The sequence below is a fragment of the Streptomyces sporangiiformans genome, from assembly GCF_005768555.2.
Lineage (GTDB): Bacteria > Actinomycetota > Actinomycetes > Streptomycetales > Streptomycetaceae > Streptomyces > Streptomyces sporangiiformans.
The window spans coordinates 1-57671 of record NZ_VCHX02000117.1; the positions used below are offsets into that span (position 1 = coordinate 1).

The 57671-nt window shown below is 70.0% G+C and carries 44 protein-coding genes, 1 tRNA gene and 1 pseudogene (1 of these 46 running past the window's edge); 10 read left to right on the forward strand and 36 right to left on the reverse strand.

All coding sequences use genetic code 11. The features are described 5' to 3' along the window. The 5 genes and pseudogenes from FGD71_RS14525 to FGD71_RS14545 all read right to left on the reverse strand — a co-directional run. A pseudogene (locus FGD71_RS14525) lies at nt 1-257 on the reverse strand (ABC transporter ATP-binding protein); the annotation flags it as partial. Nucleotides 258-259: 2 nt separating this feature from the next. Then, entirely contained in the window at nt 260-1315 is a 1056-nt protein-coding gene (locus FGD71_RS14530) for an ABC transporter substrate-binding protein (protein ID WP_119100863.1), read from the reverse strand. Between the two features lie 112 nt (nt 1316-1427). Further along, nucleotides 1428-2267, reverse strand: a complete 840-nt coding sequence (locus FGD71_RS14535; RefSeq protein WP_119100864.1) for an ABC transporter ATP-binding protein — start codon at nt 2265-2267, stop codon at nt 1428-1430. Between the two features lie 38 nt (nt 2268-2305). Continuing rightward, nucleotides 2306-3409, reverse strand: coding sequence for a FecCD family ABC transporter permease (locus FGD71_RS14540; RefSeq protein WP_119100865.1), 1104 nt, complete (start codon nt 3407-3409; stop codon nt 2306-2308). Further along, nucleotides 3406-4464, reverse strand: coding sequence for a FecCD family ABC transporter permease (locus FGD71_RS14545; protein WP_119100866.1), 1059 nt, complete (start codon nt 4462-4464; stop codon nt 3406-3408). Before FGD71_RS14545 ends, FGD71_RS14540 begins: the two co-directional genes overlap by 4 nt. A 276-nt stretch (nt 4465-4740) precedes the next feature. On the opposite strand from FGD71_RS14545, the gene FGD71_RS14550 reads away from it, so the two are divergent. Both FGD71_RS14550 and FGD71_RS14555 read left to right on the forward strand, forming a co-directional pair. Next, nucleotides 4741-5688 carry a methionyl-tRNA formyltransferase gene (locus FGD71_RS14550; protein ID WP_119100867.1) on the forward strand — a complete coding sequence of 316 codons (948 nt, stop codon included), beginning with the start codon at nt 4741-4743 and terminating at the stop codon, nt 5686-5688. A gap of 291 nt (nt 5689-5979) precedes the next feature. Beyond that, nucleotides 5980-7245 carry an alginate lyase family protein gene (locus FGD71_RS14555; RefSeq protein WP_119100868.1) on the forward strand — a complete coding sequence of 422 codons (1266 nt, stop codon included), beginning with the start codon at nt 5980-5982 and terminating at the stop codon, nt 7243-7245. Between the two features lie 168 nt (nt 7246-7413). Here FGD71_RS14555 and FGD71_RS14560 read toward each other — a convergent pair. Both FGD71_RS14560 and FGD71_RS14565 read right to left on the reverse strand, forming a co-directional pair. Then, nucleotides 7414-7487: transfer RNA gene (locus tag FGD71_RS14560), tRNA-Pro, on the reverse strand. Nucleotides 7488-7570: 83 nt separating this feature from the next. After that, entirely contained in the window at nt 7571-8260 is a 690-nt protein-coding gene (locus FGD71_RS14565) for a CBS domain-containing protein (protein WP_119100869.1), read from the reverse strand. A 256-nt stretch (nt 8261-8516) separates the two neighbouring features. Between FGD71_RS14565 and FGD71_RS14570 the strand changes: the two genes are divergently transcribed. Further along, nucleotides 8517-9719, forward strand: coding sequence for a globin domain-containing protein (locus FGD71_RS14570; RefSeq protein WP_119100870.1), 1203 nt, complete (start codon nt 8517-8519; stop codon nt 9717-9719). A 162-nt stretch (nt 9720-9881) separates the two neighbouring features. Then, the gene (locus FGD71_RS14575; RefSeq protein ID WP_119100871.1) at nt 9882-12284 is read left to right on the forward strand and encodes a glycoside hydrolase family 65 protein; all 2403 of its coding nucleotides are present in this window, start codon (nt 9882-9884) and stop codon (nt 12282-12284) included. Between the two features lie 48 nt (nt 12285-12332). On the opposite strand, the gene FGD71_RS14580 is transcribed toward FGD71_RS14575, so the two are convergent. The 4 genes from FGD71_RS14580 to FGD71_RS14595 all read right to left on the reverse strand — a co-directional run bounded on the left by FGD71_RS14580 (nt 12333) and on the right by FGD71_RS14595 (nt 18136). Continuing rightward, nucleotides 12333-14087 carry a sensor histidine kinase gene (locus FGD71_RS14580; protein WP_119100872.1) on the reverse strand — a complete coding sequence of 585 codons (1755 nt, stop codon included), beginning with the start codon at nt 14085-14087 and terminating at the stop codon, nt 12333-12335. A 91-nt stretch (nt 14088-14178) separates the two neighbouring features. Continuing rightward, nucleotides 14179-14904 (reverse strand): response regulator, encoded by a 726-nt coding sequence (locus tag FGD71_RS14585; RefSeq protein ID WP_119100873.1) that lies wholly within the window; start codon nt 14902-14904, stop codon nt 14179-14181. A gap of 135 nt (nt 14905-15039) precedes the next feature. Further along, a complete protein-coding gene (locus tag FGD71_RS14590) occupies nt 15040-17424 on the reverse strand; it encodes a phosphoketolase family protein (RefSeq protein ID WP_119100874.1) in 2385 nt (794 codons plus the stop codon). A 253-nt stretch (nt 17425-17677) separates the two neighbouring features. Further along, nucleotides 17678-18136 (reverse strand): Crp/Fnr family transcriptional regulator, encoded by a 459-nt coding sequence (locus tag FGD71_RS14595; RefSeq protein ID WP_119100960.1) that lies wholly within the window; start codon nt 18134-18136, stop codon nt 17678-17680. Between the two features lie 324 nt (nt 18137-18460). On the opposite strand from FGD71_RS14595, the gene FGD71_RS14600 reads away from it, so the two are divergent. Together FGD71_RS14600 and FGD71_RS14605 are read left to right on the forward strand one after the other, a co-directional pair. Further along, the gene (locus FGD71_RS14600; RefSeq protein ID WP_181359204.1) at nt 18461-19375 is read left to right on the forward strand and encodes a universal stress protein; all 915 of its coding nucleotides are present in this window, start codon (nt 18461-18463) and stop codon (nt 19373-19375) included. Between the two features lie 93 nt (nt 19376-19468). Next, nucleotides 19469-20377 (forward strand): universal stress protein, encoded by a 909-nt coding sequence (locus FGD71_RS14605; protein ID WP_119100876.1) that lies wholly within the window; start codon nt 19469-19471, stop codon nt 20375-20377. A gap of 37 nt (nt 20378-20414) precedes the next feature. Here the strand turns inward: FGD71_RS14605 and FGD71_RS14610 are convergent, their stop codons facing one another. Next, nucleotides 20415-20762, reverse strand: coding sequence for an STAS domain-containing protein (locus FGD71_RS14610; protein ID WP_140935892.1), 348 nt, complete (start codon nt 20760-20762; stop codon nt 20415-20417). Between the two features lie 335 nt (nt 20763-21097). Here FGD71_RS14610 and FGD71_RS14615 point away from each other — a divergent pair, with 335 nt between their 5' ends. After that, nucleotides 21098-22171, forward strand: a complete 1074-nt coding sequence (locus FGD71_RS14615) for a LacI family DNA-binding transcriptional regulator (protein ID WP_119100878.1) — start codon at nt 21098-21100, stop codon at nt 22169-22171. 23 nt (nt 22172-22194) lie between these two features. Here the strand turns inward: FGD71_RS14615 and FGD71_RS14620 are convergent, their stop codons facing one another. The 7 genes from FGD71_RS14620 to FGD71_RS14650 all read right to left on the reverse strand — a co-directional run bounded on the left by FGD71_RS14620 (nt 22195) and on the right by FGD71_RS14650 (nt 33591). Further along, on the reverse strand, nt 22195-23793 hold the full coding sequence (locus FGD71_RS14620; RefSeq protein ID WP_119100879.1) for a carboxylesterase/lipase family protein: 1599 nt from the start codon (nt 23791-23793) through the stop codon (nt 22195-22197). Nucleotides 23794-23872: 79 nt separating this feature from the next. Next, the gene (locus FGD71_RS14625) at nt 23873-25123 is read right to left on the reverse strand and encodes an alginate lyase family protein (protein ID WP_119100880.1); all 1251 of its coding nucleotides are present in this window, start codon (nt 25121-25123) and stop codon (nt 23873-23875) included. A gap of 17 nt (nt 25124-25140) precedes the next feature. Continuing rightward, a complete protein-coding gene (locus FGD71_RS14630) occupies nt 25141-28470 on the reverse strand; it encodes an alginate lyase family protein (RefSeq protein WP_119100881.1) in 3330 nt (1109 codons plus the stop codon). A gap of 31 nt (nt 28471-28501) precedes the next feature. After that, nucleotides 28502-30286, reverse strand: a complete 1785-nt coding sequence (locus FGD71_RS14635) for an Ig domain-containing protein (RefSeq protein ID WP_119100882.1) — start codon at nt 30284-30286, stop codon at nt 28502-28504. A 103-nt stretch (nt 30287-30389) separates the two neighbouring features. Then, nucleotides 30390-31214: a carbohydrate ABC transporter permease gene (locus tag FGD71_RS14640; RefSeq protein WP_119100883.1), complete on the reverse strand. Its 825-nt coding sequence runs from the start codon at nt 31212-31214 to the stop codon at nt 30390-30392. Further along, on the reverse strand, nt 31211-32245 hold the full coding sequence (locus FGD71_RS14645; RefSeq protein WP_119100884.1) for a carbohydrate ABC transporter permease: 1035 nt from the start codon (nt 32243-32245) through the stop codon (nt 31211-31213). Before FGD71_RS14645 ends, FGD71_RS14640 begins: the two co-directional genes overlap by 4 nt. Beyond that, nucleotides 32242-33591 carry an extracellular solute-binding protein gene (locus FGD71_RS14650; protein WP_119100885.1) on the reverse strand — a complete coding sequence of 450 codons (1350 nt, stop codon included), beginning with the start codon at nt 33589-33591 and terminating at the stop codon, nt 32242-32244. Before FGD71_RS14650 ends, FGD71_RS14645 begins: the two co-directional genes overlap by 4 nt. A 269-nt stretch (nt 33592-33860) precedes the next feature. Here FGD71_RS14650 and FGD71_RS14655 point away from each other — a divergent pair, with 269 nt between their 5' ends. After that, complete coding sequence (locus FGD71_RS14655; protein ID WP_162931127.1) at nt 33861-35078, forward strand: ROK family transcriptional regulator; 1218 nt, start codon at nt 33861-33863, stop codon at nt 35076-35078. 214 nt (nt 35079-35292) lie between these two features. On the opposite strand, the gene FGD71_RS14660 is transcribed toward FGD71_RS14655, so the two are convergent. The 16 genes from FGD71_RS14660 to FGD71_RS14735 form a co-directional block, all read right to left on the reverse strand. Next, entirely contained in the window at nt 35293-36885 is a 1593-nt protein-coding gene (locus FGD71_RS14660; RefSeq protein ID WP_119100887.1) for a glycoside hydrolase family 43 protein, read from the reverse strand. A 70-nt stretch (nt 36886-36955) separates the two neighbouring features. Continuing rightward, nucleotides 36956-37822, reverse strand: a complete 867-nt coding sequence (locus tag FGD71_RS14665) for a carbohydrate ABC transporter permease (RefSeq protein WP_119100888.1) — start codon at nt 37820-37822, stop codon at nt 36956-36958. 7 nt (nt 37823-37829) lie between these two features. Then, nucleotides 37830-38810 (reverse strand): carbohydrate ABC transporter permease, encoded by a 981-nt coding sequence (locus tag FGD71_RS14670; RefSeq protein WP_119100889.1) that lies wholly within the window; start codon nt 38808-38810, stop codon nt 37830-37832. After that, nucleotides 38807-40084, reverse strand: a complete 1278-nt coding sequence (locus FGD71_RS14675; RefSeq protein ID WP_119100890.1) for an extracellular solute-binding protein — start codon at nt 40082-40084, stop codon at nt 38807-38809. The genes FGD71_RS14670 and FGD71_RS14675 overlap by 4 nt, the downstream gene beginning before the upstream one ends. A gap of 208 nt (nt 40085-40292) precedes the next feature. Further along, on the reverse strand, nt 40293-42638 hold the full coding sequence (locus tag FGD71_RS14680; protein WP_119100891.1) for an ATP-binding SpoIIE family protein phosphatase: 2346 nt from the start codon (nt 42636-42638) through the stop codon (nt 40293-40295). Nucleotides 42639-42741: 103 nt separating this feature from the next. Then, nucleotides 42742-43269 carry a MarR family winged helix-turn-helix transcriptional regulator gene (locus FGD71_RS14685; RefSeq protein WP_119100892.1) on the reverse strand — a complete coding sequence of 176 codons (528 nt, stop codon included), beginning with the start codon at nt 43267-43269 and terminating at the stop codon, nt 42742-42744. 75 nt (nt 43270-43344) lie between these two features. Beyond that, entirely contained in the window at nt 43345-44568 is a 1224-nt protein-coding gene (locus FGD71_RS14690; RefSeq protein ID WP_181359205.1) for an NAD(P)/FAD-dependent oxidoreductase, read from the reverse strand. Then, nucleotides 44565-44762, reverse strand: coding sequence for a ferredoxin (locus tag FGD71_RS14695; RefSeq protein ID WP_119100893.1), 198 nt, complete (start codon nt 44760-44762; stop codon nt 44565-44567). The genes FGD71_RS14690 and FGD71_RS14695 overlap by 4 nt, the downstream gene beginning before the upstream one ends. 45 nt (nt 44763-44807) lie before the next feature. After that, nucleotides 44808-46049 (reverse strand): cytochrome P450, encoded by a 1242-nt coding sequence (locus FGD71_RS14700; protein ID WP_119100894.1) that lies wholly within the window; start codon nt 46047-46049, stop codon nt 44808-44810. 255 nt (nt 46050-46304) lie between these two features. After that, nucleotides 46305-47045 carry a DUF5134 domain-containing protein gene (locus tag FGD71_RS14705; RefSeq protein WP_140935894.1) on the reverse strand — a complete coding sequence of 247 codons (741 nt, stop codon included), beginning with the start codon at nt 47043-47045 and terminating at the stop codon, nt 46305-46307. A 112-nt stretch (nt 47046-47157) separates the two neighbouring features. Beyond that, nucleotides 47158-47958, reverse strand: a complete 801-nt coding sequence (locus FGD71_RS14710) for a GntR family transcriptional regulator (protein ID WP_119100896.1) — start codon at nt 47956-47958, stop codon at nt 47158-47160. 97 nt (nt 47959-48055) lie between these two features. Further along, nucleotides 48056-48859 carry an ATP-binding cassette domain-containing protein gene (locus FGD71_RS14715; RefSeq protein ID WP_119100897.1) on the reverse strand — a complete coding sequence of 268 codons (804 nt, stop codon included), beginning with the start codon at nt 48857-48859 and terminating at the stop codon, nt 48056-48058. A gap of 2 nt (nt 48860-48861) precedes the next feature. Beyond that, a complete protein-coding gene (locus FGD71_RS14720; RefSeq protein ID WP_119100898.1) occupies nt 48862-49926 on the reverse strand; it encodes an ABC transporter permease in 1065 nt (354 codons plus the stop codon). Nucleotides 49927-50031: 105 nt separating this feature from the next. After that, nucleotides 50032-51117, reverse strand: coding sequence for a sugar ABC transporter substrate-binding protein (locus FGD71_RS14725; RefSeq protein ID WP_119100899.1), 1086 nt, complete (start codon nt 51115-51117; stop codon nt 50032-50034). Between the two features lie 526 nt (nt 51118-51643). Next, entirely contained in the window at nt 51644-52678 is a 1035-nt protein-coding gene (locus FGD71_RS14730) for a LacI family DNA-binding transcriptional regulator (RefSeq protein ID WP_119100900.1), read from the reverse strand. A gap of 244 nt (nt 52679-52922) precedes the next feature. After that, nucleotides 52923-54554, reverse strand: a complete 1632-nt coding sequence (locus tag FGD71_RS14735; RefSeq protein WP_119100962.1) for a PucR family transcriptional regulator — start codon at nt 54552-54554, stop codon at nt 52923-52925. Between the two features lie 324 nt (nt 54555-54878). Between FGD71_RS14735 and FGD71_RS14740 the strand changes: the two genes are divergently transcribed. After that, nucleotides 54879-56372 (forward strand): sodium:solute symporter family protein, encoded by a 1494-nt coding sequence (locus FGD71_RS14740; protein ID WP_119100901.1) that lies wholly within the window; start codon nt 54879-54881, stop codon nt 56370-56372. Nucleotides 56373-56467: 95 nt separating this feature from the next. After that, nucleotides 56468-57238 carry a class II aldolase/adducin family protein gene (locus FGD71_RS14745; protein WP_119100963.1) on the forward strand — a complete coding sequence of 257 codons (771 nt, stop codon included), beginning with the start codon at nt 56468-56470 and terminating at the stop codon, nt 57236-57238. Between the two features lie 414 nt (nt 57239-57652). Here the strand turns inward: FGD71_RS14745 and FGD71_RS14750 are convergent, their stop codons facing one another. After that, on the reverse strand, nt 57653-57671 hold the final stretch of the coding sequence (locus FGD71_RS14750; RefSeq protein ID WP_119100902.1) for a protein-arginine deiminase domain-containing protein. The gene runs 1946 nt beyond the window's last position; only the last 19 of its 1965 coding nucleotides appear in the window; the start codon falls outside the window, past its right edge — the gene reads right to left on this strand; the stop codon is at nt 57653-57655.

The window sequence follows — 57671 nt, forward strand, 5'->3', positions numbered from 1 at the left end:
AGCAGCGCGGCGGCCACCATCAACACCCCGATCGTGACCAGGATCGAGCGCGGTTCACCCTCGACCACCCCGTCGACCACCCGGCCGAGCAGGAGCACCGGGACCACTTGGAGCGCCGCCCCGGCCACCGTGGTGAGCACGGTGGCGACCGCCAGCCATGACACCTCGCGGCAGTGCGCCCCGACCCATCGGGTGGCCTCGCGTCCGGTCGCCGTGCGCAGGATCGCCGGGGCGACACGCGTGTCAGTGGTAGTCACACCTACTCGGCCGACTTGACGAGCTCGTCGATCGCGTACGGCATGGAGAGCAGGGTGCCCTGGGAGATGGCCGCGCCGACCGCCGGGCCCTCACTGTCCAGCAGGTACGACACCTTGCCGTTCTTGACCGCGTCCAGGTTGGCGAACAGCTTGAACTTCTTCAGCGCTTCCGTGTCCGCCTTGTCGTTGATGACGAAGATGCGGTCGACGTCGACCAGGTCGACGCGCTCGGGGGAGAGCTGGGTGTAGAAGCTGCCGTCCGCGATCTTGTCGATCTCGGTCTGGTACTTGAAGCCGATGCCCGTCGTCAGCCGTCCACGCACGTCGGTGGAGGTGAACGGCGCCACGGAGTCCTTGTACCAGGACAACACGACGGCCTTCTGGTCCGCGAACGCGGGGTGCTCCTTCTTGGCCGCGTCGAGCTTGCCCTGGATGTCCTCCACCATCTTCTCGCCCTCCTCGGCCTTGCCGAGTGCCTTGGCGATGTGGAGCGCGTTGTCCTGCCAGGGTGCGCTGAACGGCTCCTTCTCGGCCTTGGTGCGGCCCACCGTCGGGGCGATCTTGGAGAGCTTGTCGTAGGCGGCCTGGTCGATCTCGGAGTAGACCGCGACGATCAGGTCCGGCCGCAGGGCGGCGATCTTCTCGTAGTTGGGGCCGGAGTCGCCGTTCTTCATGACGACCTCGGGCTTGGTGTCGCCCCACTTGTCCTTCACCCAGGGCCACTGGGTGTTGATGTCGGGGGTCTTGCCCGCAGGGTTCGGGTACTGGTCGACCATGCCGACCGGCTTGATGCCGAACGCCAGGATGGTCTGGTCGTCCGTGTAGCCGACGGAGACGACCCGCTTGGGAGCCTCGCTGACCTTCGTGGATCCGAACGCGTGCTCCACGGTGACCGGGAACGCGCCGGCGGCGGCCGGGGCGTTGTCGCTCGACTTGTCCCCCTCGTCCGCCGAGTCGGAACCACATCCTGCGAGGAGGCCGACGCTGAGCGTCGCGGCGGACAACACTGCCGCCAACCGCCGCCAAGGCTTCATGAGCGCCGTTCTATGGAGGAGCATCCCAAATCCCTTGCTTTCGCACCGATCCGCCACCCCTGTCTAAGGGCAGGCAAACCTTACCCCGCAGAAGTGAGGTTAGCCTAGCCTAAGTTGGTCTTGTTCTTGTCGGGACCTAGTCGAGCTGGACGTGGGTGCGGCCGATCGGCACGATGAGCGGCCGGCGGCCCACCGGGTCGTCGATCACCTTGGCGCGCAGTCCGAACGCCTCGTGCAGCAACTCGGCGGTGATCACGTCACGCGGGTGCCCGTGCGCCAGGACCGACCCGTCCCGCATCACGATGAGGTTGTCGCTGTAGCGCGTGGCCAGATTGAGGTCGTGCAGCACCATGACCACGGCGCACCCCGACTCGTGCAGGTCGTCCACCAGGTCGAGTACGTCGATCGCATGCGCCAGGTCGAGGTAGGTGGTCGGCTCGTCAAGGAGCAGCAGGTCAGTCCCCTGAGCCAGGGTCATCGAGATCCAGACGCGCTGACGCTGTCCCCCGGACAGCGAGTCGACCGGACGGTCGGCCAGGTCGGACACCCCGGTCATGGCCAGGGCACGCTCCACGACGGCGGCGTCGTCCGACGACCACTGCCGCAGCCAACTCTGGTGCGGATGGCGGCCCCTGGCGACCAGGTCGGACACCGTCAGCCCCTCCGGCGCGACCGGCGCCTGCGGCAGCAGGCCGAGCTTCTTCGCCACATCCCTGGTCCTGAGCCTGGCGATGTCCTCGCCGTCCAGCACGACCGTCCCCTTGGCCGGCTTGAGCAGCCTCGACAGGGTCCGCAACAGGGTCGACTTCCCGCAGCCGTTGGGGCCGATGATCGTGGTGATCACCCCTGGTGGGATCGCCACGTCGAGATCGTCGATGACGGTCCGGGTGCCGTACCCGACCGTGACGCCCCTGGCTGCCAGCCGTGAGGCGTCATCGACCCCGGACTCGATCTCGGTGATGGACTGAGCGACCACAAGGCCCCCTCGTTTAGGTCTGCCTGACGTTTTATCAGCTATCTGCGGTTCGCCCGCACCAGCAGATAGACGAGGAAGGGGCCGCCGATCGCGGCGGTGACCACACCGACCGGGAGACTGATCGGCAGTGCCGTGCGCGCGACCAGGTCCGCGCCGATCAGCAGCAACGCTCCCACCATGCCGGAGGCCACCATCGGCGGCGTCGGGCACCTCGCCAACCGCATCGCCACCTGCGGCGCCACCAGCGCGACGAACGGGACCGGGCCGGCCGCGCTCACCGCCACACCGGCCAGCAGCACCGCGCACAACAGCATGACCGCCCGCACCATCGAGTACCGGACGCCCAGGCCCGCGGCGACCTCGTCGCCGAAGTGCATCGGTTTGAACTGGAACGCGACACACGACACGACGACCATGAGGACGAGCGTGCCCCAGAGCGCCACCCGGACCTCGTCCCACGAGCGTTCGTCCAGCGAGCCGACCAGCCACGCCTGAGCCTTGGCCACGTCCCTGATGTCGGCCGTGACCAGCAGCCAGGTCGTGATCGCCTCCATCACCGCGCTCACCGAGATGCCGATGAGGATGAGCCGGAAGCCGTCGATCCCGCGCCGCCACGCCAGGAAGTACACCAGCAGACCCGTGCCGAGACCGCCCGCGAGCGCCGCCGCCGACAGACCGACGGAGCTGACGATCGCCGCGGCGGTCCCGCCCGACACCGTCACCAGGAACACCGCGACCGCGCTGGCCCCGTGGGTGATCCCCAGAATGTCCGGGCTGGCCAGCGGATTGCGCGCGATGGACTGTGTGATCGCCCCGGAGACCCCCAGCGCGATCCCCACGATGAGCCCGGCCAGGGCACGCGGCATCCTCAGGTCCATGATCACGAACTGGTCGACCTGCTCACCCCGGCCGAGGATCGTGGCCATCACCTGGGGCAGGCCGATGGGGAAGTCCCCGACGCCGATGGACACGCAGAACACCAGGAAGGTCGCCGCCGCCAGCAGCAGCGTGACGAGGACGATCCAGGGCCGCCATACGAACGACACGTGGCCGAGCCGCACGCCCGGCGCCACCGATGGCTTCACATCTGCCTCGTTCGGCTTCACGCCTGTCCCGTTCGGCTTCACGTCTGTCCCGTTCATGCGTTCTTGAATTTTCCGCGCCACACCAGAGCCGCGAAGAACGGGGCGCCGAGGAGCGCGACAACGACACCCGCGTCCAACTCGCCCGGACGCACCACCAAGCGCCCCACGACGTCGCAGACCAGGAGGATGATGGCTCCGAGCAGACCCGCGTACGGCACCAGCCAGCGATAGTCCGGCCCGGTCAGATACCGGGCCACGTGGGCCACCATGAGCCCGAGAAACGCGATGGGGCCGCACGCCGCCGTCGCCGCGCCCGCCAGCAAGGTGATGGCGACGATGCCGATGGTCCGGCTCAACGCGATGTTCACACCCAGCCCCCGCGCCACGTCGTCACCCAGGTTGAGCAGGTTGATGGCGGGCAGCGTGGTCAGTGCCAGCACCAACCCGGCCACGATGAACGCGGTCACCGGCCAGATGACGTCGAACCCGACACCGGCCACCGAGCCCGCGTTCCAGAACCGCAGCGCGTTCAGCGACGCCTTGTCCGACAGCGCGACCGCCGTGGTCATCGCGGCGAGGAACACCGTGATGCCCTGCCCGGCCAGTGCGAGCGTCAACGGGTTGCCGGCCCCCCGGCCGATGCTCGCCAATCCGAACACGACGACACCGGCGACCGCCGCCCCCAGGAAGGCGAACCAGACGTACTGGAACGGGTTGGAGAAACCGAACAGGGCGACCACCGACACCACGGCGAACGAGGCGCCGGAGTTGACCCCCAGCAGGCCCGTGTCGGCGATCGGGTTGCGCGTGTACCCCTGGATCAGCGCCCCGCCGACTCCGAGGGCGATGCCCGCCACGATGGCGAGCACGGTCCGGGGCACCCGCACGGTCTGCACGATGAGCCTGATCTCGGTGAGCCGCTGGTCGGAGTCCGGTGCCGCGAACAACCCGTGCCACACCTCGGCGGGACTCAACGCGCGCGCACCGACGGCCAACGACACCGCCCCCGCGGTCACGAGGATCGCCACAAGCATGCCCAAACCCACAACCCGCCGCCGACGGGCCTCTGTTGTGCCCCTGGACGCGGGGCGCTCGACTGCAGTCGTGACCATGTCGACGTACGTTATCCCTTTGATCCACTGGGGACGGTCGTGCGGGGCAGCCGCCTGTCAGGCGTGCGGAAAGTACGAAAGGCGGGCACGCCGACGGAGCGGCGGACCGACAACTTAGGCGAGCCTAAGCTAAACCCCCGAAGCTGTCGATAGGGCGAGCGGGCAACCGGACGCGAGGACGGACTCGCCAACTGGGGCACTCTGTGCGCCCGTTGCAAACTAAGGTAAGCCTTGCTTTACTTGCCTCGGTCAATCCCTGCCCTGAGGAGGAACCCCATGCGGGTCGTCATGTTCGGTTACCAGACCTGGGGGCACCGCACCCTGCAAGCCCTCCTGGACTCCGAACACGACGTGGCACTGGTCGTGACGCACCCCAAGAGCGACCACGCGTACGAGAAGATCTGGAGCGACTCCGTCGCCGACCTCGCCGAAGAGCACGGCGTCCCGGTGCTGATCCGCAACCGCCCTGACGACGACGAGCTGTTCGAGCGCCTCAAGGAGGCCGACCCGGACATCATCGTGGCGAACAACTGGCGGACGTGGATCCCCCCGCGCATCTTCGACCTGCCGCGCCACGGCACACTGAACGTCCACGACTCGCTGCTGCCGAAGTACGCCGGCTTCTCCCCGCTGATCTGGGCCCTGATCAACGGGGAGCCCGAAGTGGGCGTCACCGCGCACATGATGAACGACGAACTCGACGCCGGCGACATCGTCCGGCAGGAGGCGGTCCCGGTCGGACCGACGGACACCGCCACCGACCTCTTCCACAAGACCGTCGACCTCATCGCCCCGGTCACGACCGGCGCGCTCGACCTCATCGCCGCCGGGCAGACGGAGTTCACCCAGCAGGACCGGTCCCAGGCGAGCTTCTTCCACAAGCGGTCCATCGAGGACAGCCGCATCGACTGGACCTGGCCGGCGGAGGACCTCGAACGCCTGGTCCGCGCCCAGTCCGAGCCGTACCCGAGCACCTACACCTTCCACAAGGGCAAGCGCCTCGAAGTCCTGGCGGCGGTCGTGTCCCAGGGCCGGTACGGCGGCACTCCCGGCCGCATCTTCTACCGCGAGGGCGACGGCGTGGTGATCGTCGCCGGAGCCGACGCCCGCACCGGCGGCAACCACGGCCTGGCCATCACGCGCGTACGGACCGAGGACGGCCGGGAGCTGGCCGCGACGGAGTACTTCTCCTCCATGGGCGGCTATCTGACCACCCACCCCTGACGCGCCGGCCCCACCACCGCGCTCGCCGCCGAACGCGCTCGCCGAGCATGTCGGCCCCGGTACGGTCCCGGGGGCCGACAGGACATCGCCGCCGTACGGACCACCGGTCCGTACGGCGGCGATCGTCTTCCTGCCCCGCTTCTGCGTGCGTCCGCGCGCCCGATGACCATCTACGTGACCAAGCAACGCATCCATGACCCATGTCAGGTGTATTGCAACGTCAACCAGCTGCCCCTACGCTCACGCGGTCTTTCTCATGAACTCCGTTCACATGGATGATTGGAGAGCTCGATGAGTGCAAGACCTCGCTCAGCCGCCCTGCTGGTGGCGGTGGCCACCTTCACGGCGGTCGTCCTCCCCACCGCCTCGGCCCTTCCGGCGCCGAGGGTCCCGAAGACCACCGTCCTCGACGGCGTGCGGCTCCAGCAGACGAAGCTCCGGCTCGACCGCGGCGATCACCAACTGCGGCGTACGCTCAAGCAGTTGACGACACGCGCCGACACCTGGCTCGACAAGGGCCCCTGGACAGTCGTCGACAAGCCGCGGCCCGCGCCCGGCGGTGACGTCCACGACTACCTCAGCCAGGCCCCGTACTGGTGGCCCTCGCAGCCCAGGACCACCGACAACCCCTGGGGCTGCCCGTATGTCCAGCGCGACGGCGAGCGTAATCCGGAGGTCGACACCGGAACCGACCGTCAAGACGTGGAGAAGGTCTTCGACTCCACGTACGACCTCTCGCTCGCCTGGTACTACACCGGCGAGCGGAAATACGCGGAGAAGGCCGCATCGGTGCTGCGCACCTGGTTCCTCGACCCGGCCACCCGGATGAACCCCAACCTGAACCACGCCCAGTTCATCCCCTGCAAGTACGCCGGCCGGGCGATCGGCATCATCGACTTCTCGCAGTCCTTCACCAGCGTCCTCGACGCGATCGCGATCCTCGACACGGGGGCCCCGGGCTGGACCGGTCAGGACCGCTCCGCGATGCGCGCGTGGAACGTCGACTTCCGCGACTGGCTGGTGAACAGCGCCTTCGGTAAGGAGGAAGGCGCCGCGAAGAACAACCACGGCACCTTCTACGACATGCAACTCGCCGCCCTCGCCCACGCGACCGGTGACAAGGCGCTGACGCGCCGGATCGTCCTCGACGCCCGTGCGGGGCGCATCGACCCGCAGATCGCCGCGGACGGCAGCCAGCCGCAGGAGCTCACCCGGACACGGAGCTGGCACTACTCGACGTTCGCCCTGGTCGCGTACACACGCCTGGCCGCCGTCGGACGGCACGTGGGAGTGAACCTGTGGTCCTACGAGGGGCCCGACGGGCAGAGCCTGTTCAAGGCAGTCGACTACCTGCTGCCTGCCGCCTCCGGAGCCGCGCCGTGGCCGCATCCGGACCTGGAGTTCCGCCGGTACGCGGCCACCGACGTGGTGCACGCGGCGGCGGACGCCGGCCATCCCGAAGCGCGGGCGGCGGCGGCCCGATTGGAGCCGCCGCCCGGCGGTGACCTGTGGGAACTGAGGCCCGCGGCGGAGCAGTTGGACTCGATCGCGGGGTGAGCGACCGCGTCGGTGACAGGTGAATGGGTACGTCGGTCGCGCGGCGGTGCTCTCCGGGCGTCACCGGGCGCCCGACGTACCGGAAGACGGTCCTGCGAAAAACACAAAACGATCAAGAGGCCACCTCGAATCAACTCGAAAGGGCCTCCGACCTGCTGCTTTCGCAAGTCGGGACGACAGGATTTGAACCTGCGACCCCTTGACCCCCAGTCAAGTGCGCTACCAAGCTGCGCCACGTCCCGATGTGCCCCACCACGGAGTTCCGTAGAAGAACACGCAGGTAGACCCTACCGTACAGCCGCCGGTCAGGGAGCGTGAGGGTGCCTCAGGAGGAGCCCTGCCCGGCGAGCTCGATGTGGACGTCGACGACGCCTTCGACGGCACGCGTGAGCCTGGCGAGAGTCGGCACGAGCGAGCGGTCGCGCACGTCGCCGCTCAGGGTGACCACGCCGTCGTCCACGGAGGCACGCAGCCTCGCCGGGGTCAGCTGTGCCAGAACGGTGTTGCGTACCTCCTGCGCTATGTCCTCGTCCGTCCGCAGAAACACCTTCAGCAGGTCGCTGCGGCTGACGATGCCCTGCAGGATCCCGTGGACGTCCGTCACGGGCAGCCGTTTGATGCCTCGCTGTGCCATGATCCGGGCGGCCTGGGCAACCGTGGCGTCCGCGCGCACCGTGATGGCCGGACTGGTCATCAGCTCGCCCGCGGTGACGGCACCGGCCTTGGCCAGATCGGCCAGCCGTCGTGTCCGGGCGACGAACGGGTCTCCCGTGGACGACGGCCGCGCCTGGAGGAGAACGGGTTCGGTGTCCCGGAACTCCTCCTTGGCCAGCAGGTCCGCCTCCGACACCACGCCGACCACACGCCCCTCACCCTCCAGCACGGGCAGGGCGCTGACCCGCCACTGATCGATCAGCCCGACGATCTCCTTGAAGGACGCGTCACGGCCGACAGAGACGACCGTCTGCGTCATTACGTCACTCACCGTGCTCGGGGATTCACTGACTTCAGGCATAACGGGCCTCCTCAGGCCATGGTGCCGCCGGTGCTCGCGCCAGTGCCAGTGCTGGCGGCGGTATCGGCGGCCGTCCGGTCCTGGCACGCACCGAGCGATGGGGCCGAAGGTCCCTTTCCCTTGGGTCCTTGGGGCAGCTTCCGTCGCTGAGGGCTGTTACCGGAGGAAACATCGGTCTCCGACTTGCTATACAGGTGACGGCCGCCGGCTCACTCCGCGGCCACTCCCCCTGTTCCATCCCGTCCTGGGAGGCCTCATGCTGTCCGCAGAATCCGCAGAAGTGATCCGGGCGACCCTGCCCGCCGTGGGCGGGGCGCTCGACGAGATCACCACGCGTTTCTACGGAGCGATGTTCCGTGACCGGCCCGAGCTGCTCGACGGGATGTTCAACCGTGGCAACCAGGCCAGCGGAGCCCAGCGCCGCGCCCTGGCCGGCTCCATCGCCGGGTTCGCGAGCGCGCTGCTCGCCGACCCCGACACCCGACCGGACGTGATGCTGGCCCGGATCGCCCACAAGCACACCGCGGTGGGTGTCACAGACGACCAGTACACGATCGTGCACAAGTACCTGTTCGCCGCGATCGCCGAGGTACTGGGCGACGCGGTCACCCCGGAGGTGGCCGCCGCCTGGGACGAGGTGTACTGGCTGATGGCCGGCGCCCTCATCGCCCAGGAGGCCCGCCTGTACCAGGAAGCGGGTGTGCTGCCGGGTGAGACCCGGCGGCAGTGGACGGTCGTCGAGCGCCGCGAGGAGACGGCGGACGTGGTGTCCTTCCTGCTGCGCCCGGCGGACGGCGAACCGGCACCCGCCGCCCGTGCCGGTCAGTACGTGAGCGTGCGGCTGCGCATGCCCGACGGGGTGCACCAGTTGCGCCAGTACAGCCTGTCCTCCGACCCGGGCGGCGAGCTGCGCCGCATCACCGTCAAGCGGGTGGCGGGCGAGTCCGGCGCACCGGACGGCGAGGTGTCCAACCTGCTGCACGGGCAGATACGTGCCGGGGACGAGCTCACCCTTTCCGCGCCCTTCGGCGACGTGGCGCTCGACGACGCCGACACCCCGCTGGTGCTGGTCTCCGCCGGCATCGGCTGCACCCCCATGGCCGGCATGCTCGGCCATCTCGCCGCCACCGGCTCCACCCGCCCGGTCCTGGTCCTGCACGCCGACAGCTCACCCGCCGAGCACGCGCTGCGCACCGAGGTGCGCGCACTCGTGGACGGCCTGCCCGAGGCGACGGCGGCCTTCTGGTACGAACGCCCCGGCCCGGAGGAGCCCGACGCGCGCACCGGCCTGATGGACCTGGCCGGAGTCGACATCCCGAGGAACGCCACCGTGTACCTGTGCGGCCCGCTGCCTTTCATGCGCGCCGTTCGCGGCCAGTTGCTGCAGGCCCAGGTTCCCGCCCGGAGCATCCGCTACGAGGTCTTCGGCCCCGACCTGTGGCTGCCCGACGCGACCTGACCGGCTTCCCCGGGCATCATGACGGACAAAAGGCTGCACCCTCGGTCGTACCGCCCGTTACTCAGTGGTGTTCATGGGTACTGCTGCACATCCCGGAAGCGAAGAAGCAGTCGATGCCCCAGGGGGTGCAGCCGCCATGACGTCCGCCGGGAGCGCAGCGCAATGAACGACTGGATCTGGCCTTACGAGGGCTACGACCCCGCGCAGGAGCGGCTCAGGGAGTCACTGTGCACCTTGGGCAACGGCTACTTCGCCACGCGCGGGGCGGCGTCGGAGTGCGCCGCGGACGACGTGCACTATCCCGGAACGTACGTGTCCGGCTGCTACAACCGCCTGACGTCGGACGTCTCCGGCCGGCTGGTCGACAACGAGGACCTGGTCAACGTCCCGAACTGGCTGCCGCTGCGCTACCGCTCCACCGACGACGGGCGCGCGGGAGAGTGGCTGACGCCGGACAGCGATGCGTGCGTCGCGCACCGGCAGTCCCTCGACCTGCGGTCCGGTGTCCTGGAACGGGAGACGCGGTACGAGGAGGGGGACGGCCGGGTCCTGCGCGTGTGGCAGTCGCGGCTCGTGCACATGGCCGACCCTCATCTGGCCGCGCTGCGTGCGGAGTTCACCACCGAGGGCGGGCCGTGCGAGCTGGAGGTGGAGACCGCGCTGGACGGGGCCGTCACCAACGACGGCGTCGCGCGCTATCGCGAGCTGGCGAGCGACCACCTCGTGCGGGTACGGACCGGGGAAGCGGAGCCGGACACCGTGTGGCTGCGCTGCCGCACGTCCGACTCCCATGTCGGCATCGGCATGGCGGCCCGCACGAGCACCGACGCCGGGGCGGTGCGGCTCCCGCGACGGGACGAGCCCGGTCGTGAGACGGGAAAGGCCGCCCAGCGCTTCCGGCTCTCCCTGGCCCCCGGCCGTCCCGCCGTCGTGGACAAGATCGTCGCCGTGCACACCTCGCGCGACCGGGCGATCAGCGAGCCGCTGCGGGCCTCCGTGGAGCGGGTGGAACACGCGGGCACCTGGGACGAGCTGCTCGCCTCGCACCGCGTCGCCTGGGAGCAGCTGTGGCGCAGGGCCGAGCTGACGGTGCCGAACGAGGCCGGACGGATTCTGCGGCTGCATCTGTTCCATGTGCTGCAGACCCTCTCTCCGCAGACCGCCGACCTGGACGTCGGTGTGCCCGCCCGTGGCCTGCACGGCGAGGCGTACCGCGGCCATGTCTTCTGGGACGAGCTGTTCGTGCTGCCGTACCTGAACCTGCACTTTCCCGAGGTGTCGAGGGCCCTGCTCACCTACCGCCATCGGCGCCTGGACCAGGCCCGCCGTGCCGCGCGCCGGGCGGGGCGGGCCGGGGCGATGTATCCGTGGCAGAGCGGCAGCGACGGCCGCGAGGAGACCCAGCAGATGCATCTCAACCCGCACTCGGGCCGCTGGCTGCCCGACCACTCCTGTCTCCAGCACCACGTCAACTCGGCGATCGCGTACAACGTGTGGCAGTACTGCGAGGCAAGCGGTGATGCCGAGTTCCTGCACACCAAGGGCGCCGAGATGCTCCTGCAGATCTCCCGTTTCTGGGCCGACGCCGCGACGTACGACGACCATGTGGGCCGCTACCGCATCCGTGGTGTCATGGGCCCCGACGAGTACCACGACGCCTACCCGGACGCGGATCGTCCCGGCCTGGACGACAACGCCTACACCAACGTCACCGCCGCGTGGGTTCTGGCCCACACCGTCGACGTGATCCGCGCGCTGCCCGAACCGCGCCTGCGCGAACTGGCCGAACGTACCGGGCTGGACCACGGCGAGCTGGCGCGGTGGGACGACATCTCGCGCCGGCTCCACGTGCCGTTCCACGCCGGGGTGATCAGCCAGTTCGACGGCTATGGGCAGCTGACCGAGCTGGACTGGGACGACTACCGGGCCCGCTACGACGACATCCGCAGGCTCGACCGGATCCTCGAGGCCGAGGGCGACACCGTCAACCGCTATCAGGCCTCCAAGCAGGCCGACGTCCTCATGCTCGGCTACCTCTTCTCCCCCGCCGAACTACGTGGCCTCTTCGGGAGGCTGGGCCACCAGCTGGACGAGGAGACCTGGCGGCGCACGGTCGACTACTACCTGGACCGCACCAGCCACGGCTCCACGCTCAGCGGCCTGGTGCACGCCTGGGTGCTGGCCCGCGCCCGGCGCACCGAAGCCTGGACCTTCGCTCAGGAAGCCCTCAAGGGGGACATCGCCGATCTCCAGGGAGGCACCACGGGCGAGGGCATCCACCTGGGCGCCATGGCGGGCACGCTCGACCTCGTGCAGCGCGGTCTCCCCGGCCTGGAAACCCGCTCAGGCGCCCTCTGGCTCGACCCGGTCCCGCTTCCCGAGCTCTCCGAGTCCAGCTTCGCCATCCGCTATCAGGGGCACTGGGGCATCCGGCTGACGATGCGGTCCGGCACTCTGCACATCGACGTGCCCGCCTCCGACCGCGATCCCATCGACATCCAGCTCCGGGACCGTACGGTCTCGGTGGCCCCCGGCGAGTCGTGCGACCTGCGCCTGCCTCAGTGAGCCGGCCCCGGCAGTGAGCCGGCCCCGGCCCGCGCGCCGGAGTCCGGGCTACCGCTCCCCCACCGGCACATGCCACACGACGGTGGTGCCGTCGCCCTGGGAGCTGGTCAGCTTGAGGTCGCCGCCCAGTTGCCGGGCCCGCTCCGCCATGTTGAGCAGGCCGCTGCGACGGCCGTCCGGCGGGATGCCCACGCCGTTGTCGGAGACCGTCAGCCGCACCTCGTGCCCGTCGGTCTCCAGCACGACCCGCGCCTGATCGGCGCGGGCGTGCCGGGCGACATTGGTCAGTGCCTCCGAGAGCACCGCCAGCACATGGTCGGCGACCTCCCTCGACACATGGGTGTCCAGCAGGCCCTCCATCCGCAGGCTGGGCGGGAAGCCCAGCACCGGCGCCGCCTCGCCGACGGCGCGCATCGCCCGCGCGCGCAGCCCCTGTCCCGCCACGGAGTCGCGCGAGCGCAGTCCGAAGATCGTCGAACGGATGATCTTGATGGTCTCGTCGAGGTCGTCGACGGCACGCAGCACCCGCTCGGAGGCCTCGGGGTGCTCGATGAAGCGTCCCGCGCTCTGCAGTGTCATGCCGGTCGCGAAGAGCCGCTGGATCGCGAGGTCGTGCAGGTCCCGGGCGATACGGTCGCGGTCCTCCAGCACCGCCATCTGCTCGGCGTCGTCGCGCCGTTCCGCCAGCTCCATGGCCACGGCGGCCTGCGCGGCGAAGCCCTTGAGTGGCTCGGTCTCCTTCGCCGAGAACACCGTTTGTCCCGCCTCACGGACCAGCAGCACCACTCCCCGCACCCGGTCACCGGCGCCGATGGGTACGGCGACGGCGGGGCCGAGTCCCCCGAAGCGCGGCGTGCCTCCCGTGGCCCTCCCCCGGTCTTCGGCCGGGAGGACACCCGTCTGTGGCCGCTCGTCCCGGGACATGTCGGCGCTGGTCACCGGGGCCACGGTGGAGAACGCGGTGCCGAGCAGGCTGCCCTCCACCGGCAGCACCAGCCCCCGGTACGACTCCGCGTCCTGCCCGATGGCCAGTTCGATCACCAGGCTCCCGGTGTCCTCCATCGGCACCGCGACCACGGCGAGCACCGCGCCCGTGCTCTCCATGGCCCGCTCGGCGATCAGCCGGAGTACCTCGCTGCCGGAACCTCCCGAGAGCAGACTGTGGGTCACCTCGGCGCCGGCCCGCAGCCAGAGCTCGCGCCGCTGGGACTCCTCGTACAGCCGGGCGTTGTCGATGGCCACGCCGGCGGCGACGGCGAGCGTCGACAGCACGGACTCGTCCTCGTCGTCGAACTGCGCCCCGCCCCGCTTCTCGGTCAGATACAGGTTGCCGAAGACCTGGTCCCGCACCCGGATCGGGACGCCCAGGAAGGAGTTCATCGGCGGATGGTGGGCGGGGAAGCCGTACGAGGACGGGTGCTCGGAGAGCTTGGTCAGCCGCAGCGGCTCGGGGTGGCGGATCAGTTCCCCGAGGATGCCATGCCCCTCCGGGTAGTGCCCGATCTCGGCGATCTGTTCCTCGCTGACTCCGACCGTCAGGAAGTCCGAGAGCCGCTTTCCGTCGGGTCCGATCACGCCGAGGGCGGCGTACTGGGCCTCGACCAGCACCGCGGCGGCCTCGACGATGCTCCGCAGCACCTGCCTCAGGTCCAGCTCACGTCCGACCGACAGCACCGCCTCCAGCAGGCTGTGCACGCGGTCCCGGGTGCCGCGGGCCGCGTCCAGACGGGCCTGCAGCTCCTCCAGCAACTCGTCCAGCCGCAGCTGCGGCAGGCGCACACGGGCTCCCTCGGAGCTCTCCACCGCTGCTTCCTCCACGTCCGCCGCGTCGAAAGGGGTGACCGGCCGATCCGGCCCCTTGCCACGGTACCGGCCACGCGGTCGTGGAACGGGATCACCGGGGCGGGCCCTCTCGGCGGCCTGCCGGCGGCGGCCCGTTCGGCATTTGCCGGTCCTGGGCCTGGGTCGCGATCACGGCGGCCTGGACGCGCCGCTCGACGCCGAGCTTGGCCAGCAGCCGGGAGATGTGGTTCTTGACGGTCTTCTCGGCGAGGTAGAGCCGCTGACCGATCTGCCGGTTCGTCAGCCCCTCACCGATCAGCGCGAGGATCTCCCTCTCCCGGTCGGTCAGGCCCGGCAGCGCGTCCGGCTCCTCCTCCTGCTCCTGTTCCCCGCGCAACCGGGCCATCAGCTTGGCGGTCGCACTGGCGTCCAGCAGCGACTGGCCCGCCGCCACGGTGCGTACCGCCGACACCAGGTCCGAGCCCTGGATCTGCTTCAGCACATATCCGGACGCGCCGGCCATGATCGAGTCGAGCAGCGCCTCCTCGTCGTCGAAGGAGGTCAGCATCAGACAGGCCAGGTCGGGCACCCGCGAGCGAAGCTCCCGACAGACCATCACTCCGTCGCCGTCCGGCAGCCGGACGTCCAGCACGGCCACATGCGGACGCAGGGCGGGGACCCGCGCGAGGGCCTGCTCGGCGGTGGCCGCCTCGCCGACCACGGTGATGTCCGGCTCGTCGTTCAGCAGGTCGTGCACGCCTCGCCGTACCACCTCGTGGTCGTCCAGCAGGAAGACCCGGATCAGGGTACTGGGGCCGGGCTGCTCGCCGTCCGTCATTGACCGCTCCCGTCCTTTCCTTCGTCCGCAGCGCCGCTGTCCGCCCTGTCAGCGAGCCCTGCTCTCCTTCCAGGGATCCTTCTCGCTTCCGGTCCGAAAGGCCAGGGCCGACCGGCCCTGTTCAACCGACCCTGTTCAACCGGCCCACGTCCAGTCGGCGACCTCGGGCAGATCCGTGCCGTGCTCGCGGATCCAGTCGTGGTGGCGCTGTCGTGCGTCCTCCATCGACTGGCGGACGGGCGCGGCGCGCACGGCCAGGCCGGGCACGCGGTCGATGACGTCCATGACGAGGCGGTAGCGGTCCAGGTCGTTGCGGACCACCATGTCGAAGGGCGTCGTGGTGGTGCCGATCTCCTTGTAGCCCCGCACATGCAGCTGCGGGTGGCCGGCGCGGCGGTAGGCGAGGCGGTGGATCAGCCACGGGTAGCCGTGGTAGGCGAAGATCACCGGCTTGTCCGTGGTGAACAGGCCGTCGTACTCGAAGTCGCTCATCCCGTGCGGGTGTTCCTCATGGGGCAGCAGCCGCGCGAGGTCGACGACATTGACCACGCGCACGGTCAGGTCGGGAAGGTGGCGGCGCAGCAACTGTGCGGCGGCCAGCACCTCCTGGGTGGGGACGTCGCCCGCCGCGGCGAGCACCACGTCGGGTTCGCGGGTGCCGTCCTCGGTGCCGGCCCAGTCCCAGATCCCGGCGCCGCGCGCGCAGTGGACCCGCGCCTGCTCCATGCTCAGCCAGTCGAAACAGGGCTGCTTGCCGGCCACGATGACGTTGACGTAGTCACGGCTGCGCAGCGCGTGGTCGGCCACCGAGAGCAACGTGTTGGCGTCCGGCGGCAGATAGACGCGTACGACCTCGGGGCTCTTGTTGAGGACGTGGTCGACGAAGCCGGGGTCCTGGTGGGAGAAGCCGTTGTGGTCCTGCCGCCAGACGTGCGAGGTCAGCAGGTAGTTGAGGGACGCGATGGGGGCGCGCCAGGGCAGCCGACGCGTCACGCGCAGCCACTTGATGTGCTGGTTGACCATCGAGTCGACGATGTGGGCGAACGCCTCGTAGCAGGAGAACAGGCCGCTGCGGCCGGTCAGGAGATAGCCCTCCAGCCAGCCCTGGCAGGTGTGTTCGGAGAGGATCTCCATCACCCGGCCGTGCCGGTCCAGGTGCTCGTCGACCGTGAGGGTCCCGGCCTGCCAGGCCTTGCCGCTGGCGGAGTAGACGGCCTGCAGCCGGTTGGAGGCGGTCTCGTCCGGGCCGACGACGCGGAAGTCGCGGCGCCCGGCGGTGTCGTGCATGACATGCTCCAGCAGGTCGCCGAGGACCCGGGTGGGCTCGTGCGTCGTCACACCCGGCTTGTCCACGGTGACGGCGTACCGCTCCAGCGGCGGCAGAGGCAGCTCGCGCAGCAGCAGACCGCCGTTGGCGTGCGGAGTCGCGCCGAGCCTGCGCGCGCCCTCCGGTACGCAGTCCAGGACCAGGGGACGCGGGCTGCCGTGCTCGTCGAACAGCTCCCGCGGACGGTACGAGCGCAGCCAGTCCTCCAACTGCCGCAGGTGCTGGGGGTTGTCCCGCACTGCGGACAGCGGCACCTGGTGGGACCGCCAGGTGCCCTCCACGGGCAGGCCGTCGACCTCGGCGGGGCCGGTCCAGCCCTTGGGCGTGCGCAACACGATCAGGGGCCAGCGGGCGCGCTCCGCGACGCCCTCCTCCCGTGCGGTGCGCTGGATGAGGGCGATGCGATCCAGCGCTGTGTCCATGGCGCGGGCCATCGCACGGTGGACGGCGTCGGGGTCGTCGCCGGCGACGTGGATCGGCATGTGGCCGTAGCCCCGCAGCAGTTCGTCGAGTTCGGGCTCGGGCAGCCGGGCCAGCACCGCCGGGTTGGCGATCTTGTAGCCGTTGAGGTGCAGGATCGGCAGGACGGCGCCGTCATGCACCGGGTCGAGGAACTTGTTGGAGTGCCACGACGCGGCGAGCGGTCCCGTCTCCGCCTCGCCGTCGCCGATCACGCAGGCGACCAGCAGGTCCGGGTTGTCCAGGGCGGCACCGTAGGCGTGGGAGAGGGAGTAACCGAGCTCGCCGCCCTCGTGGATGGAGCCGGGGGTCTCGGGTGCGACGTGGCTGGGCACTCCGCCGGGGAAGGAGAACTGCTTGAAGAGCCGCTCCATGCCTGCCGCGTCCCGGGTGATGTCCGGGTACGTCTGTGTGTACGTGCCCTCCAGCCAGGAGTTGGCGAGCACGGCGGGCCCGCCGTGACCCGGCCCCCAGACGCACAGGGCATCCTGGCCGCGTGCCTTGATGACACGGTTGAGGTGGGTGTGCACCAGGTTCAGTCCCGGGGACGTGCCCCAGTGGCCGAGCAGCCGCGGTTTGACGTGCTCCGGGCGCAGCGGCTCGGCGAGCAGGGGGTTCGCCATCAGGTAGATCTGGCCGACGGCCAGGTAGTTCGCGGCACGCCAGTGGGCGTCCAGCGCCCGCACCTCCTCGTCCGTGATCTCGCGGGGCGCCTGCTGTGTGTCGGCGGACATGGTGGGGTCCCTTCCGGGCCGGGGTCGTATGTCGGTCCGTGCCGTATCTCTCCCACCCTCCGCTCGCCCGAGCGGTGCCCGACAGGGCCGATCGGGCCATGCGGGAGGGCTGTCCGGGTACCCGCGGGCGCGGTCCAGTACCCGCGTACGGCACCAGGGGGCCGATCGGCCACGGCAGAGGGCCGAACGGCCCTGGGCAGCCGTCGCCGCGGGGCCGCGCACACCGTACGAGCACGGGCCCTCCGCCGCGGGCTTACCGTGGGCTGCCGCTGCCGTAGGGGGCGTACAGGTCCAGCAGCCGGGTGCGGGCGGCCTGCAGCCGCTGGCCGAGGACCATGCCGACCCACTGCCCGATGGCCGCGCCCAGCGCGGGATCGGCCGCGCACATCCTGCGGACGTCCCGCGCGTCGAACTCGTAGGCGCGCACGGGCGTCATGGCCTCCGCGCCCAACTGCCAGGTGTAGGGGGCGAACAGCCATGACCAGCCGAGGAGTTCGCCGTGCCCGAGCGAGTCGATGGCCGGGGAGCGGCGCCCCGGCACATGCATGTCCAGGGACACGGTGCCGGTGCGGATGATCCAGAAGCGGTCGGCGCGCTGCCCTTCCTGGAAGATGCGTGCTCCCTCGGGGAACGACACCTCACGACCGACGCTCATGAGTGCGTCGCGCTGCTCGGTGGACAGCGCCCTCATCATGGTGTTTGTGGCGGTCATGGCGACGACCTGCCTCTCTTGCGTCGCGAGCGAACAGGCGGGGGCGTGGCCCACTCGGCGGCCCGCTCCGTCGGACCAGTCCGACGAACCGGTCCGGCGAACCGCTGAGGGGCTCGCCCCTCTCCTATGAGCCTGTCGCACGGCGGGGCGGAGCGCTGTGGGCCGAACGTCCCCGGTCGGGGCCGGACCGGCCCTCCGCACCGGCCCTGCTCCGCACCGGCACCGCACCGGCCCTGCTGCTGACCTGCCCTGCTCCGCGCGGCGGAACGTGCCATGGTGGGACGAGGGCTCCCTCCCGTTCGCGTGCGAGAGGCGGTGCGGATCATGGAGCTTCCCCTGGTGGTGGGGGCAGACGGATCTGAGTCCAGCCTCCAGGCTGTCGACTGGGCCGTGGACGAGGCGGCCCGCCACGGGCTTCCCCTGCGGCTGGTCCATGCCTCGCTGTGGGAGCGGTACGAGGGTGCCGGCCTCGCCGATGAACCCGGCGGGCCTCCGGAGCGGGGGCGGGCCGAGGAGGTCGTCCACGGGGCGGCGGAACGCGTCCGGCGGCGCGACCCGCATGTCAAGTGCTCCACCGATGTGTGGCCCGATGACGCCGAGACCGCGCTGTTGCGCGAGTCACGCAACGCGACCGCCCTGGTCGTCGGGCATCGCGGCCGGGGCCAGGTGGCGGAGATGCTGCTCGGCTCGGTCGGTCTCGCCATGGCGACCCGCGCCGACTGCCCGGTGATCGTGGTGCGCGGCACCGCCGAGAGCCGCGCGGGCGAACACGGTCGCATCGTGCTCGGGGTGGGCGAGGCCACGAGCGAGGAGACACGGGGGTCCGCCGGGCCGAAGGCCGAGGCAGGGACGGCATCCGTCCGTTTCGCCTTCCGCGAGGCCGGGGCGCGCCGGAGCGTCCTGGTGGCGGTGCGTTCCTGGCGGCGCCCGGCGCACAGGACGATGGATCATCCACTTCTGACCGGCGAGCCCGCCCACCAGCACGAGGACCACGCCGCCGAGCTGCTCGACGAGGCGCTACGCGTCCTCGAGCGTGAGCACCCCGGCATCGAGGTGCACCGCACGCTCGTCGAGGGCCCGGCACGCAAGGTCCTCCTGGACCTCGCGACCGACGCCGATCTGCTGGTGGTCGGATCCCGGCGGCAACCCGGCCACGTCGGCGACCAGCTCGGCCGGGTGCCCCACACCCTGCTGCACCACGCCGACTGCCCGGTGGCGGTCGTACCGGAGTGGGGCTGAACTGCACTCGAGAACGAAAACCAGCGAACTCGCGCGCGAGCACGCCACGCCGGACCCCGAGCTGCCTCGCGCCACAGCGATGGAGGTGCACTCATGCAGCAGCCAGTCGTCGCCGGAGTCGACGGATCACCCGAAAGCCTGGCCGCCGCCGAGTGGGCGGCGCGCGAAGCGGTGCGCCGCGGACTGCCGCTGTGTCTGGTGCACGCGACGAACTGGAACCCGACCCCAGAGCCCTCCGCCCCGGCGGCGAGCACGGTACGCCGCCTCCCTGAGGGCCGGGACATCCTCCGCCAGGCCGAGGACCGCATCGCCCGTACGTGCCCCGGGGCGCGCCTCGTGGACGAGCAGCTCGAGGGCCCCGCCACCGCGGCCCTCGTGCGGGCCGCGGAGGAGAGCGCACTCATGGTGCTCGGCTCCCGCGGGCTGAGCGGCTTCACCGGGTTTCTCGTCGGCTCGGTGGCACAGGGAGTCGTGGCGCGCGCGGCCCGGCCGGTGGTTCTCGTGCGGGCGGGCGAGGAGGCGGCGGACGAGCATGTGCCGGACGTGGACGGCCAGGCGTCGGCCGATACGCCTTACCGAGATGTCGTCCTCGGCATCGACCTCAGCGACGCAGGCGACGAGGTGATCGAGTTCGCCTTCGATGCCGCCCGGGTGCGGAAGGCGGGGTTGCACGTCGTGCACGCCTGGAGCGCCCCGTCCCCCCTCACGCTGGGACCCGGCGAGATCGGACTCGTGGAGGGCCCGGCGCGCGGGGAGGAGTGGCGCGGCTTCCTGTCCGCGGTGCTGGAGACCTGGCGGGAGAAATTCCCCGACGTCGAGGTCACCGAGACCCTCGTCGAGGGCAGGGCCGGCACCCACCTGGTGCACGCGTCCACCGGCGCCGGTCTGCTCGTGCTCGGCCGCCGCGCCCACGAGGGCCCGCTCGGTCCACGCACCGGCCCGGTCGCCCACACGGTGATCCGCCACGCGAGCTGCCCCGTGGCGATCGTGCCGCACGACTGAGGTCCACCGGCACGGACGTGTCCCGGATTCAGTGGGATCACGAGCCATGAGCCCACTGCCACCACGCGGTTTCCGGGGCGGTGTGCAAGATGAAGCGCTCGTCGCCGATGGCGAAGTCGCGGATGCGGTCGGGGGCCCCGATGAGATGGAAGCGCGCATCAGGGATCCTGGGGAACAACGTGTGCAGTTCGTCGGCCAACGCCCCGTCGGCGCAGCGGAGTTCCCGCAGGTCGAGGAAGAACTGGCGGTAGCCGTCCTGGGCATGGCCGTGCAGCCACTGCCGCAGTTGCCGTTGCGTGGTGGCGCCCAGCGTGCCGCCGGCCGCCATCCACAGTCGGGAGGGCGCCTCAGCGAGCAGGCGCATCCGTATGGTCGGGATTTCCAAGGGTGTTGTGCTCCATGGGCGCTTCCCATGTGGTGAGCGCCGTATGCCCGGTGATGGCCGCCGCTCTTCGTACCCCTGTCTCCGCCACCCCAGTAGTGCGCGCTCCGCGACTGCGCGAAGCCTCCCCCGGCCCCACACACGTGTGACGGCGGACGCACAGGTTCGTACCGGCTCTCCAGGCTCGATCCGTTTTGGTGTCGTCGTAGGCCCTCGTCACTGCTAGCCTCCGTCGTAGGAACCGGTTGCCATGGGTGTTGCCGCAGTTCCCAAAGGACTGAGTGATCCCCGGGAAGGCCGCGAAACGCTCCCCCCGGGGCGGAGGAAAGGGGGCGGCGATGACGAGGAAGAGCAACGGCGACGCCGGGGGCCGCAGCACGATCCGGGATGTGGCGGCCCGGGCGGGGGTGTCGGCCTCGACGGTGTCGCGTGTGCTCGGCGGCGAGTACCCGGTGAGCACGGCGACGCGTACGCGCGTGATGCGCGCGGTCCGCGAGCTGGACTATGTCGCCGACGCTCGCGCCAAGGCGATCGCGGGTGTGGGGACACCGACTCTCGCCTTCGTCCTGGACGACATCACCGGCCCGTCGTTCGCGCACATGGCGCACGGCGTGGAGCGCGAGGCGACCCGGCTCGGTCATCTGTGCCTGGTGTGCAGCACGGACGGCGACACGGACCACGAGCTGGAGTTCATCGAGACGATGCGCGCCCAGCGAGCCGCCGCGGTGATCCTGGTCGGCGGCGCCGCGGACACCGCCGAGTACCGCGCGCGCATGTCCCGTATCGCCGACTCCCTGGCGTCGGCCGGCTCACGGCTCGTGCTGTGCGGGCGGCCGCCACTGGATCCCGGCACCCCCGTGACGGTCATCGAGTACGACAACGAAAGCGGGGCGTACGCACTGTGCGCCCACCTCCTCGCGCAGGGACACCGGCGCGTCCTCTTCCTCGGGGGCAAGCCGGAGAACACCACGGCTCAGGGTCGCGAACGGGGCTACCTGGCCGCCCACCGCGCGCACGGCGTCGACCCGGACCCGAAGCTGCGCCTGTCCGCCGACTTCACCCGCGACGCGGGCCACCGTCTGATGCGCCAGGCCCTCTCCCAGGGCCTGGAGTTCACAGCGGTGATGGCCTCCACGGACATGGTCGCGGCCGGCGCGCTGACCGCGCTCCACGAGGCGGGCCTGAGCGTGCCGGACGACGTGTCCCTGGCCGGCTACGACGACATTCCCTTCGCCCGCGATCTGTACCCGGCCCTGACGACGGTGCACGTGCCGTACGAGGAACTCGGCCGCCTCGCCGTCCGTACGGCCCTCAGCAGAACCCCGGACACCCCCGACGAACACCTGTTGCTGGGCACGCACGTGGTGGTGCGCGGCTCGGTGGCGGCGGTGGGTGAGGCGGCGGGCCGATGACGCGCTCGGCGGGGTCGCCGTCGTCACGGCCGACCGGCGCCACCGGAGCGACGGAATCGCCGTACGGCTGACAGGGGTGCCGTACGACGCGTGGACGGGCCGGGACGAAGGGGCGGCGCGGGTCTGGGTTCCGCGGGCGTGAGGGGATTCACGGACTCGGCGTCCCACAGGGCGAGTTCGCGGTCGCGCGGCCCGCGCTCCACCGGCGGCCCGTCCGCGCCGAAGACGCGCACCGGGTGCGAGGCGTCCCATGCGGGCCAGCCCGGGTCGCCGTCCACGGCGAACCGCACCCATGCCGCGTGCATCGCGTCGGCCAGTTCCCGTGGGGCGCCCTCACCCGCGAGGCGGGCCGATTCCGGGACGTCACCGGTGTCGAAGACAAAGCCGAGTTCCAGGGCGTGGCAGGCGCCGAGGCCGGGCACGTTCGAGGGCCAGGCGAACTCGTACAGGTAGGACGAGGCGGCGCGGGCGTCGGCCAGCCGGTGCAGCGGGATGCGCAGCAGGTGGTCGGTAACCATCTGGCCGACGATCTCCGCGGTGGCGACGTCCGGGCTCAGGGCCCGGTAGCCGCGCGGGATCTCGGGGCCGCAGTGGCAGCGGGCCATGGCGCCGGCCACGGCGACGGGGCCGAGCCGGTTGATCCGCTCCAGGAGGCCGCCCGGCACGAGCCACAACCGGTACTCCTCGCTGGTCCAGCCCAGGAGCAGGTCGGCATCGGGCGCGGCGCCGCCCTCGGTCAGGGCCTCCAGGGGGTCGCGCGGGACCAGGTCGCCGTCGACGACGATGCCGAAGGCGGGGCCGCCGAGGACCGGACTGCTGAGCTTGCTCACCTCGGCCTGCGTGCGCAGCAGCAGGTCACGGTCGACGGCGGCGAACGCCTCCGCCGTCGCGGGGATCTTCAGGCGGGCCGCCATACGGCGCACCATGCGCCGTACCTTGTCGCGGTCGGCGGCCTCGGGCGGCCCGCTCTGCAGCACGGCCCGGTGGATCAGGCCGGCGGTCCGCGGGGCGGCCAGCAGCGCGCCGATGCTGATCGCCCCGGCCGACTGGCCGAAGACGGTCACCCGGTCGGGGTCGCCGCCGAAGGCCGTGATCGAGTCCCGCACCCACTCCAGCGCGGCGAACTGGTCGCGCAGCCCCGGGTTGGCGGGTGCGTCCGGGAAGAGGCCGTACCCCTCCACGCCCAGCCGGTAGTTGACCGAGACCATGACGACGCCGTCGCGTGCGAAGGCCCGTCCGTCGTAGACGGGAACGGCCGACGAACCACGGGTGAGCGCGCCCCCGTGGATCCACACCATCACCGGAAGCCGGGCCCCTGGGCCCGGCTCCGGCGTCCACACATTGAGGTTGAGGCAGTCGTCGCCCGGCACGACCGGGTCGGACAGGATCCGGGCGAACGCCTCCGAGTACGGCGGCTTCGGCGAGGTCGGCCCGAACGCGGCCGCGTCGCGCACGCCCTCCCAGGGCTCGGGCGGCACGGGCGGCCGGAACCGGCGGGGGCCGAAGGGCGGGGCGGCGTACGGGATGCCGCGGAAGACGGCGATCCCGTCCTCGTACCGGCCGCGTACGGCGCCGTAGGGAGTGCCGACCACCGGCCCCGCCTGGTCCGCCTGGTCCGCCATGCGGCATCAGCTCCTCACTGCCCCGCGAACCGTTCGCATCAGGTCATCGAATCGCCTCCAGGTTAGGTGTCGGATGCCGCTACTTCGCGTACATCAGCGTGCCGAAGCCGAGCTGGTCGTAGCCGCCGCTGGTCGAGCCGTAGTCACCGCCGCCTCCCTCGGGGGCGACCGAGAAGCACATCTGGGCGATGTACTTGTCGTCCAGGAGCAGCCGCCGACCGTAGTGGTAGTGCAGCATCGCCCAGACCGGGCGGACCTGGCCGCGGGAGCCGGAGCCGATCACTGTCTGCGACTGCTGGGAGCAGCTCTGGCCGCTGCCCCAGGTGTAGGTCGTGTACGGCACGTTCATGCCAAGGTTGTACTTGGCGACGTACTGGGCGGCCTTCATGAAGCGACGGCCGTCGTAGGAGTACAGGTCGGTGCCCTGGTTCCAGGCCATCTCGCAGAGCGCGCCCATCTGGCCCATGCCCATGACGGTGTGGCCCTGGTCGCGGCCGGACTCCTGCCACTGGCCGAGGTCGTAGCCCTCGACGTTCGGGTAGAGGAACGGGACCGCGCGCCCTATGGAGCCGTTGCCCCCTCCGTTCTTGAAGTAGTTCACGGCCTGGTCGTACTTGGCGCCGTCGTCGCACAGGATCCCGATGGCCATGATCGAGGCCATGTTGCACAGGTCCCAGTTGGCCCAGTAGTTGGTGATGCAGGCGTCGTTGTGCTCGAGGAGGAACCGGTTGTTGAGCGGGTAGAAGACGTTGAGCATCATCGTCTTGAACCGGTTGAGGTCGAACCCCGCGTAACCGCGCATGAGTTCGGCGGCCTGCGCGAACTGCCAGCCGTAGAGCCCGGCGGCGAGGTACCGGTCGGCGTTTCCGGTGATGCTGGTCAGCGTGGACGACCAGGCGTTGAGGATGCGCACGGCGCAGTCGCCGTGCGCGGCGGTGCCGGCCACGTTCCAGCGCAGTGCGTTCTGGTAGGCGGCGGCGATGTCGTTGTAGAGGAGCCCGTAGTTCTCCCCCGTGCCGCCACGGATGATGGTGGCCTGGGGGCGGGCCGTCCAGGTGGACTGTGAGTGGGAGTTGGCGGTCAGCCGGTTCCAGCCGGACAGCCAGGGGTCGTCGCCCGCGGCGACCCTGACCTTGGCGCGGTTGATGTCACCCCAGTTGTGCAGCATCCCGGGGTGCGTGAAGGTGGCGGGCGCCGCCGCCGCGGTGGTCGCGGCGGCGGCCGAGCCGCCTACGGCGAGGGCGGCGGTGAGGCCTCCCGCGGTCCGCAGGAGGCTGCGCCGGCTCACTTCTGGGTGATCACTGCTGGTGTGGGGGTTTGTGCGGCTCATTGCAGTGCATCTCCGTTCTAGGTGGGGGTGATGCTCACCTGCTCGAAATGCGTGGTGCTGCGGACCAGGGGGCTGCGCGAACAGACCACCAGGCCCACGTAGTAGGGGGCGTCGCCGAAGCCGGGGATCTCTCCCGCGGCGAGGGGGGTCCAGCTGACGCCGTCATCGGTGGAGACGGACGCGGTGAAGGCGGTCCCGGCGCGCTTCAGCCGCAGCAGACAGGGGGCGGTGACCGTGCCACTGCCCGTGAAAGTCGACCGACCGGCCACGGTCGTACGGAGCATCAGCTGAGCGCTGCTCCCGCCCGTGACGATCGCTCCGGCCGCCTGGTCGAACGGGGACAGTGACTTGGCCATGAGCAGCCCGACCCGGTCGCCGCTCGCCCCGTCCCGGGAGACGAGCCGGGCGGTGACCTCGCAGTCACCGGTGACCGGGCGTCGTACGAACTGTCCCGTCATCCCTTGGTTGTTGACGGTCAGGTCGCTCCCGGCGCCCCGCACGACGAAGGTCCCGTCCTCGTACGCGGTGCTGCCGGGGGTGGCGACGGCCACCACGCCGAGGGTCCCGAAGTCGCGGTCGTCGAGGACCACGTCGCCGAGGTCGCCGTACGTCCAGGGATCGGGCGGCGGCGTGCCGACCGTGAGCTTCAGCGTGCCGGTCCCGTCACCGGCGGCATTGCCGGCGGTGGTGGCGACGGTGAACTCGCCGGTCTCGGTGGGCGTTCCGGAGACGACACCCGTGCGCCTGTCGAGGCGCAGTCCGTCGGGCAGGCCGTCCGCGGTGAACTGCACGGGCTCGTGCGAGGCCCGCAGCAGGTGCCGGAAGGCGACGCCCTTGTTCGGATACGCGGTGGTGCCGGAGGTGAGTTGCGGTACCGACGGGGTCGGCATCGTCCCGGCGGCGGGCTCCGAGAGCGGACCGCGTCCGCCGCCGTTGGACTTCGCGACGACGTAGTGGTACGTCGTGCCGGGCGTTCCCGTCGCGTCCGCGTACCGGATGCGGGCACCGAATCCGACCGGGCCGATGCCCGTCGCGACCGTCTCGTACGGGCCGCCCGGGTCCGTGGACCGCAGCACCTTGTACCGGGCCGAGAGATCCGGGTCGGTCCAGGCCAGCTCCACGGCGTCGGCTCCGGCGGACGCCCGCAGATCGGCGGCGGTACGGGTGGGGCGGGGCGTGGTCCAGACGTCACCGACGGCCGACGACACCACGGAGACGTTGTCGAAGGCGCCGGTGCCGGTCTCGGCGTACTCCTCGTCGATGCCCAGACAGGAGGTGAGCGCGAGTCCGGCGTACGCGGTGCGCCCCAGCTCGACCTCGGTGGAGCCGACCTCGGTCCAGCGGATGCCGTCCGGGGAGATGGCTCCTGTACAGCGCCGTCCCTTGCGGGTGACGCGCACCCAGTACGGCATGCGCAGCCGGTAGCCGTCGCCCGCGCCCTCGACGTACGGGGCCTGAAGCGGTGTCGCCGACTCCGGCAGCTTGCCGAGGTCGGAGATCGGGAACGACGCCTTGCTGGTGATCGCCTGTTGTTGGGTGGGCGGCACAGGGGTGCTGCCGGTGGCGGAGACGGACGCCCCGGTCGTCGGGCGTACGGTCCACACTCCGCTCCAGGTGTGCAGCGGCAGGCCCTGGATCAGCATCGACGCGTGCGCGGCGTCCGCGTCGAGGGAGTCGCGGAGGGTGACGCCGATCTTGGAGTACTGCGAGCTGAGCGGGAACACGATGCGCGCGGTGACGGTGCCGTCGCCGGCCAGCGGCAGCTGGGCGAGGCGGTAGGTGTCGGCGGTGCCGCTCGCCTCCAGCACGAATCGCTCACCGTCGAAGACGGCGGAGCCAGGGGTCTTCACATCGCCGACGTCTCGCGTCGACCAGGGCTCCGGGAGTCCTGCGGTGGCGGCCACCGGACCTGAAGTGCCGCTGTTTCCCTGGGCGCCCGCGGCGGTGACCGTGTAGTAGTACGTTCGGCCCGCGTTCACGTCGCTGTCGGTGTACGCCGGCTTGCCGACTCCGGAGGCGATCTCCTCGTACGGGCCCTCGGGCCTGGCGGCCCGCCGGACGGTGTACTCGCCCGCCCACGCGGACGGCAGCCAGGCGACCGTGACGGCCTTGTCCTCGCCCACCGCCGTGACACCCGCCGGAACCGCGGGAACGGCAAGCGAGGGGGCCTTGGCTCCGGCGTAGGCGAAGGTGCCGAAGCTGGGCAGGTCGTCATTGCTGCCTTCGACGACGCGGGTGCCACCGGTGCCGCGGAAGACGGCCGCCTTGGTGTACGGGGTGTCGAGGCCGCGTACGCCGGCGTAGTGGGCGTACGCCATCTCGTAGATCGGCGGCAGGTTCCCGCGGCCGTTGGCGCCGAGGGCTTTTTTGATGTACTTGCCGGTGCGGTCGAGGTCGGTGGTGAAGGGCACGTCGCCGCCGAGGTTGTAGCGGGCGAGGTACTCGAAGTTGGCGAGGATGCGCTGGTCGTCGTAGCCCCACAGGTCGACGCCCTGGTTCCAGGCGACCTGGGCGGCGTCCGCGAGCAGACCGGCCGCGAGCTGTTCGTGACCCTGGTCGCGGCCGCTCTCCTGGCCCTGGCCCGCGTCGGTGACGATGCGGCCCCGGACGCTGCCGTTGCCCGCGCCGGCGGCGGCGAAGCGCAGCGCGTCCTCGAAGAGCGTGGGCTCCTCGCAGAACACTCCGATGGCCAGGATCGACTGAACACTCGTCAGGTCCCAGTTGCCGTTGGCGTAGAGCATGTAGCCGGATATGGCGGGATACCACACCCGCAGGAAGGATTCCTCGCAGCGGGCGATGTCCTTCGCGGTCCATCCGTCGTAGTCGCCGTGCCGCAGCAGCTCGGCCGCGTTGACGAACTTGAAGACCTGGAGCCCGGCGCCGAGCGGCCCGTCGGCCCCGGTGACCATCGTCAGGGACGCCGACCAGGCGTTGAGGATGTCGCGGGCCTTGTCGGCATGAGCACGGTTGCCCGTGACGCACCACATCAACGCGTTCTGGTAGGCGGCGGCCGAGTCGGCGACGGCCTGGTTCTGGAAGTTGGTGGGACCGCGGCCCCAGGAGGTGATCTGGCCGGTGTTCTGGATCGTGTACGTGGCCTTCGACCGGGCGTGGGCCGCGAACGTCAGGTATCCGTCGTAGACGGGCGATTCCTGCGCGGCGACCGCGGCTTTCATGCGCGCGAGGTCCGCGGCGCTGTGCAGCAGTCCGGGGTGGGTGAAGGCCCGAAGCCGGGTCTTGTCGTCCTGGGCCCACGCCGCCGGGGCGGCGGCGGACAGCAGTCCGCCGCCGGCCGCGGCCACGAGCCCCGCCGCGCCGAGGAAGGTACGTCGGCTGAGAGGAAGCACGGGTGACTCCTAGTGGTTCAGAGGTGCCGCATCACGCGTGCTGCACGGTGAGCGTGACGGTCTGCGTCGCGGTGCCCACGCTGTTGGTGGCGGAGACGGTGACCGTGAAGGTGCCGACGTTGTCCTCGGCGGTCCCGGAGATCAGACCGGTGTCGGTGTCGATGTCCAGCCCCTTCGGCAGCCCGTCGGCGTTGAACGACGTCGGCAGCCCGGAGGCCGTGATCAGGTAGTTGAAGACCTGGTTCTTGGTGGCCGTCGCCTCGTCCGGGCTGGTGACCTTGGGCGCGTCGCCGGCCGTGGCCTCGGTGGAGTTCAGGAACCGCGTGCTCAGCACGTGCTCGTTGGCGTAGGCCGGCATCATGTCCGTGAACTTGTACCAGCCGGGCTTCTTCATCCCGTTGCCGATGAACTTGCCGTTGATGACGAGGTTCTGGAAGGTGACGTTCTTGATGGCGTGGTCCGCGTCGTAGCCGACCATGACGGACGGGTTGGCGTGCGTTCCGGTGTACTTCAGATTCCGGATGAAGACCCCGTCGATGCCCCGTCCGACCGAGGTGTTGTAGCTCTTGTTGTACATGACCCGCATGTTGATCAGCTGACCCCAGCGGAAGTCGTCCACCCGGATGTCCTGGGCGCGGACGTTGCGCAGCAGGTTGCTGTCGCCCGGGTTGAGCGCGATGCAGCCCTGGTAGTCCATCTGCGGTTCGCGGTGGTCGAGGATGTCGATGTTGCTGAAGACGAGGTTCTCGATGGTCTCCGGCTTGTCGGTGTTGCCGTGCGTGCCGACGTTGATCGGGTGTGCGACATCCGCCCAGAGGGTGGAGTTGCGCACGGTGATGTTGCGGCAGTCGCCGTAGTACTCCCAGCGGTGGGCGTAGATCGCGATGCAGTCGTCGGAGTTGCGCATCCAGACGCCGTCGATCAGGACGTCCTCACTGCAGAAGACGTCGATGCCGTCGCCCCACTGGCCGTGGCTGTAGGAGTGCAGGTTGCGGACGGTGACCTGCTTCGACTGGCCGACGGTCACCGAGTAGCCGCTGCTCGGGTTGAGCACCATGATGCCGTCGATCTCGATGTTCTTGGAGAACTGCAGGAGGACACCGCTGGGCGAGTTGTACAGCACGCCGCGGCCGAGCAGACGGGCGTTCTCCACGTTGACGAACTCCACCCGGGACGTCAGCACCGCGCCGCCGGCCAGGTAGACCGTCTTGCCGCTGGGCACCTTCACCACGTTGTCGGTGGTCCTGTGCAGGCCGGGGCCGAAGTAGATGACGTCCGGATCGTCGGGGTCGGGCGCGTTCGACTCGATCGGGTTGGCGTGCAGCTGCAGGTTGTTGAAGATCTCGCCGTCGATCTCGATGGAGAGGTTGCGCGGCTCGGTGAGGGTGAAGCTCACCGTGGCGCCGTCCACCGTGAAGTCGGTGTCGTACGACAGCGGGCGGATCCGCGCGGAGCCGATGGTGCCCTTGGACGAGGTGACGGCGACCTCGACGGTGCCCTTGAAGTCGAAGGTGGCCACGGAGGAGTTGAAGACCGGACCGCTGCCCGTGTTCGCGTCGATCTGCTTCGCCCGGGCGCGGTAGACGGGCACCGTCTGCCATTCGCCGCCCGGTGTACGGGCCTTGACGGAGAAACTCGAGTTGGTCGGTACCCCGCTCGGAATGGGGTACACCACCAGCCGGTCGGACGCTCCGGGCGTGTCCTCGGCTCGGGCGGTGCCGGCCGCCGCGCCGATCAGTGAGTACGCGGCGGCGGTGGCGCCCGCGGCTTGGAGAACGGTGCGCCGGGACAGGCCGGCTCTCTGGGTCTCGTCCATGGAAACGTTCCTTCGTGGCAAGGAGGGTGAGGTAGGTGGCTTCGTCCGGAGGCTGCTGACGGCAGTCCGGAAGGCGGAGGCCAGGGGCGTCCGGACCGGTCCGTTACTTGAGGCCCGAGGTCGAGATGCCGGAGATGAAACCGCGCTGCATGATCAGGAAGAGCGCGAGCACGGGTACGACGTACATCACCGCGCCGGCTGCGACGACGTTGCCGAGCTGGGCGCCGTGCTGGTTGACGTAGCCGGTGGCGAGCTTGACCGCGAGAGTGGTGCGGGCGTCGTCCAGCAGCAGGGCCGGGGCGATGTAGTCGCCCCAGGTCCAGGAGAAGGACAGGATCAGACTGGTGGCGATGACCGGCCAGGACTGCGGCAGGAAGATCCGCCAAAAGATACGGATCTGCCCGCAGCCGTCGACGATCGCCGCCTCCTCCAGTTCCTTGGGCATGTTCGTGAAGAACTGCCGGAACAGGAAGATGAGATAGGGGGCGCCACTCAGACCCCACAGCACCCACGGCATGTAGGTGTTGGTCAGGTGGAGCTTGGCGAACATCAGATACGTCGGGATCAGGGTGATCACGGCCGGCAGCATCATCGTCGACAACAGCACGCTGAAGATGGGCTTCTTGCCCGGTGCCTCCAGCCGGGCGAAGCCGTAGCCCGCCCAGGCCGAGGCAAGGGTGACCAGCACCGCGTAGACGGTGGCGATCGTCAGCGAGTTGCGGGCGTAGCCGAGGTAGTCGAAGAGGGTCAGAGCCTGCTGGAAGTTGCCCAGGTCAGGCTCGTGCGGCCACCAGTGGATGGGGACGGCGCGCAGCTCGGACGACGCCTTGAGCGCGGTGATCGCGAGCCAGCCGAAGGGGCTGAGCATCAGCGCGAGGATCGCGATCAGAAGCATGTAGGTGGTGGTGCGCCGGGAGAGCACACTCATCGGACGCCTCCGATCGTGCGGGCCTTGGGCTTCGCCTGCTCCGGTTCCACGGAGTAGAAGACCGCGCCCTTGCTGAGCTTGAAGATGACGAAGGTGACGACGCAGATGATCGCGAAGAGCACCCACAGCAAGGCGGAGGCGTAACCGTAGCGGCCGTTGGCGAAGTACTCGGCGAAGACGTTGATCATGTAGAAGTAGTTGCTCTCGGGCACGGCCGTGACGCCCCTGGGAGTGGGGTCGAGCGCGATGAGCAGCGGCATGAAGCTCTGCAGCGAGCCGATGATGCCCGTGACGACCTGGAAGAAGATCACCGGGGACAGCAGTGGCAGGGTGATACGGGTGAAGGACTGCCAGGGACTGGCACCGTCCACCCTGGCCGCTTCGCCCAGTTCCCTGGGGATGTCCTGCAGGCCCGCGAGTGAGATGATCATGCCGTTGCCCACGGCCCACATGGTCAGCACGATCAGCACCCAGCGGGCGTAGGGGTCGACCAGCCAGTTGATGCCGTTGATACCGGCTATGTCCAGTACCCCGTTGGCCGATCCCGAGTCACGGTCGAAGATCAGCTTGAAGGTGAGGGCAGCACCCACCGGGGGCACCACCGCGGGCAGGTACAGCAGGGTGCGGAACACCCCGCGAGCCCGGATCGGCTGGTTCACCAGTACCGCGAGCAGCAGCCCCGCCGCGATCGTCAGCGGCACCGTGATCGCGGTGAACACCCCGGTGCGCCACAGGGAGTCCATCGTCTCCGGATCGGTGAACACCTCCCGGTAGTTGTCCAGCCCCACGAAACGCGAGTTCTGCGACAGCCCGTCCGCGTTGGTGAAACTCAGCCACAGGGCGTACCCCAGCGGGAAGGCCGTCAGGGCCACGAAGCCCAGCACCCAGGGCACGGTGAACACATAGAACGCCCGCGCCCGGCGGGTCCGCAGCGAGGGCGGCCTGCGCGTCGTGCCGGCCGGCGGCCGGGACGGGGACGACGGCGCCGTACCCGTCCCGGCCGCCTGATCGGTGAGCTGACCGGTGCTCACCCCACCAGCTCCTTGCCCTTGGCGATCTGGTCGTTCATGAGCTGGTTGAGCTCGTCGGCGACCTTGCCCGCGGACGTCTTGCCCTTGATCGCCTTCGGCAGCACCTTGTTGATCACGCCGTCCAGGGCGGCCAGCTGCGCGTACGGCGTGAACGTCAGCACCGAGAAGTGCTCGAGCTCCTGCTCCTGCACCTTGAACGCCTGCTTCTGGAACGCGGTGCTCTGCGGCATCTTCGGACGCAGCGACTTCAGGCTGGGGATGCCCCAACCGCCCGCGGCCCGCTCCTCGGCGGGCTTGCCACCGAAGTACTCCTCGAAGAACTTCCAGGCCCCGTCCTTGTTCTTGGCCGCCTTGGGGATCCAGAAGCCGGTGGCGCCGAAGCAGGGGCTGACGCGGTTGCTGCCGAGCTGCGGGGCGGGCGCGAAGCGCGACACCTCGGAGACCTTGGGGTCGGCCCCGATCGCCCCGCCGAACCAGTAGCCGTCCTCGGCCATCGCCATCCGCCCGGCCTGGTAGGTGGGCCAGTCCCAGCCGTCCGGGTTGGGGTTGGCGACGTTGGGGCCGATGTCCGCCCGCGCGTACTCCAGATACCACTTCAGCGCCTTCTGCGCCTCGGGCGAGGAGAAGTCGACCGAGGCGAGATCCTCGGCGAACAGGTTTCCGCCGGCCGAGACGGTCATCCCCATGAGCTGCGTGAAGGTTCCGAGCCCTGAGGCGTTCATCCCGTAGACCTTGACCTTGCCGAGCCGGCGCTTGGTCAGCTGCTTGCCCATGTCCAGCCACTCGTCGTACGACAGCGGCTCGGTCTCGCTGGGCATGTCCAGCTTCGCCGCCTCGAGCATGTCCGTGCGGTACCAGAACATCTGGTCCTGCGAGTAGTCCTTGGCCATGCCGTAACGGGGCCCCGCGCCCTGCTTCTTGCCGTCGAAACGCCAGACGTCGTTCACCGGGTCGAGGTCGGAGACCTTGAGCAGCGAGCTCTTGGCGAAGTACGGGTCCAGGTCGGTCATCAGCCCGCGGGCGGCGAAGTACGCCGTGTCCGTGGCACCCAGGCCGCGCACCAGGTCCGGCGGGTTCTTCGCCGCCAGCATCGCGTTGAGCTTGGTCGGGTCCAGAGCGACGAAGTTGACCTTCAGGCCCATCCCCTTCCCGGCAGCCTGGAGGACCTTCTTGTCATCCTCGGTGGACATGACGGTGATCGTCTTGCTGCCGCCCTTCGTACCGCCGTCACCCGAGCCGTCGTCGACGGAAGCGGCACAGCCGGGCAGGGCAGTCGCGGCGAGCGCCGCACCGGCGGAGGCGGCGAGGAACTGACGCCTCCCGAGGGAACCGGCGGGAGTGGACATATTTATTGGCCTTTCATGCGTGTGTACTGCTGGCTGGGGGACGAAGACAGGCGCATTGCGACGCGAGGCGCACCGGCATGAGTGCACATGAACGCAGCACCTCCTGCTTCCAGCCGTTCGAAATGACGACCACGGATCGACCTGTCCGCCTCAAAGAGGCCCGACTGTCGGCAACCGGTTGCCATGTGTCTGGGCAGAGCTTCTTCCTGTCCGGAATCTGCGTCAAGACTCTTGACGAACTTTCGAAAAGAACGTGTAACCTCGGCGCCATGAGCCAGAAGGCCGGAGGATCGCTGCGGAGCCTGCGACGGTCGAACCAAGAGCAGCTCATCGCCCTGCTTCTAGCCCAAGGGCCCGCCCATCGGGCCGAGTTGGCACGTAAGGCCGGTGTGTCACGGACGACGGTGTCGACCATCGTCAGCGAGCTGATGGCGCGCGGCTTGATCATCACGGCGGACGCGGAACCGCATGACGATCTCGACGGCAGAGCTGGAAACCGGTTGCTGGTCAACCCGCGAGCGGCGGTCGTGGCGGGCATGAACCACACCTTCGACGGCGTCTTCGTCCAGCTGAGCGATCTGGCTTCGAGGGAGATCGCCAGCTCCGGCACGGCACTGGACGCCGGCACCGGCCCGGCCGAGCGCATCGAGGCCGGTACGTCGATCCTCCAACGGCTGCTCGGCACCGCCGAGCTGGACAGACGCCAGGTCATCGGCGTGGGCGTGGGCGTACCCGGGCCCATCCACCGAGAGACCGGAGTGGTGGGGGTGTCCCTGCCGGGCCAGCCCTGGTCGGAGGTACACGCCGCCGAGGAGTTCGGCCGGGCCCTCGGCCTGCCGGTCACCGTGGAGAACAACGCACGCCTGGAGGGCTTGGCCGAGGCACGCTGGGGCGCCGGCCGCGGGGTGGCGAACCTGCTGTACTTCGGCCTGTCCAGCGGCATCGGATCCGGCCTGATCCTCGACGGACGGCTGTACCGCGGAGCGGTGGGCGCCGCGGGCGAGCTGGGCCATATGTCGGTGAGCATCGACGGGCCGCCCTGCCCCTGCGGCAACCAGGGCTGTCTGGTGCTGCACGCCGGCCTCCCCGCCGCGTTCGCCGCGCTGCGGCCCGTGTTCGGCAAGGACATGACTCTGGAGGAGATGCTGGCCCGCACGGCGGCCGGGGACCGCGCCGGCGACCAGGTGTTCACCGAGGTGGGTACCGTGGTCGGCCGGGTCCTCGCCAACCTGTGCAATCTGCTCAACCCCGAACGCATCGTGGTGGGTGGCGAGTTGTCCCGGGCGGGCGAGGTGCTGCTGGCCCCGATGCGGGACGCGATACGCCGCCACGCCCTGGCCCTCGTCCGCGAGGTGGACCTCGTGCCCGCCGAGCTGGGGCTCGGCGCCCGGGTCGGTGCGCTCGGCGGCGCCGCACTCGTCCTCAGCGAGACACCCGACCTGGCCGCCGCGCTCAACCGGATGTCCGTGAACGGGATCACCGTGTGACGAGCGGCGTCAGCGTCGGTGTGGGCGTGGCGTCGGTGTGGGCGCGGGCGTTGCGTCGGTGTGGGCGCGGGCAGAAGCGAGGCAGGGCCGATGAAGTCCGGATCTCTGTTTTGTCGGCACACAGGGCATGCGCGCCGAGACAGCGGGCACCGTCCGGCGGTCAGCGGGGCACCGCCGCTGACCACCGGACGTTCGGGGCCCGATCCCGGTCCGATCACCGGTCCAGGTCGCGCAGTTCGAACCAGTCGAAGTCCGCGGGGACGCGGGTGCCGTTCAGGTCCTGGACGCAGACCCCGACGAACGCGCCGGTGAACCGCAACCGGTCTCCGTAGTCGTCGCTGAGCTTGCTCGCGTCCAGGATCCGCCCCACGGGGCGCCAGTCCGCGCCGTCCGGCGAAGCCGAGAAGCGCAGCTCCGCGCCGTCGAAGCGGGCTCTCAGGTACACCAACGGCCAGTCGTCCACGTCGAGTTCGCTGTCCTCGAGTTCGCCGTAGACGCCGTTGTCGGTGAGGACGACACCCAGCACACGGCCCTTGCCCTCGGAGTGCGTCAGCCGCAGGTAGTAGTGCGTCGACGTGTCGTACCAGCAGATCAGGCCCGCGAGCTGGCTGAAGTGCCCCGGGCGGAAGTCGACGACCGTCGTCGCCTCACAGTGGACCGAGGTAAGCCGCTGGGCGACCAGGCTCTGGTCGTAGCGCGAGTGCAGGCTCTGCCGCCCGCGCAGCCGCAGATGCCCGGGGCGCTCGGCGAGCGTCAGCCAGTCGGGGCCGGCGGGCGTGCGCAGTGTGCTCCAACGGCCGTCCACGGATGCCGAGTCGAAGTCGTCGCGCCCGCCGGGCGCGACGACCGGTCCCGGCTCCACCCCCGTGGGTGCCGGCACCTCCAGACTCGGCAGCCGTCCCCCATCGGCCAGCCGCAGCCAGCCGTCGTCCGTCCACTCCACCCGCTGCAGACACGTCTCGCGGCCCAGGACGCAGCGCGGCCCGTCCGGCGTCCGCACAGGGCGTGCGGCCAGATGCGCGAGGTACCACTCCCCCTCCGGTGTTTCGACCAGCTCGCCGTGCCCCGCCTTCTGCAACGGCCAGTCCGGGGTGTCCCGAGTGGTCAACAGCGAGCCGTGCGGGTCGAGTTCGTACGGCCCCGTCAGCTCGCGTGAGCGGGCCATGAGGATGCCGTGGTTCCAGCCCGTGCCGCCCTCGGCGAGCATCAGGTGGTACCAGCCGTCCCGGCGGTAGACGTTGGGCCCCTCGATGAGCTCCTCGTGCCGGAGGATCGTGCGCGGCTGCCCGATCAGGGACCGCCCCGCGGCGTCGTACTCCTGGAGCAGGATCCCGGCGAACGAGGGGTGTCCCACGCGCGGGTCCCACTGGATGTTCAGCAGCCAGCTGCGGCCGTCCTCGTCGTGGAAGAACGACGGGTCGAAGCCGGAGGAGTTCAGGAAGACCGGCTCCGACCAGGGGCCCTCGATCGACGGCGCCGTGATCAGGTAGTTGTCGACGTCCTTGTAGGGGTGCCCGATGGTGCGGACGACGCTGTAGACGAGCCAGAACTGCCCGTCGTGGTACGACAGCGAGGGCGCCCACACCCCGGCCGAGTCGGCGACTCCGCGCAGGTCGAGCAGATCGGTACGGTCCAGGATGTGGCCGGCCGGCTCCCAGTGGACGAGATCGGTCGAGCGGTGCACGGGCACGCCCGGGAACCACTCGAAGGTCGAGGTGGCGAGATAGTAGTCCGCACCGGCGCGCACGATGCTCGGGTCCGGGTGGAATCCGGGCAGCACGGGATTGCGGAGGTGGCCCGCGGTCATGCAGGTCCTTTCACAGGTGGCTTACGGAGGTGGGGGCAGCCCTCGACCGGGCGCGCGCCCGTCACTGGGGTCAGCCCTTGACGGCGCCCTGCATCACACCGGCGACGATCTGCTTGGACAGCAGAAGGAAGACGACGAGCAGCGGCAGTACACCGATGGCGGCGCCGGAGAGGATGAGCGTGTAGTCGAGGGCGTAGCCGCTGGCGAGCGAGGACAGCGCCGTCTGCACGGTGGGCGTCACGGACGGGTCGAGGACGATCAGCGGCCACATGAAGTCGTTCCAGGTGGCCATGAAGGTGAACATGGCGAGCACGGCCGCCTGCGGGCGGACAGCGGGCATCGCCACATGCCAGAAGATGCCGAGCGTGGAGCAGCCGTCGACCCGGGCGGCCTCGACGAGTTCGTACGGCACGGCCTCGTCGCAGGCCTGCCGCATCCAGAAGACGGCGAAGGCGCTGACGAGCGCCGGGACGATGACGGCCTTGAGGGTGGCGATCCAGCCGAGCTCGCCCATCAGCATGTACAGCGGGATCATGCCGAGTTGGGTGGGGAGCATCGCGGTGATGACGACGGTGACGAAGAGCGCGTTGCGGCCGCGGAACGGCAGCTTGGCGAAGGCGAATCCGGCGAGCGAGGCCAGGAACACGCAGCAGACCGTCACCGTGCTGGAGATGATCATGGAGTTGCGCAGCGCGAGCCAGAAGTCGACGGTGTCGTAGACGCGTTGGATGTTGTGGAACAGGTTGCCGCCCGGCGTGAGGGTGAGCGCGGAGTCGCCGATCGCCGAGTTGTCGCGGGTGGGCAGGACGAAGGAGTAGTAGAGGGGGAAGAGGGAGGCTGCCATGACGCCGACGAGGGTGGCGTAGACGAGGGCGCCGGACCGTTCGGTGCGCGGGCGCGGGCGGGGGCGGGGCGCGGGACGCAGAGCGAGGGCCATGGTGGTGTCAGTCCTTCGACGCGATGCGCCGCGACAGCGCGTAGTTGATGCCGGAGACGACGGCGATGAGCAGGAACATCACCCAGGCGAGGGTGGCGGCGTAGCCCGCGTTGAACTCGCGGAAGCCCTTCTCGTAGAGGTACATCATCAGTGTCTGGAACTGCCGGTCGCTGCCGCCGGTGCCCTCCGTGCCCTGCACGTCGAAGAGCTGGGGTTCGGCGAAGGTCTGCATACCGATGATCGTCGACATCACCACGCAGAAGACGATGGTGGGACGGATCGAGGGCACGGTGATCGACCAGAAGATCCGCCGCTTCGAGGCGCCGTCGAGCATGGCCGCCTCGTTGAGCTCGTGCGGGACACCCTGCATCGCGGCGAGGAAGATCAGCGCGAAGTAGCCGGCCCAGCGCCAGATGATGATGGTCGAGACGGCGATGATCGCGGACCAGCGGTTCGCCTGCCAGTTGATCCGGTCGAAACCGACCAGTTCCAGGACGTCGTTGAAGATGCCGGTCTGGTAGCCGAAGAGCTGCGCGAAGACAAGGCTGACGGCGACCACGGAAATGACGTGCGGCAGCACGACGCCGGCCCGCCAGAACGCGCTGCCGCTCAGTTTCCGGTTGAGGACGGCGGCGAGCCACAGGGCGGCGAGCAGTTCGCCGCCGGTGCCGAGCACCAGCAGGAGCCCGGTGTTGAGCAGGGCGTTCCAGAAGTAGGCGTCGGCGAACAGGTCCTGGTAGTTGCCGAGGCCCGTCCAGCCCTGGTCGCCTTCGATGATCGCCCACTCGTGGAACGAGATCCAGCCGGTGTACAGCAGCGGGTAGACGGCGAAGACACCGAAGATGACGAAGAACGGCAGGATGAACAGGTACGGGGTGTAGCGCAGGTCGAACCGCGAGATGCGGCTGCGCCAGGGGCTGCGTGGGCGCCGCCGCGCGGCGGGGGCCTCGGGGGCCTCCGCCGCGCGGGGCAGTTCGGTGACGCTCACCCGGCGACCTTCTTGGCGTCCTCGATCGCCTGGTCCCAGGCCGCTTCCGGCTTCTGCTTGCCCTGTTCGACGCGGAGCAGGGCGTTCATGAAGGCGGAGGCGACGTCGCTGTCCTTGGTGCCGCGGTAGATGGGTTCCATGGAGTCGGCGGCCTGCGCGAAGATCTTGCCGGTGGGAGCGTTGGAGAAGTACGGGTCCTTCTTCGCCTGCACCTCGGGGTCGTTGTAGACCTTCGGGTGGCTGGAGAGGTAGCCCTCATCGAGGAAGAGCTGCTTCTGGGTCTTGGACGAGGTCAGCCAGCGGGCGAGCTCGACGGCTTCCTTCGGGTGCTTGGTCTGCTTGGGCACCATGAGGTAGGACCCGCCCCAGTTGCCGCCCTCGGGGGCCGCGGCGACCGACCACTTACCGGCGTTGTCGGGGCCCGAGGCCTCCTTGGTGCGGTCGAGTTTCCACGCCGGGCAGACAGCGGTTGCCGCTTTGCCGGTCTTCAGGGCGTTGGCCATTTCCGGGGAGAAGGGCGGGTATCCGCCGCTGACCTTTCGCACCGACATGTTCGCCGCGGTGAGGAAGTCCTGCTTGAGTTCGGTGTTCTTGTCGGCGATGAAGGAGTCGTCGGATTCCGCGAAGAAGGTCTCCTTGTGCTGGTTGCCCATGCCGACCCAGATGTCGCCCGTGTTGGCCGTGAAAGAGGCGTTCTTGACCTTCTTGGAGAACTTCTCGCCGGTGGCCGTGAAGTCGTCCCAGGTGGGCCAGAGTTCGGCGACCTTCTCCGGCTCGGTGGGCAGTCCGGCCTTCTTGAAAAGGTCGGTGCGGTAACAGATGCCGAGGCCCCCGATGTCGGTGCGCAGGCCCATCACGAACTTGCCGTCCTCGACCGTTCCGGCGTCGTAGGCCCACTGCACCCAGGGGTCGTCCGTGTTGTTGACGCCGTGGTCGGCGAGGTTGAGGAACCGCTCGTGACTGGGCTTGAACTTGCCGATGATGTCGTCGCCGACACCGACGACGTCGGCGGCGCCACGGTTCGCCGCGAGCTGGGTGACGAGTTTCTTCGGAAGGTCCTCGACCAGGACTTCCTTGACCTTGATGCCGGGGTGGGTCTTCTCGAACTCCTTGTAGAGGTTCCGGTAGCCGTAGTCGACATGTGTCGTGACCGTCAGCGTGACGGTCCCGCCGTTCGCGCTGTCCGAGGAACCTCCGCCGCAGCCGGACGCCGTGAGGGCGATGACCGCGGCGCCGGCCGCCACCCGTACTCCATGGCTGGCGTGATGTCTCATGCCCTCACCCCTCTGTTTCACCGCGATCGGCACTCGGCCCGCGTTCTTCGAATTTCGAAAAGTTTCGATGCCCGAGCGGCGCCGGAATCCCCGGCCCGCACGCCGTGTCAAGGCGCGCTCAATGTAGGAACCGGTTGTTGGGCGGTCAATGTTTCGGGCGCGTGAGAATCCCTATTCGAAAGTTTCGATGCTCTCGCGGGCCGCCGAGTCACACCGGCGGCAGCGGCTGTTCCGCCCAGATCGTCTTGCCGTTGCCGGTCTGCCGGCTGCCCCAGCGCTGCGTGAGCTGGGCGACGAGCAGCAGGCCGCGCCCGCCCTCGTCGAAGACATGCGCGCGGCGCAGATGCGGTGAGGTGGAGCTGCCGTCGGAGACCTCGCAGATCAGCGCGCGGTCCCGGATCAGGCGTAGCTGGATGGGCGGTTCTCCGTACCGGATCGCGTTGGTGACCAGTTCGCTGACGACCAGTTCGGTCACGAAAGCCGTCTCGTCCAGGCCCCATTCGGTCAGCTGCTCGATGGCGTACTGCCGCGTGGCGGCCACACGTTCGGGATCCGGCGAGATGTCCCAGGTGGCCACCTGGTCGGCGCCCAGCGCACGGGTGCGGGCCAGCAGCAGGGCCACGTCGTCGGCGGGCTGTGCCGGCAGCACGGACTTCAGCACCGCGTCGCACAGGGCGTCCAGTGAGTCGGTGGGGACGGTCAGCGCACGGCACAGCTCGGCGCTGGCGCGGTCGAGGTCGCGGTCGCGGCCCTCGATCAGCCCGTTCGTGTAGAAGGCGATCAGCGAGTCCTCGGGCAGCTCCAGTTCCGCCGCCTCGAAGGGCAGGCCCCCCACCCCGAGCGGCGGCCCCGCGGACATCGTGACGATCCGTGCGGTGCCGTCGGGCAGGAGGACGGCCGGTGGCGGATGTCCGGCACCGGCCAGGGTCAGACGGCGCGACACGGGATCGTAGACCGCGTACAGGCAGGTCGCGCCTTGCTCGGCGACATCCTCGTCACCCACGTCCGTCGCCAGGTGGATCACCAAGTCGTCGAGGTGGGTGAGGAGTTCGTCCGGCGGCAGATCCACGTCGGCGAGGGTCCGTACGGCCGTACGCAGGCGCCCCATGGTCGCGGACGACTGGATGCCGTGTCCCACCACGTCGCCCACGACCAGAGCGACCCGGCTGCCGGACAGCGGGATCACATCGAACCAGTCGCCGCCGATACCGGCCACCGCGTGGCTGGGGAGGTAGCGGTGGGCCACCTCCACCGCCGCCTGTCCGGGCAGCCCCCGCGGCAGCAGGCTGTGCTGGAGTGTCAGCGCGGTCGACCGCTCACGGGCGAACCGGCGGGCGTTGTCCACACAGACGGCGGCCCGGCTGGCCAGTTCCTCGGCGAGTGCGACGTCGTCACCGGCGTACGGGTCGGGGTTCGCGACCCGGATGAAGACCGCGACCCCGAGCGTGGTGCCACGGGCGCGCAGCGGCACGGCCAGCAGTGAGTGAACGACCACTCCGTACTCACGGTCCTTGGCGTGTCGCGCCTCGTGGCCGCTGAGCCACTGGTCGAAGTCCGGCTCCCCGGCCCTGCTGAGCACCGCCCGTCCGTCCAGCAGGGCCCGCGCGGGCGGCGAGAACGGCGGATAGGTGTCCTCCTCGCCCAGCTCGACGGCCGCCTCCGGTGTCCCCGTGGTGACGGACCGGTGCGCGACCCGGCGCAGCACGACATGGGTGCCCTCCGCCGCCGACGGTTCGTCCGCTCGCAGAACCCAGTCGAGCAGGTCCACGCTGGCGAAGTCCGCGAATCGCGGCACGACCAGGCCCAGCAGCTCATCGGCGGTCCGGACCACGTCCAAGGTGGTCCCGATGCCGGCCGCGGCCTCGTTCAGCAGGGCCAGCCGCTGCCGGGCCCAGTGCTGCTCGCTGCTGTCGAACGCGGCCATGGCGACCGCGGCCATGGCGCCGGAGGCGTCGCGCACCGGCCACATCTCGATGTTCCACGCGTGCTCCCGGCTCCCGGACGGCGCACTGGTGTAGCTCTCGTAGTGCACGGGTCTGCCGGTCCTGGTCACCTCGCGCAGGTGCTGGAGAAACCCCCGGCTGGTCCGGTCCTCCGGCACGGTGTCCAGGTAGAACCGCCCCACCAGGGCGTCCTCGCCGACCCCCATCACCCGGCAGGCCACGTCGTTGAGCCGCAGACAACGCTGGTCCGTGCTGAAGGCGGACATCGAGACGGACGCCTGCTGGAACGACAGTCCCGCCAAGTTCGGTTCGGGCTCCGGCTCCCCCGGCCGGGCGGAGATGACCATGAACGCGTGCGGTTCGCCGTCCTGGCCCAGCACGGCCTGCGCCGTCAACGCGAGCTCGACACGGTGGCCGTCCCGGTGCCGCACGACGACCTCACCGGCCAGCGCGGCCACCGCCCCCGGTGATACGTCCTCGGCGAGCAGCTCCGCCGCCGCCCCTCCCACGACGTCCTCGGCCGCATATCCCGTCAGCCGCCGGGCACCGTCGCTCCACCCCGTCACCGTGCCCTGTGCATCGATGATCGCCGCAGCGGCGACATGCTCCATACGCCCCAGAATGATCCCTTCACGGCTTTCCCTCAACCCGGTCACCGCTGTCAGGAGCGCGTCATGAATCCAGGGGTTGCCGCATGATCAGGCGCTGGTTCGTCTACTGCCCCGCCGTGGTCGGCGCGGCCGGGGCGGCTTCCTGTGTGGCGTCCGTTTCGGCATAGGAGAGGAAGTCGTCGACCATGCGGTGAAAGAGCGTGGCGAGCTGTCGCAGTTCTTCGGGCGACCAGTCGGCCAGGGCCAGCTGCATGCCGCGAGCGCTGGACTCACGGATGCGCCGCACGGCCTCCTGACCGGTCGGGGTGAGCTGGATGCGCTGGGCGCGTCGGTCGTCGGGGTCGGGGACGCGCGTGACGTAGCCGGCCTTCATCAGCTGCTGCACCTGACGGGTGACGTGGGAGGCTTCCACGGCGAGCCGGTTCGCCAGCTCACCGGGACGCATGGGCTCCGAGTCTGCGATCTGCCGCAGGAGGGCCACCGCGGCACGGTCCAGCGGCACGCCGGCCAGCGCCATGAGGCGGTCGTGCTGTCGGGCCCGGCTGATCAGATAGGAAATGCGAGTGAGAGCTCGCTCGATCTCGATCACTTCCGTCGACGCGGAGTCGGGCAGGGGTGATGGTGTGGACATACACACCACTTTACCATCTCATTGCCTAACTCAAGTAAATTCCGCCCCGAGCGGTGCGGGTGATCACCGAGACGGTCACCGTCCGTCGAGTCGAGCGCCGGCGGCCGGTGTCGCGGTGGGTACCGTCTCATGCCACGCCGCGCGTGCCGCAATGGCCTGCCGCCACGGCCGGATCGCCTTGGGCGGCATGCCGACCGCGAGGACGCCGGTCAGCCGGTCGCCGGTGCGATAGGCGGCCACGAACCGTCGCCCGCTCAAGTCACCGTCGACGACGGCGACTTCGTCGTGGCCTCGCAGGTAGCCGTAGGCCTGGACCCTCATGTCGTACTGGTCGGACCAGAAGTACGGCACCGGCGTGAACGGCTTGCGCGCCTCGGGGCGCAGGAGGTTGCGGGCCACGGCCATACCCTGCTCGGCGGCGTTCGTGCGGTGCTCGATGCGCATCGGCACGCCGAACAGCGCGTTGTACCAGCGGGCGACGTCCCCTGCCGCGTACACTCCCCCAGCCTTCGGCCGGGGGGACCCCCAGGCGGCCTCGCCGTACTCGTCACAGATCAGGCCGTCGCCCACGGCCAGGCCGCAGTCCACGAGCCACTCGGTGTTCGGCAGGGAGCCGACGGCGACCAACACCGCGTCGCCCTCGACCAGTTCACCGTCCGCGAGCCGCACCCCGCCCTCGGTCACCGCGGTCACCGTGACCCCGGTGCGCAGTTCCACCCCGTGGTCCAGGTGGGCCTGCGACAGCACGCGCCCGACCTGCTCGCCGACGGCGTGGGCCAGCGGCACCGGTGCCGGTTCCAGGAGGGTGACCGCACAGCCGAGACCGCGGGCCACCGCGGCTGCCTCCGCGCCGAGGAACCCGGCGCCGACCACCACCAGGCGCCGTCCCGGTGCCAGCCGGTCGCGCAAGGCCAGGGCGTCGTCCACGGTGCGCAGTACGTGCGCGCCGTCGCCGGGCAGACGGCGCGGCCGTACGCCGGTGGCCACGATCAGTCCGTCGTACGGCACCCGCGTCCCGTCGGCCAGCACCACCGTACGGTCGGCGAGTTCAAGGCCGGTCGCGGCGACGCCCAGGCGCAGGTCGAGGTCCAGACCGTCGAGGTCGGTGGAGCGGCGCAGCGGCAGCCGGTCGGTGCTCCACTCGCCGGAGAGGATCTGCTTCGAAAGCGGCGGCCGGTCGTAGGGCGCGTGCGGCTCCTCACCGATGAGGGTGAGGGCGCCGCCGTATCCCTCGCGACGCAGCGTCTCGGTCGCAGCGAGCCCGGCGGCCGAGGCGCCGACGACCACGATCCGCTTCACTCCTCCACCAGCCGGAGCGCCGCGGCCGGGCAGACCGCCACCGCTTCCCGTACCCCGTCGAGGAGTTCGTCGCCGGGCCGCTCCTCCAGCAGGATGGCGACGCCGTCCTCCTCACGCTGGTCGAACACCTCCGGGGAGGCCATGACGCACTGCCCCGCCGCCACGCATTTCGGTTCGTCCAGTTCCACACGCATGATGTGTTCCTTGCTCCTTGGTACGTTCGCCGACGCGGAAATGGGTCACCAGGTGACGGGAAGGGAGTGGACCCCGTAGGTGGTGCCGGTGTGGTCGAACTCCAACTCGTCTACGCGAGCGGCTAGTTGGAGGGTGGGGATACGACGGTAGAGGGTGCCGTAGACGACCTGGAGTTCCAGGCGGGCGAGGTTCTGGCCGAGGCACTGGTGCGGACCGTAGCCGAACGCCTGGTGCTGGCGGGCGGGCCGGCCCAGGTCCAGCCGCTCGGCCTCGGGGAAGGCCTCCGGGTCCCAGTTGGCGGCCTGGACATCGAAGATCATGCCCTCACCGGCGCGGATCGTCAGGCCACCGATCTCGATGTCCTCGAGGGCGACCCGGCGGACACCGGTCTGAAGGATGCTGAGGTAACGCAGCAGTTCGTCCACCGCGTTCCCGATCACCTTCGGGTCCTCGGTGTCGCGCAGCACGGCCAGCTGCTCGGGGTGCTGCAGCAGGGCGAGCGTGCCGAGGCTGATCATCGTGGCGGTGGTCTCGTGTCCGGCGATCAGCATGGCCACACCCATGTTGACGGCCTCGGCGTGCTCCATCTCACCGGCCTTGACCCGGCCGGCCATCTCGGACAACACGGCATCGTCCGGGTTTTCGAGCTTCTCCCGGAACAGGGTGTCGATGTACTGGCCCAGCGCGCGGCTCGCCGCCGTCGCCTCGTCCGCGGAGAGTGAGTTGTCGAGGGCGAGACCGGCGTTGCGCTGGAAGAACGCGTGGCCCTTGTACGGCACGCCGAGCAGTTCGGCGATGACCAGCGAGGGCACGGGGAGCGCCAGCGCCGTGAGCAGATCGGCCGGGTTGGGGCCGGCCAGCATGTCGTCGATCATGCCGTCGACCATCTTCTGGATGGCGGGCCGCATGGCCTCGATCCGCTTGACGAGGAACGGCCCGTTGACCGTCCGGCGCAGCCGGGTGTGCTCCGGAGCGTCGGTGTTGGTGATCAGTTTCGGGGTGTGGGGCGCGATCTGCGCCCGGTGGGCGTTGACGTGCGGAAAGCCGGGCTCACAGTCGTCGTTGCTGACGCGGGGGTCGGTGAGCAGGGCGCGCTGGTCCGCGTGACGGGTGATCAGCCAGGGCGTACCGCCGTTCCAGATCCGCACTTTGGTGATCGGTTGCTCCGCCCGCAACGGCTCCACCGCCGGAGGCGGGGCGAGCGGGCAGGCCTCTGCCCTGGGCATCGGATACGCGGGAACCGGCGCGCCCGCGTGCGCGGGACAACCGGTCAGGGTGTCGGCCATGTCTCTCCTCGGCAGTGGGGGCTCCGACGGGATCGGAGACCGGGGATACGGTGGTCGAAGGCCTCGGTGAACCCATGCAAACAGAGCGCTCTGACAGCTTCCGGTCAGTTACCTGACAGCAAGCTGACGTGAGGCAGGTCACAGGCCAGTGGCGCCGCGTCGGGCGCAGATCGGGTGGGCCGATCGTGGGCGCGGCGCGCCAACTCCCGTACTGCACAAGGAATTTCTTGTTCGAGGTCAGGCGGTCAGGGGCGCTCAGGCGGTCATCATCAGCAACATCGTCGCCATCGACCCACCCATGCCTACGTGACCGGCCAGGCGCGCGTTCGGCGCCGAGAGCGCCGAGAGCGCTGTGGGCTTCCGGTGTGCCCGGCGATGGCGTGCGCTGCCGCCGGATTCCGCGGTCTGCGGCGATCCGTCCGCGCCCCGCATCCGGGCACGTACCGCCAGGGCCATGAAGACCAGGAAGTACGCGGCCAGGACCCAGAAGGTCGCTCGCCAGGCGAGCGTGGATCCCGTGGAGGCGGCGGCTTCGGCCATGCCGTGGCCGTCCATACCCTCCATGCCTCCCATCCCGGCCATGCCCGGCATGGCTCCGTGCCCGTGCCCGTGCCCGGAGGAGCCGGCCAGTGCGAGCACGGGCCCCGACGCCGCGCCCGGCATGGCCAGGGTCATCAGCACCATGGCGGCGCTGCCGATCACCAGGTGGGCGCCGTGGTGCATGTGCCGCAGGCCTCCCTGGGTCGCACGCCGAACGGACTGGGCGACGCCCCCGACACAGAGCAGCCCGAAAACCGCTGCCCACCACACGCCGTACGTGCCGTAGAGCGCCGCTGTCGGAGGCGCGGACATCACGGCCATGCCTGCGCCCATCAACGCCTCGGCACCCGCTTCGTACCGCGCCCAGCCCGTGACCATGGCCACCCGGACAAGGTTCCCGACAGCCACCCCTGCCCCCAGTACCACCAACGTCCAGCCCAGGTACTCGCCCGTCACGTCGCCACCCTTCACGAGAACCGGTCCCCCGGCTCGCCGATCGCCGACTACTACGTACACGCTTAGTACGTAGCGTTCGGTGGTACGACTCACGACGGCGTGGCCCAGATACTCAGTGCGCTTCGGTGTGGGCGAAGAGGTGGAACTCGAAGCCGCGCCGCGCGGGCGGGAAGCAGTGGGTGCCGTACTCGACCGCACGGCCGCCCTGGTCGAATGTCGTGCGCGTCAAGGTCAGCAGGGCGAACCCTTCGGTCATGTCGAGCAATTCGCACTCCTCGGCCGTGGCGATACGCGCCCCGATCGCGTGCTGGGCGCTGTACGCGACGACTCCGGCCGCCCGCATCAGACCGTGCAGACCGACGGCGCCCAGCCGACCGTCGTACGGCCCCAACGCATCCGGAAGCAGCAGGTCGCGGGGCAGGTGGTTGCGCAGGTGGCCGATGCGCAGGCCGTCCGCGTACTGCAGCCGCTCCAGCACCGTGACCTCGGTGCCCTCCGTGATGGCGAGAGCGGCCGCCACCTCCGGCGAGGCGGGTTCGGCCCCGCAGCGCAGGACCTCGGCCTCGGGGGCACGCCCCGCCTCGCGCAGGTCCTCGTGCACGGCGGCGGCGTCCATGGTGTGCGGGGCCCGGCCGTGCGCCACCAGGGTGCCGATGCCCCGGCGGCGCACCAGTAGCCCCTGGTCCGCCAGCGACTGGATCGCCTGACGGACCGTGACGCGCGACAGGCCGGTCTCCTCCGCCATCCTGATCTCGCCGATCAGCAGGCTGCCGGGCGCCGGCTGACCGTGCTCGATGGCACGCTTCAGCTGCTCGGCAAGTTGCCGGTGGAGCGGTGTCCGGCTCGTGCGGTCCAGGACGAGGCCGGGGGGAGTGGAGCCGCGCGTGTGGACATCCAGGTGTTCATCCCGCATCGCGTCGTCCTGACGTTCGGTGCCGCACCTTCGGCCGGCTGGGGGGCGCTCCCCGCCGACGCCCCCCCCCGCGCGGTCGCTGCCGCGATGTGCGCGATCAGCTCTCGGACCGCATCTCCAGCTGGAGCTGCGCCAGTTCGGCCTCGAGGTCGGCCATGGCCTCGCCTCCGGCCATGAGGTCGGTGATCTCTTCCCGGGTGCGTTCGCCCTTGCGGAAGTCGTCGGCTTTCTGACCTCGGATGAGGACGGCGAAGTGGTCGCCGACCGTCATGGCGTGGCGGACGTTGTGGGTGACGAGAATGACCGCGACGCCCTTGGCGCGGGCCTGCATGATGATCCGCAGGACGTGGGCCGCCTCCTTGACGCCGAGGGCCGCCGTGGGCTCGTCGAGGATGAGGACGTTGGCGCCGAAGTACACGGCGCGCGCGATGGCCAGGGCCTGGCGCTCACCGCCGGACAGGCTGCCCACGAGGCGGCTGCCGTCGGTGACGCGGGTGATGCCCAGCGACTGCATCTCACGGACGGCGATCTCGCCCGCCAGCTTCTTGTCGAACAGCTTGAACGGGCCCCAGCCCTTGGTGGGTTCGGCCCCGACGAAGAAACAGCGGCCCACACCCATCAGCGGGAACGTCCCGCCGAACTGGTGCACGGTGGCGATGCCCTGGGCGCCGGCGTCGCGAGGGCTCTCGAAGACGACCGGTTCGCCGTTGACCTCGATCGTGCCGGTGGTCGGCTTGTGGAACCCGGAGAGAATCTTGATGAGGGTCGACTTGCCGGCGCCGTTGTCGCCGAGCAGGCACAACACCTTTCCGGCTTCCACCTCCAGAGAGATGTCCTGCAGCGCGTGGGTGCCGAGGAACGACTTGCTGATGCCGGTCAGGCGCAGAAGGGGTGCGGTCATGGTCAGGCCTTCTTCGCAGTGCGGGGCTTGTGGGACAGGGCGAGCCGGCGGAAGGTGTTGTTCATCAGCACCGCCGCGAGGATGAGGATGCCGAGGATCAGGGCGGCCCAGTCGGAGTTCCAACCGGTGTAGTAGATGCCCTGGTTGACGATGGCGAACGTCAGGGTTCCCAGCACGACGCCGACGACCGATCCGTACCCTCCGTGGAGCAGCACGCCGCCGATGACCACGGCGATGATGGAGTTGAAGACGAAGGCCTGGCCGTTGGCGACCTGCGCGCCGTTGTAGAGGATGGTCTGGATCACGCCGACCAGGGCGGCACAGAACCCGCTGGCCATGTACAGCGCGATCTTCACCTTGGCGACCGGGATTCCGGTGGCGCGCGCGCTCTCCTTGTCGCCGCCGATCGCGAAGATCCAGTTGCCGTACGGCATCATCTGCAGCAGCACCGTGACCAGGACGGCCACGGCGATCCACCAGAAGATCGCGACTTCGAACTGACCGCCGATCAGCTGGCCGAAGATCGTCTTCGAGGTGGGGTCGGGGGCGATGGCGACGCTCGTGGTGCCGGTCGTGACCCGTGACAGGCCGAGCGTGAGACCGGACAGAGCGAACAGGGTGGCCAGCGTGACGACCAGGGACGGGACGTTGCTTCTCGTGACGATGATCCCGTTGAGAAGTCCGGTCAGCAGCCCGAGCGCCAGCGCGAGAACGATGCCGACGATCATCGGAGCGCCCCAGTGCCCGGAGACGATGGCCAGCGTCATCGAGCTGCCCGCCAGCACCGAGCCCACGGACACGTCGAGTTCGCCTGCGATCATCAGCAGTCCGACGGGGATGGCGATGATGCCGAGCTCGGCGGCGATGTTCAGCCAGCTCGCCGTTCCTGCCCCGGCGAGGAACTTCTCACCGCCGAAGATCGCGAAGAAGACGAACACGCTCAGTGTTCCGATGAGCGCCCCGGCCTCGGGGCGATGTCGCAGTTGTCCCAGTCGGCTCTCGGCCTGCTTCGGCGGGATGACGGCGGCCTCCGCGCCGGCCGTCGTCTTGGGGAGGGAGGTTGTCATCGGTCTGGTACCACCTTCGTGGATCTCGGATGTGCCGGCCCGGCATGCGCCGGGGAGAGGTGCCGGGCCCGGGCCGGGCCCGGCACCTCTGCGCGGATCAGGGGGCTAGCGGACGCCGGCCTTCGTGCCCGCGATCGCCTCGTCGACGTTGTCCTTGGTGACCAGGAGCGGGCCGGTCAGGAGCGGGTTCTGCGGCGGGATCACGCCGTAGGACAGGTACTGGTTGGCTATCGACACCGCGTAGAAGCCCTGCAGGTACGGCTGCTGGTCGATGGCGAACAGCTGCTTTCCGTTCTTGATCCGGTCGAGCTGGCTCTGCGAGAGGTCGAAGGTGCCCAGCGTGACCTTGTCACCGGCTTTCGCCTGCTCGATCGCGGCGGCAGAGCTGTCGGCGTCCTGGACGCCGATCGTCACCAGCGCGTCGATGGTGTCGTCCTTCAGCAGCGCGCCCTTGATCGCCTGCGTGACCGCGGACGGGTTGCCGAAGTTGGAGGAGGGCAGGGGCAGTTGCTTGGACTTGGCACCCTTGCTCTTGGCCCCGTCCTTGATCCCCTTGCAGCGAGCTTCCGAGTTGGCCGCACCGGGCACGGTGTTGACGCACAGGATGTTCTTGGCGCCCTCTTCGGCGAACTTGACGCCCCCGGCCTTGCCCGCCTCGTAGTCGTCCGACCCGATGTACTTCAGTGAACCCGTTCGCTCGGCAGCCTCGACACCACCCGCGTTGTAGACGAACACGGGCACGCCCTTCTTCACGGCCTGCTTGATCGCGTCGTCCTGGTTCTCGGGAACCCAGTCCGGCACCACGATCGCCGACGGGTTCTGCGACAGCGCGGTGAGTGTCAGCTTGGCCGCGTCCGGGCCGAGGTTGTCGTAGGTCTTCGGGCCCAGGAAGGTCACGGAGCCGCCGCCCGCCTTCACCAGCTTCCCCGCGTCCTCGCCGCCCCGCTTGATCGCGGACCAGAACGGGTCGTCGGGCTTTCCACCGATGACGTAGATGGCGTTCTTGCCGCTCTTCGCGGCGGACGTCGATCCACCCTCGCTCGCCGTCGCCTTCGCCGTGTCGCCTGTGGCCTTGCCGCTACTGCACCCGGTCAGCGCGGCCGCCGCCGCGGCGAGCACGCTCACCGCGGCCAGGGCTCTTCTGGAGAGGCGACGGCCGCCCAGCGGCCGTCCGATCTGAGTGCGTTCCATGTGCGGGGTACTCCTTCATGTGAAACCGGGCGCGGGCGTGGGGCGAGGCCTGGAGGACAACTGGCTGTTCTGCGGCGGTTTGTCCCGCATGCGGCAAGGCGGTCCTGGAAGCGCGCGGGACGACGGGAGACGGGGCGCCGCCGACCCGGATGGGGTCGGGCGGCGTCGAGGCAGGTGGCACCCGATCCGGAACCGGCACAAGTGCCGGCGCGGGTCCAGGTCCGGGCGGGGCGAGGGATGGATGATCACGGGGCTGGGACGACGACGCCGGCAGTTCGGCGACCGCCTTCCGGGATGCCGGCCGTCCGCAGCTCAGTGATCTTTTAAAGCGCTTTAGGCGGTGCGCAGAGCATGCTTCTGTTTCCGGGAGGTGTCAAGGCTTTGTGATGACATTTGAACCTGCTCGCCGACCGGCAGACGGGGCGAGCCGCCGGTCGGGAACACACGCGCGGAGGGCGGGGCGGTGCGGACGGCTGACAGCGGACAGCGGACAGCCGACAGCAAAAGACAGCGCACGGCGGCGCGGTCAGGAGACCGCTGCCGTGGTCCCCCGGGCGATCAGCCGGGGGGCGAGGACGATCTCACGGAACGCGGTGCGGCCCCCATCGAGGCGTTCGACGGCGGCCGTCACAGCATGGCGAGCCTGCTCCTCCGCGTTCTGGCTGACCGTGGTGAGGTCGAAACACCCCAGCCGGGACAGCGTGTCGTCGTCGTAGCCGGCCACGGACACGGCACCCGGGACGGCGATCCCGGCCCGCCCGAGAGCGGCGAGCAGGCCGATGGCCGACTGGTCGTTGTAGGCCACTACGGCGGTCGGCAGGTCGCCGCTGCCGAGAAGGCGCCGTGCGGCCGTTTCGCCGGCCTTCTCGGTGGAGTCGCCGCGGAGGACCCTGATGTGCGCTTCCAGCCCGTTGTGACGCATCGCGGCGCGGTAGCCACAGCGCCGGTCAGTGGCGATGACGTCCTTGCCGCCGTCGACGTAGGCGATCGACCGGTGACCGAGACCGGCCAGGTGGTCGACGATCTGACCCACTCCGTCCTCGTCCGCGGTGCGCACGACATCCACGTCGACGGAGGCGACCCGGCGGCCCACGGCGATGACGGGAGTCGTCCGGCCGAGGGCGGTGAGTGCGGCCGCGGGGGCGGTGGGACCGAGGAGGATCAGCGCCTCGCTGCGGAAGGCGAGGAGCGTCTCGACGGCGGTTTGCTCGCCACGAGTGCGAGTCTGGGTGCTCAGGACGAGGTCGTAGCCGACCTGTTGGGCGGCCGTGTGCAGGTGCTCGACCAGCTCGGCGTGAAAGGGGCTGTGGATGTCGACCATGACACCGAGCAGCCGACTGCGCCGACGTGCCAGCAGGCTGGCGTTGCGGTCGGGGCGGTATCCGAGGGCGTCTGCCGCCTTCAGCACCCGGTCGCGGGTTCTCTCGCTGGGACCCGGCACGCCGCGCAGGACCAGGGAGACCGATGCCGTCGACAAGCCCACGCGGGCTGCCACGTCCTCCAGGCGGGGACGCGGAGTCGTACCGTTGCCGCGCGCCCGGGCTGAGCCTGACTCATCCACACACCCTCCCCGGTGAACGTTCGCAACACCCTTGACGCACCCCCGCGGCGGCGCTCACAGTACCAGCATCTAAAGCGCTTTAAGCTGCGTCGTCGCTGGTCGCTGCCCAGACCGCGCCGTGCGCGGCGTACGGTCGCGACCTCGTCCCGATCCTGGAGGTGCCCGCAGACGCACCGGGCGCGGATGGCAGGCGGCACGGGCACGCTGTTGCCTGCCGAAGCCGCGCGGGGAGGCGAACCGGGCGTCAAGGCATACGCCCCTCCCCTCCCCCGGTGGGCTGTTCACCGGTGAGCCAGCGCAGGGCGAACCAGAGTTCCATCCGGACGTCGAGATCCTCAAAATCCACGTCGAGCAGTTCGGCCGACTTGGCGATGCGTCGGCGCACGGTGTTGCGATGGATCTCGAGAGCGGCTGCGGTGCGGTCCCAGTTGCCGTGGTGCGCAAGCCAGGTGCGCAGGGTCTCCAGCAGAACGACGGGGCCGGGCGCGGAGGCTTCGGTGAGAGGGGCGAAGCGGGCCTGCGCGAGCGCGACGGCATCGCCCGCGCTGACCAGGGAGTGCATGGTCAGGTCCTGGGTGCGGTGCCGTGCCAGGGACGAGCCCGTGGCGACGGCATGGCGCAGCATGCGATCGGCCTGCCTGTCGGCGATCGCGAGGTCGGCGGCGGCGACGGGTGAGCTGATGCCGAGGGTCCAGCCGAGTCGGACGGCCGGGTCGAGATCGGGCGGTGCGGAAGCGGGGGCGCTCGGGATCAGTGCGCGCAGAGTGGTGCCGTCGATGTCGAGGTAGGGAGTGCCCAGGGCGGTGCCGAGGGCAGCCAGTTGCACAGGGCCCCCACCGGGACGCACCGTTGCCCCGGGGCCCGGCCCCGCGAGGCGGCCGTGGACCACGACCCAGCTGTCCTGCCGTGCGGCCGACGACAGGAGCGGGGCCACGTCGACCGGGTCCTGACCGAGCATCAGGCGGACCAGCGCCGCGGACGCGAGGGTGTCGGTGCCCAGGGCGTGCCGGGGAGTGGTGAGCAGCGACAGCAGGACGAGAGCGGTGCCGATCACGGACCGGTGCACGGCGGTGGGCGCCACGGCGGCCGCGACGCCGAGAACGAACGGGCCGTCGGCGGTCTGTGCGGGGAGGGTGTGCACCGTGAGGTGGACCTCGGCGTTGTGCTCGGCCGCTGCTGTAGGCGGCTGCGGCCGTCCGTCGGCGGAGCGGGACCGCACGCGGGCCGTGGTGCGCGCGGCGAGTGCGCGCACCTGATCCGCGGCGGATGCGCTCGGCCTGGTGCCGGCGGCGAGGAGTTCATTGCCGAGCGGATCGAGCAGGACGGTCCAGGCGCCGAGCCGTGCGGCGAGTTGGTGCAGAACGGCTTTCAGCGCGTCGGTGCGGGCCGCAGCCGTGGCGAGGGCCCCCTGGGCCTCGGAGATCTGGCGCAGTTCCTGGTGCCGGGCCTCGGCCATGGCCGCGTGGGCGGCATGGTTCACGGCGACGAACGGCGTCTCGGGCGGGATCCGCAGCAAGGGCAGTCCGTGCCGGTCGCAGGCTCGAATCAGGGCGGGCGGGACCTCGTCGTGCACGGGGGCCACACCGAAGCCGAGCGCCGCGATGTCCGCCTGGACGACGCGCCGTACGTAGGCGTCGATGCCGTCGGCGGTCTTCGGAAGGCGGACGCCGGCGATGAGCAGGAGTTCACTTCCGAGCAAGTACGGGGCGGGGTCTTCCAGTTCCGTGGTGCCGATCGTCCCGACGAGGCGGTCCTCTCGGGGCCCGGCGACCTGCCGCATCCCCAAGCCGGCGTCGGCGAGCAGAGTGCTCAGCGGGATCGCCGGGGTGCCCGGCGCGGATGGGGTGGGGGTGGGAATTGGGGTGGTCGGCGGCATGTGCGGTTCCTCGGAATCGTCGTGCACCACCGGCGGGTTGATTCATCCCTCGGCAGTCAGGATATGAGACGAATGCGCCACTGTGGTGTCAAGTCCCCGGCGGCCTACGGTTGTCGGACTCCCACCGGACACCGGGCACACACCGTTCCACACCGGCACCACCGTCCCCCCACGTCCCCCCACGTCCCCCACCGTGGTCCAGCCCGGCTGTCGCCCCTGAGCAGCAAAGCCGCCGCCCTACCCGGCCTGCGCGCAGCCGCTCCCTGACTCGAGCATCCCGGTACCGCGTTCCCCGACGCGGGCCGCCAACGACCGGAGGACGTCATGGGCGTCGACTACGTAGTGATCATCGGATATCTGCTCGGCATCGTCGCCGTCGGGTGGTGGGGCAAGAGACGCGCCCGTTCCACCAGCGACTTCCTCGTCGCCGGACGGCGCCTCGGCCCGGCCATGTACTCCGGCACCATGGCCGCCGTGGTCATCGGTGGCGCCTCCACCATCGGCGGTGTACGCCTCGGCTACACCTACGGCCTGTCCGGCGCCTGGATGGTCTTCACCATCGGCTTCGGACTGCTGGCACTGAGCGTCTGCTTCTCCGCCCGCATCGCCCGGCTGCGGGTCTACACCGTCGCCGACATGCTGTCCCTTCGCTACGGCGACTCGGCCAGCGTCATCTCCGGCCTGGTGATGTGGATTTACACCCTGATGCTCGCCGTCACCTCCACCATCGCCTACGCCACCGTCTTCGACGTCCTCTTCGACGTGCCTCGCTGGGCCGCCGTCGTCATCGGCGGCACGATCGTGGTCGGTTACTCGGCCCTCGGCGGCATGTGGTCGATCACCCTCACCGACATGGTGCAGTTCGTGGTCAAGAGCATCGGCGTTCTCGTGGTGTTGCTGCCGGTCGCGGTAGTCAAGGCCGGCGGTTTCTCCGAGCTGTCCGCCCAACTCCCCGACAGCTACCTGTCGTTCGGATCCATCGGCGCCGAGAGCATCTTCACCTACGTGCTGATCTACACCTTCGGCATGCTGATCGGCCAGGACATCTGGCAGCGCGTCTTCACCGCCCGCAGCGACAGGGTCGCTTCCTGGGGCGGCACCGTCGCCGGCCTGTACTGCCTGTTCTACGCACTGGCCGGCGCCGTGATCGGCATGGCCACCAAGGTCCTCCACCCCCACCTCGCCGACGCGGACAGCGCCTTCGCGACCATCGTCGAGAGCGCCCTGCCGACCGGCGTGAAGGGCCTGGTTCTGGCCGCCGCCCTGTCCGCGATGATGTCCACCGCCAGTGGCGCCCTGATCGCCTCCGCCACCGTGGCCAACAACGACATCTGGCACCGAGTGCGTGCCCTCGGCGGACGAACCGTCCACCGGCAACCCGGCGAGGACCACGACGAGATCGCCTCCAACCGGATTGCCATCATCATCCTCGGCGCGGTGTCCATCGCTCTCGCCTGCCTGCTCGACGACGTCCTCGCAGCCCTCACGGTCGCCTACAACCTGCTGGTCGGCGGCCTGTTGGTGCCCATCCTCGGCGGTCTGCTCTGGAAGCGCGGCAACTTGCCCGGGGCTCTCGCGGCCATGACCGCCGGCAGCGTCACCGTCATCGCCCTGATGGCCACCGAGGGCATGCTCGCCAACGAGCCCATCTACTACGGCCTCGCCACCAGCCTGGTCGCCTACGCCGCGGTCAGCCTCTCCACCCGGCCCACCGATTCACGCGTCCTCGACCAGTGGCGCCGCCGCCTCGCCGGACAGGCCACCGATCCCGACAGCGGCCAAGCCGCGCAGCCCACGACGGCATCAACTTCCCTCTGACGCTTCGACAGCTGACGCTTCGACAGGAGTTAGGTTTCATGGCCACCAACGCCACACCCGCTGAGACCGCCTCGCCCACCGCCGCAGCCACGTCCATGCCCACCGGACAACAGGCCCACAGCGAGGAAGAACGGCGTCTGCGGAGCGAACTGGCCGCCGTCTACCGGCTCGTGGCGCACTTCCGCATGACCGACCTGATCTTCACCCACATCTCGCTGCGGCTGCCTGGTCCCGACCACCACTTCCTCATCAATCCCTACGGGCTGCTCTTCGAGGAGATCACCGCGTCCAGCCTCGTCAAGATCGACCTTCACGGCAACCCCGTCGAGCCGACCCCGCACCCGGTCAACCCCGCCGGATTCGTCATCCACAGCGCGATCCACGCCGCCCGGCCCGACGCCCACTGCGTGCTGCACACCCACACCAGGGCCGGCTGCGCCGTCGCCGCGCAGCGGGACGGACTGCTGCCGGTCAACCAGATGTCCATGGAGTTCCACCAGCGAATCGGCTACCACGACTACGAGGGCGTCGCCCTCAACCTCGACGAGCAGCAGCGCCTTGTCGCCGACATCGGCGACCACCCCGCGCTCATCCTGCGCAACCACGGCCTGCTCACCGTCGGCGAGACCGCCGCCGAGGCGTTCCTGCGCATGTACTACCTGGAGAAGGCCTGCGAGATCCAGGTCACCGCCCAGGCCGGCAACACCCCCCTCACCCTGCCGCCCGCCGACGTACGCGAGCAAACCGCCCGCCAACTGCGCGGCGAGGAACACGGTTCCGACCTCCAGGACCGTCAGGCCTACGACCTGGCCTGGCAGGCCCTGCTCCGCCTGCTGGAACGCATCGCCCCCGACTACGCAGACTGATCGCCTCCACGCCACCGGCTCCGGGCGGACACGGACACGACGCCGAGCGCCTGCGCGTCGCCGGCCGCGAAGACGGCCGTGGGCGGATCGTCGGAGCGCAGGATCCGCAGGCCGGCGAGGGTCCTCGTCGGCCGGCGTCGAGATCACGATGATCAGCCGGCGCGGCTTCTACCGGGAGGCCCGTTCGCCTCTACCGATCGATAGAGAGCATCCGCGGGGAGCGGGGGCTCGGGGGACGGTGTGGGAGACGGCGTGAGCAGGGATGAGGTGCCCGTCCGACGCCGCCCCGCGCAGGCGGGGCGGTGGCGTTCATGCCACCGCCCCGCCGCGCCGAAGTCCCCGGTGGACACGGGCCGGAGGGCAGCTACCTGGACCGGGTAACCGAGGCGGCCGACGCGTGAACGGGGCTACGGGTCACCGCGCCCTGCGCTCC

Coding starts and splice junctions, on each gene's coding strand:
- FGD71_RS14530 (WP_119100863.1), bottom strand. CDS start 1,315: ATGCTCCTCCATAGAACGGCGCTCATGAAGCCTTGGCGGCGGTTGGCG.
- FGD71_RS14540 (WP_119100865.1), bottom strand. CDS start 3,409: ATGAACGGGACAGACGTGAAGCCGAACGGGACAGGCGTGAAGCCGAAC.
- FGD71_RS14545 (WP_119100866.1), bottom strand. CDS start 4,464: ATGGTCACGACTGCAGTCGAGCGCCCCGCGTCCAGGGGCACAACAGAG.
- FGD71_RS14550 (WP_119100867.1), top strand. CDS start 4,741: ATGCGGGTCGTCATGTTCGGTTACCAGACCTGGGGGCACCGCACCCTG.
- FGD71_RS14555 (WP_119100868.1), top strand. CDS start 5,980: ATGAGTGCAAGACCTCGCTCAGCCGCCCTGCTGGTGGCGGTGGCCACC.
- FGD71_RS14565 (WP_119100869.1), bottom strand. CDS start 8,260: ATGCCTGAAGTCAGTGAATCCCCGAGCACGGTGAGTGACGTAATGACG.
- FGD71_RS14570 (WP_119100870.1), top strand. CDS start 8,517: ATGCTGTCCGCAGAATCCGCAGAAGTGATCCGGGCGACCCTGCCCGCC.
- FGD71_RS14575 (WP_119100871.1), top strand. CDS start 9,882: ATGAACGACTGGATCTGGCCTTACGAGGGCTACGACCCCGCGCAGGAG.
- FGD71_RS14585 (WP_119100873.1), bottom strand. CDS start 14,904: ATGACGGACGGCGAGCAGCCCGGCCCCAGTACCCTGATCCGGGTCTTC.
- FGD71_RS14590 (WP_119100874.1), bottom strand. CDS start 17,424: ATGTCCGCCGACACACAGCAGGCGCCCCGCGAGATCACGGACGAGGAG.
- FGD71_RS14595 (WP_119100960.1), bottom strand. CDS start 18,136: ATGACCGCCACAAACACCATGATGAGGGCGCTGTCCACCGAGCAGCGC.
- FGD71_RS14600 (WP_181359204.1), top strand. CDS start 18,461: ATGGAGCTTCCCCTGGTGGTGGGGGCAGACGGATCTGAGTCCAGCCTC.
- FGD71_RS14605 (WP_119100876.1), top strand. CDS start 19,469: ATGCAGCAGCCAGTCGTCGCCGGAGTCGACGGATCACCCGAAAGCCTG.
- FGD71_RS14615 (WP_119100878.1), top strand. CDS start 21,098: ATGACGAGGAAGAGCAACGGCGACGCCGGGGGCCGCAGCACGATCCGG.
- FGD71_RS14620 (WP_119100879.1), bottom strand. CDS start 23,793: ATGGCGGACCAGGCGGACCAGGCGGGGCCGGTGGTCGGCACTCCCTAC.
- FGD71_RS14625 (WP_119100880.1), bottom strand. CDS start 25,123: ATGAGCCGCACAAACCCCCACACCAGCAGTGATCACCCAGAAGTGAGC.
- FGD71_RS14635 (WP_119100882.1), bottom strand. CDS start 30,286: ATGGACGAGACCCAGAGAGCCGGCCTGTCCCGGCGCACCGTTCTCCAA.
- FGD71_RS14640 (WP_119100883.1), bottom strand. CDS start 31,214: ATGAGTGTGCTCTCCCGGCGCACCACCACCTACATGCTTCTGATCGCG.
- FGD71_RS14650 (WP_119100885.1), bottom strand. CDS start 33,591: ATGTCCACTCCCGCCGGTTCCCTCGGGAGGCGTCAGTTCCTCGCCGCC.
- FGD71_RS14655 (WP_162931127.1), top strand. CDS start 33,861: ATGAGCCAGAAGGCCGGAGGATCGCTGCGGAGCCTGCGACGGTCGAAC.
- FGD71_RS14660 (WP_119100887.1), bottom strand. CDS start 36,885: ATGACCGCGGGCCACCTCCGCAATCCCGTGCTGCCCGGATTCCACCCG.
- FGD71_RS14665 (WP_119100888.1), bottom strand. CDS start 37,822: ATGGCCCTCGCTCTGCGTCCCGCGCCCCGCCCCCGCCCGCGCCCGCGC.
- FGD71_RS14675 (WP_119100890.1), bottom strand. CDS start 40,084: ATGAGACATCACGCCAGCCATGGAGTACGGGTGGCGGCCGGCGCCGCG.
- FGD71_RS14680 (WP_119100891.1), bottom strand. CDS start 42,638: ATGGAGCATGTCGCCGCTGCGGCGATCATCGATGCACAGGGCACGGTG.
- FGD71_RS14685 (WP_119100892.1), bottom strand. CDS start 43,269: ATGTCCACACCATCACCCCTGCCCGACTCCGCGTCGACGGAAGTGATC.
- FGD71_RS14695 (WP_119100893.1), bottom strand. CDS start 44,762: ATGCGTGTGGAACTGGACGAACCGAAATGCGTGGCGGCGGGGCAGTGC.
- FGD71_RS14700 (WP_119100894.1), bottom strand. CDS start 46,049: ATGGCCGACACCCTGACCGGTTGTCCCGCGCACGCGGGCGCGCCGGTT.
- FGD71_RS14710 (WP_119100896.1), bottom strand. CDS start 47,958: ATGCGGGATGAACACCTGGATGTCCACACGCGCGGCTCCACTCCCCCC.
- FGD71_RS14715 (WP_119100897.1), bottom strand. CDS start 48,859: ATGACCGCACCCCTTCTGCGCCTGACCGGCATCAGCAAGTCGTTCCTC.
- FGD71_RS14720 (WP_119100898.1), bottom strand. CDS start 49,926: ATGACAACCTCCCTCCCCAAGACGACGGCCGGCGCGGAGGCCGCCGTC.
- FGD71_RS14725 (WP_119100899.1), bottom strand. CDS start 51,117: ATGGAACGCACTCAGATCGGACGGCCGCTGGGCGGCCGTCGCCTCTCC.
- FGD71_RS14735 (WP_119100962.1), bottom strand. CDS start 54,554: ATGCCGCCGACCACCCCAATTCCCACCCCCACCCCATCCGCGCCGGGC.
- FGD71_RS14740 (WP_119100901.1), top strand. CDS start 54,879: ATGGGCGTCGACTACGTAGTGATCATCGGATATCTGCTCGGCATCGTC.
- FGD71_RS14745 (WP_119100963.1), top strand. CDS start 56,468: ATGCCCACCGGACAACAGGCCCACAGCGAGGAAGAACGGCGTCTGCGG.